This window comes from Aureimonas jatrophae (assembly GCF_900104035.1).
GTDB lineage: Bacteria > Pseudomonadota > Alphaproteobacteria > Rhizobiales > Rhizobiaceae > Aureimonas > Aureimonas jatrophae.
In genome coordinates this window covers 54961-112315 of record NZ_FNIT01000008.1, presented here as the reverse complement: position 1 = coordinate 112315, position 57355 = coordinate 54961, and the positions used below count along the sequence as shown (strand labels likewise).

48 protein-coding genes and 1 tRNA gene (1 of these 49 cut by a window edge) are annotated in these 57355 nt (G+C 68.8%); 19 read left to right on the top strand and 30 right to left on the bottom strand.

Going from position 1 to position 57355, the window contains the following annotated elements; translation table 11 throughout:
• On the top strand, positions 1-1446 hold the 3' portion of the coding sequence (locus BLQ76_RS16590; RefSeq protein ID WP_090675575.1) for a sulfatase family protein. 57 nt of this gene lie to the left of the window's left edge; only the last 1446 of its 1503 coding nucleotides appear in the window; its start codon lies off the left edge, out of view; it ends in the stop codon at positions 1444-1446.
• A complete protein-coding gene (locus BLQ76_RS16585) occupies positions 1421-2191 on the top strand; it encodes an SDR family NAD(P)-dependent oxidoreductase (protein ID WP_090675573.1) in 771 nt (256 codons plus the stop codon). The genes BLQ76_RS16590 and BLQ76_RS16585 overlap by 26 nt, the downstream gene beginning before the upstream one ends.
• A 201-nt stretch (positions 2192-2392) precedes the next feature.
• On the opposite strand, the gene BLQ76_RS16580 is transcribed toward BLQ76_RS16585, so the two are convergent.
• The 13 genes from BLQ76_RS16580 to BLQ76_RS16520 form a co-directional block, all read right to left on the bottom strand.
• The gene (locus tag BLQ76_RS16580; RefSeq protein WP_090675571.1) at positions 2393-3367 is read right to left on the bottom strand and encodes an extracellular catalytic domain type 1 short-chain-length polyhydroxyalkanoate depolymerase; all 975 of its coding nucleotides are present in this window, start codon (positions 3365-3367) and stop codon (positions 2393-2395) included.
• An 86-nt stretch (positions 3368-3453) separates the two neighbouring features.
• A complete protein-coding gene (prpB, locus tag BLQ76_RS16575) occupies positions 3454-4407 on the bottom strand; it encodes a methylisocitrate lyase (RefSeq protein ID WP_090675569.1) in 954 nt (317 codons plus the stop codon).
• 11 nt (positions 4408-4418) lie between these two features.
• Positions 4419-5960, bottom strand: coding sequence for a tripartite tricarboxylate transporter permease (locus tag BLQ76_RS16570; RefSeq protein ID WP_090675567.1), 1542 nt, complete (start codon positions 5958-5960; stop codon positions 4419-4421).
• Positions 5960-6400 carry a tripartite tricarboxylate transporter TctB family protein gene (locus tag BLQ76_RS16565; RefSeq protein ID WP_090675564.1) on the bottom strand — a complete coding sequence of 147 codons (441 nt, stop codon included), beginning with the start codon at positions 6398-6400 and terminating at the stop codon, positions 5960-5962. The genes BLQ76_RS16570 and BLQ76_RS16565 overlap by 1 nt, the downstream gene beginning before the upstream one ends.
• A 12-nt stretch (positions 6401-6412) precedes the next feature.
• On the bottom strand, positions 6413-7411 hold the full coding sequence (locus BLQ76_RS16560; RefSeq protein WP_090675772.1) for a Bug family tripartite tricarboxylate transporter substrate binding protein: 999 nt from the start codon (positions 7409-7411) through the stop codon (positions 6413-6415).
• A gap of 75 nt (positions 7412-7486) precedes the next feature.
• Positions 7487-8947, bottom strand: coding sequence for a sensor histidine kinase (locus tag BLQ76_RS16555; protein WP_090675562.1), 1461 nt, complete (start codon positions 8945-8947; stop codon positions 7487-7489).
• The gene (locus BLQ76_RS16550) at positions 8934-9614 is read right to left on the bottom strand and encodes a response regulator (RefSeq protein WP_090675560.1); all 681 of its coding nucleotides are present in this window, start codon (positions 9612-9614) and stop codon (positions 8934-8936) included. The genes BLQ76_RS16555 and BLQ76_RS16550 overlap by 14 nt, the downstream gene beginning before the upstream one ends.
• 356 nt (positions 9615-9970) lie before the next feature.
• The gene (locus BLQ76_RS16545) at positions 9971-11125 is read right to left on the bottom strand and encodes a mandelate racemase/muconate lactonizing enzyme family protein (RefSeq protein ID WP_090675558.1); all 1155 of its coding nucleotides are present in this window, start codon (positions 11123-11125) and stop codon (positions 9971-9973) included.
• Between the two features lie 35 nt (positions 11126-11160).
• Positions 11161-12369 (bottom strand): D-mannonate dehydratase ManD, encoded by a 1209-nt coding sequence (manD, locus tag BLQ76_RS16540; RefSeq protein ID WP_090675555.1) that lies wholly within the window; start codon positions 12367-12369, stop codon positions 11161-11163.
• Between the two features lie 13 nt (positions 12370-12382).
• The gene (locus BLQ76_RS16535) at positions 12383-14098 is read right to left on the bottom strand and encodes an ABC transporter ATP-binding protein (RefSeq protein ID WP_090675553.1); all 1716 of its coding nucleotides are present in this window, start codon (positions 14096-14098) and stop codon (positions 12383-12385) included.
• Positions 14095-15258, bottom strand: coding sequence for an ABC transporter permease (locus BLQ76_RS16530; protein ID WP_090675550.1), 1164 nt, complete (start codon positions 15256-15258; stop codon positions 14095-14097). The genes BLQ76_RS16535 and BLQ76_RS16530 overlap by 4 nt, the downstream gene beginning before the upstream one ends.
• On the bottom strand, positions 15255-16241 hold the full coding sequence (locus BLQ76_RS16525; RefSeq protein ID WP_090675548.1) for an ABC transporter permease: 987 nt from the start codon (positions 16239-16241) through the stop codon (positions 15255-15257). Before BLQ76_RS16525 ends, BLQ76_RS16530 begins: the two co-directional genes overlap by 4 nt.
• A 64-nt stretch (positions 16242-16305) precedes the next feature.
• Positions 16306-18246 (bottom strand): ABC transporter substrate-binding protein, encoded by a 1941-nt coding sequence (locus tag BLQ76_RS16520; protein WP_090675546.1) that lies wholly within the window; start codon positions 18244-18246, stop codon positions 16306-16308.
• A gap of 130 nt (positions 18247-18376) precedes the next feature.
• Here BLQ76_RS16520 and BLQ76_RS16515 point away from each other — a divergent pair, with 130 nt between their 5' ends.
• Positions 18377-19072: a GntR family transcriptional regulator gene (locus BLQ76_RS16515; protein ID WP_090675770.1), complete on the top strand. Its 696-nt coding sequence runs from the start codon at positions 18377-18379 to the stop codon at positions 19070-19072.
• A gap of 70 nt (positions 19073-19142) precedes the next feature.
• Here BLQ76_RS16515 and BLQ76_RS16510 read toward each other — a convergent pair whose 3' ends face one another.
• From BLQ76_RS16510 to BLQ76_RS16500, 3 genes are all read right to left on the bottom strand, one after another.
• Positions 19143-19736 (bottom strand): DUF1349 domain-containing protein, encoded by a 594-nt coding sequence (locus tag BLQ76_RS16510; protein WP_090675544.1) that lies wholly within the window; start codon positions 19734-19736, stop codon positions 19143-19145.
• A 13-nt stretch (positions 19737-19749) separates the two neighbouring features.
• A complete protein-coding gene (treS, locus tag BLQ76_RS16505; RefSeq protein WP_090675542.1) occupies positions 19750-21816 on the bottom strand; it encodes a maltose alpha-D-glucosyltransferase in 2067 nt (688 codons plus the stop codon).
• Positions 21817-22201: 385 nt separating this feature from the next.
• Positions 22202-23242, bottom strand: a complete 1041-nt coding sequence (locus BLQ76_RS16500) for an Ldh family oxidoreductase (protein ID WP_090675768.1) — start codon at positions 23240-23242, stop codon at positions 22202-22204.
• A 214-nt stretch (positions 23243-23456) separates the two neighbouring features.
• Here BLQ76_RS16500 and BLQ76_RS16495 point away from each other — a divergent pair, with 214 nt between their 5' ends.
• Genes BLQ76_RS16495 through lhpI form a run of 3 tightly spaced genes read left to right on the top strand, consistent with a single transcriptional unit; the run spans position 23457 to position 27427 of the window.
• Positions 23457-24731: an NAD(P)/FAD-dependent oxidoreductase gene (locus tag BLQ76_RS16495; RefSeq protein WP_280140076.1), complete on the top strand. Its 1275-nt coding sequence runs from the start codon at positions 23457-23459 to the stop codon at positions 24729-24731.
• Positions 24732-24738: 7 nt separating this feature from the next.
• Positions 24739-25740, top strand: a complete 1002-nt coding sequence (locus BLQ76_RS16490) for a 4-hydroxyproline epimerase (RefSeq protein WP_090675537.1) — start codon at positions 24739-24741, stop codon at positions 25738-25740.
• 4 nt (positions 25741-25744) lie between these two features.
• Positions 25745-27427, top strand: coding sequence for a cis-3-hydroxy-L-proline dehydratase (gene lhpI, locus BLQ76_RS16485; protein ID WP_090675535.1), 1683 nt, complete (start codon positions 25745-25747; stop codon positions 27425-27427).
• Positions 27428-27454: 27 nt separating this feature from the next.
• Here lhpI and BLQ76_RS16480 read toward each other — a convergent pair whose 3' ends face one another.
• Positions 27455-27886 carry an Lrp/AsnC family transcriptional regulator gene (locus BLQ76_RS16480; protein ID WP_090675533.1) on the bottom strand — a complete coding sequence of 144 codons (432 nt, stop codon included), beginning with the start codon at positions 27884-27886 and terminating at the stop codon, positions 27455-27457.
• Between the two features lie 131 nt (positions 27887-28017).
• Here BLQ76_RS16480 and BLQ76_RS16475 point away from each other — a divergent pair, with 131 nt between their 5' ends.
• The 4 genes from BLQ76_RS16475 (at position 28018) to BLQ76_RS16460 (ending at position 31932) form a co-directional block, all read left to right on the top strand.
• Positions 28018-29121: a saccharopine dehydrogenase family protein gene (locus BLQ76_RS16475; protein WP_090675766.1), complete on the top strand. Its 1104-nt coding sequence runs from the start codon at positions 28018-28020 to the stop codon at positions 29119-29121.
• A gap of 121 nt (positions 29122-29242) precedes the next feature.
• Positions 29243-30649: an L-serine ammonia-lyase gene (locus BLQ76_RS16470; RefSeq protein WP_090675530.1), complete on the top strand. Its 1407-nt coding sequence runs from the start codon at positions 29243-29245 to the stop codon at positions 30647-30649.
• A gap of 156 nt (positions 30650-30805) precedes the next feature.
• Complete coding sequence (locus BLQ76_RS16465; RefSeq protein ID WP_090675528.1) at positions 30806-31462, top strand: PRC-barrel domain-containing protein; 657 nt, start codon at positions 30806-30808, stop codon at positions 31460-31462.
• 2 nt (positions 31463-31464) lie between these two features.
• Complete coding sequence (locus tag BLQ76_RS16460) at positions 31465-31932, top strand: MgtC/SapB family protein (RefSeq protein WP_170842625.1); 468 nt, start codon at positions 31465-31467, stop codon at positions 31930-31932.
• 302 nt (positions 31933-32234) lie between these two features.
• Here BLQ76_RS16460 and BLQ76_RS16455 read toward each other — a convergent pair whose 3' ends face one another.
• From BLQ76_RS16455 to BLQ76_RS16435, 5 genes are all read right to left on the bottom strand, one after another.
• Positions 32235-32822, bottom strand: coding sequence for a DJ-1/PfpI family protein (locus BLQ76_RS16455; RefSeq protein ID WP_090675523.1), 588 nt, complete (start codon positions 32820-32822; stop codon positions 32235-32237).
• Between the two features lie 73 nt (positions 32823-32895).
• Entirely contained in the window at positions 32896-33843 is a 948-nt protein-coding gene (locus tag BLQ76_RS16450) for a substrate-binding domain-containing protein (protein WP_090675520.1), read from the bottom strand.
• Positions 33844-33899: 56 nt separating this feature from the next.
• Positions 33900-34889, bottom strand: coding sequence for an ABC transporter permease (locus BLQ76_RS16445; RefSeq protein WP_090675517.1), 990 nt, complete (start codon positions 34887-34889; stop codon positions 33900-33902).
• Positions 34886-36445, bottom strand: a complete 1560-nt coding sequence (locus BLQ76_RS16440; RefSeq protein ID WP_090675513.1) for a sugar ABC transporter ATP-binding protein — start codon at positions 36443-36445, stop codon at positions 34886-34888. Before BLQ76_RS16440 ends, BLQ76_RS16445 begins: the two co-directional genes overlap by 4 nt.
• The gene (locus BLQ76_RS16435; RefSeq protein WP_090675763.1) at positions 36442-37149 is read right to left on the bottom strand and encodes a GntR family transcriptional regulator; all 708 of its coding nucleotides are present in this window, start codon (positions 37147-37149) and stop codon (positions 36442-36444) included. Before BLQ76_RS16435 ends, BLQ76_RS16440 begins: the two co-directional genes overlap by 4 nt.
• 280 nt (positions 37150-37429) lie before the next feature.
• On the opposite strand from BLQ76_RS16435, the gene BLQ76_RS16430 reads away from it, so the two are divergent.
• The 3 genes from BLQ76_RS16430 to BLQ76_RS16420 are packed head-to-tail and all read left to right on the top strand — an operon-like array spanning position 37430 to position 40990.
• Positions 37430-38680 carry an iron-containing alcohol dehydrogenase gene (locus tag BLQ76_RS16430; protein WP_090675511.1) on the top strand — a complete coding sequence of 417 codons (1251 nt, stop codon included), beginning with the start codon at positions 37430-37432 and terminating at the stop codon, positions 38678-38680.
• Complete coding sequence (locus tag BLQ76_RS16425; RefSeq protein ID WP_090675508.1) at positions 38677-40158, top strand: NAD-dependent succinate-semialdehyde dehydrogenase; 1482 nt, start codon at positions 38677-38679, stop codon at positions 40156-40158. The genes BLQ76_RS16430 and BLQ76_RS16425 overlap by 4 nt, the downstream gene beginning before the upstream one ends.
• A gap of 10 nt (positions 40159-40168) precedes the next feature.
• Positions 40169-40990 carry an alpha/beta hydrolase gene (locus BLQ76_RS16420; protein WP_090675506.1) on the top strand — a complete coding sequence of 274 codons (822 nt, stop codon included), beginning with the start codon at positions 40169-40171 and terminating at the stop codon, positions 40988-40990.
• Between the two features lie 182 nt (positions 40991-41172).
• On the opposite strand, the gene BLQ76_RS16415 is transcribed toward BLQ76_RS16420, so the two are convergent.
• Positions 41173-41249 (bottom strand) — tRNA-Arg (locus BLQ76_RS16415).
• Positions 41250-41456: 207 nt separating this feature from the next.
• The gene (locus tag BLQ76_RS16410) at positions 41457-42911 is read right to left on the bottom strand and encodes a sensor histidine kinase (protein ID WP_244519687.1); all 1455 of its coding nucleotides are present in this window, start codon (positions 42909-42911) and stop codon (positions 41457-41459) included.
• Positions 42912-43244: 333 nt separating this feature from the next.
• Between BLQ76_RS16410 and rpmH the strand changes: the two genes are divergently transcribed.
• The 3 genes from rpmH to yidC all read left to right on the top strand — a co-directional run bounded on the left by rpmH (position 43245) and on the right by yidC (position 45600).
• Entirely contained in the window at positions 43245-43379 is a 135-nt protein-coding gene (gene rpmH, locus BLQ76_RS16405) for a 50S ribosomal protein L34 (protein ID WP_062014559.1), read from the top strand.
• A 71-nt stretch (positions 43380-43450) separates the two neighbouring features.
• A complete protein-coding gene (gene rnpA / locus BLQ76_RS16400) occupies positions 43451-43804 on the top strand; it encodes a ribonuclease P protein component (RefSeq protein ID WP_090675504.1) in 354 nt (117 codons plus the stop codon).
• Positions 43804-45600: a membrane protein insertase YidC gene (gene yidC / locus BLQ76_RS16395; protein ID WP_090675501.1), complete on the top strand. Its 1797-nt coding sequence runs from the start codon at positions 43804-43806 to the stop codon at positions 45598-45600. The genes rnpA and yidC overlap by 1 nt, the downstream gene beginning before the upstream one ends.
• 55 nt (positions 45601-45655) lie before the next feature.
• Here yidC and betA read toward each other — a convergent pair whose 3' ends face one another.
• On the bottom strand, positions 45656-47335 hold the full coding sequence (betA, locus tag BLQ76_RS16390; RefSeq protein WP_090675498.1) for a choline dehydrogenase: 1680 nt from the start codon (positions 47333-47335) through the stop codon (positions 45656-45658).
• Between the two features lie 60 nt (positions 47336-47395).
• On the bottom strand, positions 47396-49498 hold the full coding sequence (gene betB, locus BLQ76_RS16385; RefSeq protein ID WP_090675497.1) for a betaine-aldehyde dehydrogenase: 2103 nt from the start codon (positions 49496-49498) through the stop codon (positions 47396-47398).
• Positions 49499-49825: 327 nt separating this feature from the next.
• Between betB and BLQ76_RS16380 the strand changes: the two genes are divergently transcribed.
• The 3 genes from BLQ76_RS16380 to choV are packed head-to-tail and all read left to right on the top strand — an operon-like array spanning position 49826 to position 52888.
• Positions 49826-50779, top strand: a complete 954-nt coding sequence (locus BLQ76_RS16380) for a choline ABC transporter substrate-binding protein (protein WP_090675495.1) — start codon at positions 49826-49828, stop codon at positions 50777-50779.
• A 43-nt stretch (positions 50780-50822) separates the two neighbouring features.
• Positions 50823-51689, top strand: a complete 867-nt coding sequence (gene choW, locus BLQ76_RS16375; RefSeq protein ID WP_090675493.1) for a choline ABC transporter permease subunit — start codon at positions 50823-50825, stop codon at positions 51687-51689.
• The gene (choV, locus tag BLQ76_RS16370; RefSeq protein WP_090675759.1) at positions 51686-52888 is read left to right on the top strand and encodes a choline ABC transporter ATP-binding protein; all 1203 of its coding nucleotides are present in this window, start codon (positions 51686-51688) and stop codon (positions 52886-52888) included. The genes choW and choV overlap by 4 nt, the downstream gene beginning before the upstream one ends.
• Positions 52889-52906: 18 nt before the next feature.
• On the opposite strand, the gene BLQ76_RS16365 is transcribed toward choV, so the two are convergent.
• From BLQ76_RS16365 to chvE, 4 genes are all read right to left on the bottom strand, one after another.
• Entirely contained in the window at positions 52907-53194 is a 288-nt protein-coding gene (locus tag BLQ76_RS16365; RefSeq protein WP_090675491.1) for a DUF2218 domain-containing protein, read from the bottom strand.
• A 109-nt stretch (positions 53195-53303) separates the two neighbouring features.
• Positions 53304-54530, bottom strand: a complete 1227-nt coding sequence (gene mmsB / locus BLQ76_RS16360) for a multiple monosaccharide ABC transporter permease (RefSeq protein WP_090675489.1) — start codon at positions 54528-54530, stop codon at positions 53304-53306.
• Positions 54527-56062 (bottom strand): multiple monosaccharide ABC transporter ATP-binding protein, encoded by a 1536-nt coding sequence (gene mmsA, locus BLQ76_RS16355; RefSeq protein ID WP_090675487.1) that lies wholly within the window; start codon positions 56060-56062, stop codon positions 54527-54529. Before mmsA ends, mmsB begins: the two co-directional genes overlap by 4 nt.
• Before the next feature lie 127 nt (positions 56063-56189).
• On the bottom strand, positions 56190-57257 hold the full coding sequence (gene chvE / locus BLQ76_RS16350) for a multiple monosaccharide ABC transporter substrate-binding protein (protein WP_090675484.1): 1068 nt from the start codon (positions 57255-57257) through the stop codon (positions 56190-56192).
• Positions 57258-57355 lie beyond the last annotated feature (98 nt).

Below are 57355 nucleotides of genomic sequence, written 5' to 3'. Positions count from 1 at the left end.
CACGACACGATCGGGGCGGCGGGCTTTGACTACATGCATACGCCGGTTCTCGACCGACTGGCGCGCGAGGGCGTGTGCTTCAGCCATATGTTCTGCACCTCGCCCTCCTGCGCGCCCTCGCGCGCCAGCCTCTTCACGGGCCTCTATCCGCACACGACCGGCGTCTACCGCAACGACGAGAGCTGGACCCACACCTGGGTTCAGCAGCTTTCGGAGGCGGGCTACCGCTGCGTGAACGTCGGCAAGATGCACACCTCGCCCTTCGAGGACGCCTTCGGCTTCCACGAGCGGCATGTGGTGGAGAACAAGGACCGGGCGACCGAGCGCCTGCCCTTCTATCTCGACAACTGGGACAAGGCCTTCTTCGCACGCGGAGTGGAGAAGCCCAGCCGCGTCACCTACCGCCGGCGCGAGGATTATGCGACCAGCCTCGGGGCCTTCACCTGGGAAGGACCGCCCGATCTTCACTCCGACGTCTTCGTGCCCGCCACCGCCGAGATGTGGCTGGATCGCTACGCCGGCGCCGAGCCCTTCTTCCTTCAGGTCGGGATCCCCGGTCCCCATCCGCCCTACGACCCGACGCCGGAGCATCTGGCGCTCTACCGCGACCGCGACCTGCCGCTGCCCGTCGTCGATCCGGCGGAGATCGCCGCGCAACCGGCGGCCCTGCGCAAGCTGCGCGAACAGCACATGGCCGTCGATCACGACGCCGTCGTTCACCTGCCCGACCCGACGCCGGATCAGCTGCGTCGGCAACGCGAGCATTACTTCGCCAACGTCTCGATGATCGACGAGCAGATGGGCCGTCTCCTGGCGGCTCTCGAGCGGCGCGGCGTCCTGGAGGATACCGTCGTCATCTTCACCTCCGACCACGGCGACTGCCTGAACGACCACGGTCATTCGCAGAAGTGGACGATGTACGAGGAAAGCGTGCGCGTGCCCGCCATCGTCTGGGGTCCCGGGCGGATCCGGTCGGCCGGCGTTCTCGACGATCTCGTCTCGCTCTTTGATCTCGGTCCGACGGTGCTGGAACTGGCAGGCCTCGAGGTGCCGCGCTGGATGGAGGCGCGCTCGCTTCTGCCGCTGATGGCGGACGGTGCGGACACGCCCGCGACAGGTCGCGCGCAGGTCTTCTCCGAGCATGCCGGAGACCGCATCCTCAGCGGTACCGAGTTCATGACCATGATCCGCGACCGGCGCTGGAAGCTCGTCCACTTCGTGGACAGCGAGGAGGGCCAGCTCTTCGACCTCGAGGCGGATCCCGGCGAGCGAGACAATCTGTGGAACGCGCCCGACCATGCCGCCACGAGAGCGACCCTGATCGACGCCATCATGCGGTGGCGCATCCGCAGCGATCTCGTGACCCAAGGCTGGCGGGACGCGATCGGGATCGGCGCGGGTCCCAGCCGGACCCCTCGCAATGCGGGGCGTCAGCGTGGCGACTGAGCCCTTGGCGCTCTACCGCGACCTGCGCGAGCGGGTCGTCGTCGTCACGGGCGGCGCGTCGGGTATCGGTGCGGCCCTTGTTCAGGCCTTCCGGGCGCAGGGATCGCGCGTCCATCTGCTTGATCGCGATGCCGAGCGCGGTTCACTCGTCGCGCATGCGAGCGGCGCCCGCTTCCATGCGTGCGACCTGACCGACATCGACGCCCTTCGTCAAACGTTGGCGGAGATCGAAGCGGCGGAGACACGCATCGACGTTCTGCTGAACAACGCGGGCAACGACGATCGTCACGCGCTCGACACGGTCGAACCCGGCTACTGGCGCGAACGCTTCGCCCTCAACCTCGACCACGCCTTCTTCGCGGCGCAAGCGGTCGCAGGCGGCATGCGCACACGCGGGTCGGGTTCGATCGTCATGACGAGCTCGACGTCGTGGATGAAGGGCCGCCCGGGCATGGTCGGCTACACCACGGCGAAGGCCGCTCTCGTCGGCCTGACGCGCACCTTGTCTCGCGAACTCGGCTCCGCGGGTGTCCGCGTCAACTGCATCGTGCCGGGCGCGGTATCGACCGAACGCCAGACGACGCTCTGGCGAACCGAGGCAGCGCGACGGGAGATCCTGAATGCGCAGGCCCTCCCGATCGACCTCCAGCCCGACCATGTCGCTCACATGGCGCTGTTTCTCGGTTCCGAGGCATCGGCCGGCTGCACCGGCGCCCAGTTCCTGGTCGACGCCGGCATCAGCTGACGCGCCCTGGAGCGAACCGTTCCTCGCAGGCGAGCCAGCCCAGGGCGAAAGCCGGCACAGGACGACGCACGCAAAGCGGCCGCCACCGTGTCCTGCGCGAAGGCATAACATGACCTCACGCAGGATCCGTCGGCGCGGCACCGCCCGACGTCCAGCCGCCCGGGCGGCCGGCAGGGTTCGGTTGCCGCGATGGGACCCGGGTCAGCGGGCCGCGGCGTCCTGAAAGAAGCGCCAGATCTCGTCCGTGCCGGCCAGATCGAACGAGACGGGCCCGACGTCCTGCTGGATCTTGAGGAGCGCGGTGCTCGAGGGCCACGTATGGCCCGCGTCGGCGATGACGAACGAGGTGATGCGGGACGCTCCGGCGCATGACGCGTAGGTCGTCTTCGTGACCGCGCCGGTCTGGGCCACGGCGGGTTCGCCCGTGCACCGGTCGAGCTCGACCCACCGGTCCAGGGCTGCCTGCGCACCGTACTGCCAGTACGGCTGCCCTCCGCCTTCGAACGGATTGGTCTTGTCCCGCAGGCCCGAGATCGTGACGATCGGGATGGGACGCGCAGGCTTGCAGGTCGCCGCGTCGGGTGCCCACCGGCCGTCGGTCTCCTTCGGATAGCCGGCCCGAAGCCCGACGACGAACCCGGCGGCCGCGAACGCGTCGTTTCCATCGCAGATGAACTGCGACAGGACGCGCCCTCCGCCCGAGAACCCGGTGCCGTAGACCCGGGCGTCGTCGACGCAGAGCTTGGTTTTCACGGCCGCGATCGCGTCCTTGATGAAGGTCATGTCGTCGGGACCGCCGGGCTTGGAGACGCCTGGAATGCTCCACGAGAAGGTATCGGGCTTGGCGCCCGCAACCAGACCCTGCGGCGCCGCCACGACGAAGCCCTCGCGCTCGGCCACCCGCTCCCACTCGCTTCGGTCGAGCTGTTCGCCGGCCGTGCTGGTGCTGCCATGGAAGTCCACCACCAGAGGGGCGGGTCGCGACGGATCGTAGGACGACGGAACGTAGTAGGCGACGGTTCGGGTCTGCCCGCCCGACGCGACATCCATGGCGTAGCGCCCGGCAGGCTGTTCGGTGCCGCACCCTCGAGCGTGCGCCGCCGTCGCGATGCCGGTCGCGGCAACCAGGGTCGCCGCCAGCAGAGCGCGCCTTGCGTTGAGATGTCTTGCCGTCATGTTGCATCCTCCCGACCGATGCGACCTGCCACGAAGCAGAACCGGGTCGGTCGGTGTTGTCCAGAGCCTGCGAGCGATATCCGGGCTTAGGCCCTGCGCGTCTCTTGCGAAGCGCTCGTGGCGGTCGCCGCTTCTGGGGAGGCCGGGATGGCGCTTCTTGCGATCTGCGCGTCGAGCGCCTCATAGCGGAAATAGCCGATCGTGTCGTAGAGTTCGGCGCGCGTCTGCATGCGCGGCAGCATCGCCGTGGCGGCACCGTCCCGCGCCATCGTCGCGTAGAGCTCCTCCTGCGCCTTGGCGGCCACGCGCAGCGAGCTGACCGGCCAGATCACCATGGCGTAGCCGAAGTCTTCGAACTCGGCGGCCGTGAAGGGCGGCGTTCGGCCGAACTCGGTCATGTTGGCGAGGAGCGGCACGCCCGGCAACGCGGCGGCAAAGGCCCGGAACATCGCGGCGTCGGTCAGCGCCTCCGGGAAGATGGCATCCGCCCCGGCCTCCCGATACAGCCTGGCGCGCGCGACCGCCGCGTCCAGGCCCTCGCCGGCGACCGCGTCGGTCCGCGCGATGACGAGAAGGTCGGTTCTCGCGCGGACCGCTGCCGCGATCTTGGCCGCCATGTCGTGCGGGGCCGCCAGACGTTTGTCCGAAAGGTGCACGCACTTCTTGGGAAGGATCTGGTCCTCGATATGGATCGCCGCCGCCCCCGCCGCTTCCAGCGCCCGCACCGTCGCCATGACGTTCAGCGCCTCGCCGAAGCCGGTGTCCGCATCCACCACCACCGGAAGTCCGGAGGCGCCCGCCACCTGACGAACGAAGAACGCGACGTCGCTCGCGGTCATGATGCCGAGGTCGGGCAACCCCATCGAGGCGCTCATCGCCGCGCCGGAAAGATACACGCCCTCGAAGCCCGCCGCCCGTGCCTGAAGCGCGGCAAGCCCGTTGTGGGCTCCCGGCAGCCGGAGGATGCCGGGCTGCGCGAGGCGCTCGCGGAGCCGGCGCCCGGCCGGCTCCCTGGGCTCGAGTTCGCTGAGATAGCTCACGCGCCCGTCCCCTATTCCTGCGGCAGCCGGGCATCGATGGCGAGCGGCGCGCTCGACCGTCGAAGGCGTGCGAAGACCATCGGCATCACCAGCATCAGGGCGGCCGCACTCCACAGAACGACGGCGATCCAGCTCGACCAGAGGATCGAGACCTCGCCGGCCGAAAGCGACAGCGCGCGGCGCAGGTTCTGCTCGAGGATCTTGCCGAGCACGAAGCCGAGGATCAGCGGCGCCATCGGCACCGACAGCTTGCGTAGCCACCACGCGATCACGCCCACCACGACCATCAGCACGAGATCGAACCCCGCCGACTTGCCGGAGTAAACGCCCACCGCGCTCACCACCACGATGAACGGCACCAGCGTCCAGGCCGGAACCGACAGCATGCGGGCGAACAGGCCGACGAAGGGAATGTTCATGGCCAGCAGCATGACGTTGCCGATGAAGAGCGAGGCGATGAGGCCCCAGACGAGTTCCGGCTGGCTCGTGAAGAGCACCGGTCCCGGCGTGATGTTGTAGAGCGTGAGGACCCCGAGCATGATCGCGGTCGTGCCCGAGGACGGGATGCCGAGCGTCAGCATGGGAATGAAGTTGGAGTTGGACGCGCTGTTGTTGGCGGCCTCCACCGAGGCGAGACCGCGCAGGTCCCCGCGCCCGAAGCGCGCGCCCGCCGGGTCCTGCCGCTCGACGATGCGCTTCTCGGTCGAATAGGCCAGAACCGAGCCAACCGTGCCGCCGGCGCCCGGCAGGAGGCCGATGAAGAAGCCGATCACCGAGCCGCGCAGCGTCGCCATGTTGGTGAGGCGCATCTCGGCGAGGTTGAAGAGGCTGCGCCCCATGCGCTCGACCTTCGTGGGGATGCCGGCGCGGTGGCTCTCGTAGAGCAGCAGAAGTTCGGAGATCGCGAAGAGGCCGATCACGATCGTCGCGAACTGGATGCCGTCGATGAGGTTCGGCATGTCGAACGTGTAGCGGAAGACGCCGGAGTTCGGATCGATGCCGACGGTGGAGAGCGCTAGGCCGATGCCGACGGCTAGAAGCGCCTTGACCGGCTGGTCGGACAGGAGACCCGCCAGCGAGGCGAAGGCGAACACCATCAGCGCCACGTATTCCACCGGCCCGAAGGCCAGCGCCCAGCGCGACAGGACCGGCGCGGCGATGACGATGCCGACGGTCGCCAGCATCGAGCCGACGAAGGACGTCCAGGCCGAGAGCGACAGGGCGATGCCGGCCTTGCCCTGTCGCGACAGGGGATAGCCCTCGAGCGCCGTCATGACCGCCGAGGCCTCGCCCGGCACGTTGATGAGAATGGCGCTGATCCGCCCGCCGTATTCCGAGCCGATGTAGATCGAGGCCATCAGGATCATCGAGGACTCGGGCGGCAGCCCGAGAGCGAAGACGACGGGCACCAGCATCGCCACCGCGTTGACCGGGCCCAGGCCCGGCAGGACGCCGACCATGGTGCCGACCACGGCGCCGAGGGCGGCCAGCGCGAGGTTCAGGGGCGTCGCGGCGACCGAGAAGCCGGTGAGAAGGAAGCCGAGCGTGTCCATCACAGGAGGTCCCCCAGGACGCCCGTCGGCAGCACCACGTCCAGCCCGTGATCGAACAGGAGAAACGAGCCGACCGACAGGACGATGCCCGTCCCGACGCTCTGGCGCCAACTCGCGCCGAAGATGCGGGCGACCGTCAGGCTCATCAGGGCGGTCGAGATCACGAAGCCGAGCGGCTGGAACAGGAGCGCGTAGGCCAGAAGCGTCGCGGCGATGCCGAGGATGCCCCGGTTGACGCCCGGGGCGTTGGGTTCGGTCTCGCCGCCGCCCTTCACGAGAAGCACGATGCCGCACGCCCCGATCAGGATCGCGGTGAGCATGGGAAAGGCGCGGGGGCCGACGGGTTCGTAGGCGAACGGGGCGGCGAGGCCCCATCCGAAGGCGACGAGGGCGATGGCCATGAGCACCGCCAGGCCCCCGAGCGTTCTGTCGTTGCTCATGGCGCCCCGTCCTTACTGCGACACGAGGCCGAAGCTGGATGCGAGCTCCTTGTAGGTCGTCACGCGCTCGTCGACGAAGGTACGCAACGTGTCGCCCGTCATCGGCAGCGGCAGAAGGTTCCGGTCGGCGAGCAGCTTGGAATAGCCCGGGGCCTGCATCGACTGGGCGAAGGCGTCGGTCCACCACTGGTAGTCGGCATCCGAAACCTCGGGTCCGACATAGAAGCCGCGCACGATCGGCCATTCGATGTCGTAGCCCTGCTCCTTGGCGGTCTGGACGTTGCCGAGCTTTCCGTCCAGCCGGTCGGCGGAATAGATCGCAAGGAGCTTCAGCGGCGCACCGCCGTCGATCGCGGCCTGGCTGTCGCCGACGTCGTTCATGCAGACCTGGACGTGGCCGCCCTGGAGCGCCGTGGCGCAGTCGCCGCCGCCCTCGAAGGCGACGAAGCGCATGGTCTTGTGATCGATGCCGGCCGCCCGCGCGGTGAGCGCGGCCTTCATCCAGTCCTGGCTGCCGATCGTGCCGCCGGCGCCCAGGATCACCTTCGACGGGTCGGCCTTGATGGCCTCCATCATGTCCTTGAGCGAGGTCCAGGGCGAGTCCGCCGCCACCACGACGGCGCCGTAGTCGGTGCCGACCGAGGCGACCCAGCGCACGTCGGCGGCGGTGTGCGCCCCGAACTTGCCCTGCGCGAGATTGAGAAGCGAGCCGGCCGAGAAGGCGACGACCGTGCCGGGCTCGTCGCGGCGCTGACCGGCGATCGTGTTGAAGGCAACCGCGCCGATGCCGCCGGGCATGTAGGACACGCGCAGCATCGACTCGAGCGCGCCGGAGTCCTTGAGCGCGGCCTGCGCCAGCTTGCAGGTGATGTCGAAGCCGCCGCCCGGCTGGGCCGGGGCGATGCACTCGGGCTTGGCGGGCTCGGCGAAGGCGGGCGTGGCGGCGAAGGCCGCAAGGGACGCGGCGGCGGCACCGGCGGCGAGCGCCGCGCGGATCAGGATCGTCGTCAAGAATTCCTCCCAAGGACTGTTGCGGGCCTCCCAGCCCATGCCTGTCCTTAACGACCGTTAGCTTTCATGCAGCTTTCAGTTGCGCCGCAGCATGGGCACGGCCTCGGCAAGGCGGAACGAAGCGGCCAGCCCCCTCGCCGTCCGGTTGCGCAGGCGAAGCTCGCCGCCGTGGGCCCGCGCGATCGCCGCGACGATCGCGAGACCGAGGCCCGTGCGCTCGCTTCCCGGCCCCTCGATGGCTTCCTCGCCGCCGCCGAAGCGTTCCCCGACGCGTTCCAGCCTGGACGCCTCGATGCCCGGCCCCTCGTCCAGTACCGCGACGTCGAGCCACCCCGCCTCGCCGTCGCGGGCGCCGCGAAGAACGACGCGGCCATCGCGCCGAGATGCCCGCAGCGCATTGTCGAGAAGGTTGCTCACGGCTTCGAACAACAGCGTTTCGGACCCCCGTGCCACCAGAGGCTCGTCGGGAACCTCGATCTCCAGGTCGATGCGACCCCGCCTTGCCTCGGCCAGATGAAGCCGCGCGACGTCTCGAAGAAGCTTTGCCAGATCCACGGCTGCCTCCTGCGAGGGGTCGAGCAGCAGCGCATTCTCCGCCCGCGCCAAGGCCAGGAGCTGCGTGGTCATGCGCCCGGCCCTGTCGATGACGGGCCGCATCGCCTCCAGCGTCCGGCGCATCGCTTCGGTGTCGCCGGCCTGCACGGCGTAGTCGACCTGCGATCGGAGCACGGCGATCGGCGTCTTCAACTGGTGCGAGGCGTCGTCGATGAAGCGCCGCTGCCTTTCGGCGCGTTCGCGGTGACGCTGGAGAAGATCGTTCACCGCGCCGACGAGCGGGCGCACCTCACGCGGCAGCCCGGTGTCGTCGAGACGGGATCGGTCGTCCGGCTCCCGCAGGTCGAGGCGCTCCTTGAGGGCGGCAAGCGGCGCTAGCGCGAAGCGCACGCCCAACGCCAGGAGGGCCGCGGCGACCAGAACGGCCAGCGCATCGCGCGACACCGCCCGGCGGATGAGGTCTCGACGGAAGGCCTCGCGCGAGCCGGTCGTCTCGGCGACCTCGATAACGATGTTCTGCGCGGTCGGCGCGCCGTAGAGCGGGCGGTCCAGCGGTCGCCTGAAGGCGGCGACGCGGATGGGTCGATCGAAGTAGGTCGCGTCGTAGAACCGGATCTCGCCGGACGACAGGACGGGGGGCGGCGGCAGCAGGGCGTCGCCGATCTGGACCAACCCGTCGTCCGTGGAGATGCGGTAGTACACCTCGCCGGACGCGGTCGCCTGAAAGCTTTCGAACAGCGGGTAAGGAAGCTCGACGCCGACGCCGCCGCTTTCCGTGGACACGTTGAGATCGATCGCCCGGATCGCGCCGGCCAGCGAACGGTCGTAGGCGCTGTCGGACAGGTCGTGCAGCGAGGCCGCCGAGAGCCACAGCCCGGCACCCAGAAGGAACACGAGGCCCGGAACGGTCCACAAGGCGAGCGTCAGCCAGAGCGGGCGGGATGCATCCCGCCGCGCGGAAACCGCGTCAGGCGTTCGCACCCTCGGTCGCCTCCAGGAAGTAGCCCAGCCCGCGCAGCGTGACGATCTGGACGCTGGCGCCCGCCAGCTTGCGGCGCAGGCGATGCACCATCACCTCGACCGCTTCCAGGTGGAGGTCGCTGTCGGCGGACACCAGGCGGTCGAGAAGCTGCTGCTTGGTGAGGGGCTCGCCGACGCGCTGGATGAGCTCGCGCAGGATCGCGTGCTCGCGGGGCGCCAGCGCCAGCGTGTCCTGGCCGAGCGTGAAGCGCTGGGCATTCTGGTCGAACACCAGCGACCCGCACTGATAGACGCCCCGCGCCCGCCCATGGCTGCGCCGAACCAGCGCGACGAGCCGCGCTTCGAGTTCCTCCACCGCGAAGGGCTTGGCGAGGAAGTCGTCGGCGCCGGCATGGAGAAGTTCGACCCGCCTCGCCAGATCATCGCGGGCGGTGACGATCAGCGTCGGCGTTGTGTCGTCGGCCAGACGGAGCCGCTTCAGGAGCGATGCTCCATCGAGCGAGGGCAGACCGAGATCCAGGACGATCGCGTCGAACCGATCCGCCTTCAGCCGTCGTTCCGCCAGCCGGCCGTCATCCTCCCATTCCACGACGGACCCGCGCTGGGCGAGGCTGCGGCTGAGCCATGTGGCGAGGTCGGGGTCGTCTTCGACGAGAAGGATGCGCATGGGGGACCCTCGCCGCCGGACGCGTTGAGCTGTGCGGAAAGACCTACACGAAAGCGCGCCAACGACGAAGCCGAGGCCACGCAGCCTCGCCGGCGACGCGGCGGGAGCGGACAGCGGCCGAAGATCGGGTCGGAACCGACGCATCCGACACATGCGGTGCCGGGCGCAAGCTGCGGCGATTCTGGGCGGAAGACGATGACGATCCCATTCCGTCTCGCTGCCGCGCGCGGCGCAGCCGTACATCGGGCACCGCGCAGACGCCGCGAGGGCGGCGGTGCATCGGCCTCCCATGACATCGCTGAGCCGCTTTACCCGTCGCCCGGACGGGTCGGTTCTGCCTCCTTGCGGGGGCACCGTCACCAGTTGGTGACGGAGCCGTCCGGACGCTTGAGGTGCGGCGCCTCCCAGAAGCGGAAGGGCTCGCGCGTCAGCGCCTTCTCGTCCACCTCGATGCCGAGACCGGGCGCGTCGGAGACCGGATAGACCGCGCCCTCCAGCCGCGGCTGGACCGGGAAGATCTCGCTGGAATCGAAGCCCAAGTGACGCTCCACCGGCGACGAGCGCGTTTCCAGCCAGGCAAAGTTCGGAACGGCCGCCGCCAGATGGATGGTCGCCGCCGTGCAGACGGGACCGAGCGGGTTGTGCGGCATGAGGTCGACGTAGTGCGCCTCGCTCCAGCCGGCGACCTTCATGGCCTCCGTCAGGCCGCCGACGTTGCACACGTCGATGCGGTTGAACTGGTGGATGTCGCGCTCGATAAAGGGCAGGAACTGCCACTTCGAGGAGAACTCCTCGCCGATCGCGAAGGGAACGTCGGTGAGGCGGCGCAGCGCCTCGTAGGCGGTGGGCGTCTCGTCGCGGATCGGCTCCTCCAGGAAGTCGAGCGTGCCGCTCGGCATGCGCTGGCAGAAGGAGGCGGCCTCGGCGACGCTGAGTCGGTGGTGGTAGTCGATGCCGAGCGAGACGTCGGTGCCCAGCGCCTCGCGCGCCCGCACCATCCAGCGCGCGGTCTCGGCGAGCGAGCGCCGGGGGTCGAGCGGGGCGGTGCTTTCCTGGCCGACCGACATGAAGCGGATGCAGTCCCAGCCCGCCTCCACCAGTTGGTGCGCCTGATCGATCATCGCCTCGCCGGGCTCGGCCGCCGTGGTGGCGAAGGTCGGCACGCGGTCGCGCTGCTTGCCGCCGAGGAGGTCGTAGACGGGCACGCCGAGCGCCTTGCCCTTGATGTCGTGCAGCGCGATGTCGATCGCCGACATGGCGGCGGTGAGCACGCGCCCGCCCTCGAAATACTGCGAGCGGTACATCTCCTGCCAGAGGGCGCCGATGCGCATGGGGTCGCGCCCGACCAGGAACTGGGCGTAGTGCTCGACGGCGCCGGCCACCGCCTTTTCGCGGCTCGACAGGCCGGACTCGCCCCAGCCGAAGATGCCCTCGTCGGTCTCGATCTTGACGAGGAGCTGGTTACGCGTGCCGACCCAGACGGGAAACGGACGCACGGCGGCGATCTTCATGGGCGGGTCCTCATGGGTGCGGGAAAAGGGTCGGGCTACCAGTGCCAGAGCGTGCCGTCGGCCAGACGGTTCACGGGCAGGTAGGCGCGCTCGTAGGGGTATTTCGCGGCGAGGCGCTCGTCGATCTCGACGCCGTGGCCGGGCGCGTCGCCCGGGTGGAGCTGGCCGGCGTCGTAGGTCCAGCTGTGCGGGAAGACCTCGTGCGTGGCGTCGGTGTAGCCGGAATATTCCTGGATGCCGAAGTTCGGCGCCCAGAGGTCGAGATGAAGGTTGGCGCCCAGGCACACGGGCGACATGTCCATCGCCCCGTGGCAGCCCGTGCGCACGCCGTAGACCGAGGCAAAATCCATGATCCGGCGCAGCGCCGTCGGCCCGCCGGCGTGAACGGCGGTGGTGCGGATGTAGTCGATCAGCTGCTCCTCGATCAGGAGGCGCGCGTCCCAGATCGTGTTGAACACCTCGCCGACAGCCAGCGGCGTCACCGTATGCTGCCGGATCAGGCGGAAGCTCTCCTGGTGTTCGGCGGCGACCGTGTCCTCCAGCCAGAACAGGCGGTGAGGCTCGAGGTCCTTGCCGAGGCGCGCGGCCTCGATCGGCGTCAGGCGGTGGTGCGAGTCGTGCAGAAGGTGGAGATCGAAGCCGAAGGCGTCGCGCAGCGCCGCAAAGAGCTTGGGCGTGTGGACGAGGTACTTGGCGGTATCCCAGGCCTCCTCGCGCGGCAGGGCGTCGGTCGCGGCCGTGGTGGAGACCGAAAAGGCGCCCGTGCCGTAGACGTTGGGCAAGCCCGGTATGCCGGACTGGGCGCGGATGGCGCGGTAGCCCTCCTCCCGGCGACGACCGACCGCCTCCACGGTCTCCTCGATCGTCGTGCCCTGCGCGTGGCCGTAGCACAGCACATGCTCGCGCGAGGCGCCGCCCAGGAGTTGGTAGAGCGGCATGCCGGCCGCCTTCGCCTTGATGTCCCAGAGAGCGGTGTCGATCGCCGCGATCGCCGCCATGGTGACCGGCCCGCGCCGCCAGTAGGCACCGCGATAGAGATACTGCCAGATGTCCTCGATGCGCGCGGGGTCGCGCCCGAGCAGGCAGGGGACGACATGCTCCTCGAGATAGGCGACGACGGCGAGCTCGCGCCCATTCAACGTGGCGTCGCCGATGCCCGTCAGCCCCTCGTCGGTGAGGATCTTTACGGTCACGAAGTTGCGGCCCGGGCAGGTCACGATGACCCGGATGTCCTGGATCTTCACGGGAGCATCCTTCTCAGGCGGTGTAGCGGAAGCGGGTGTGGAGGCGGCGCTCGCGCGGGTCGGGGCGCGGGATGGCCGAGAGCAGCGCCTGCGTGTAGCCGTGGCGCGGGTTGTCGCAGACCTCGTCGGTCGGGCCGGTCTCCACGATGCGGCCCCGGTACATCACGGCGACGCGGTCGCACATGTAGCGGATCACGCCGATGTCGTGGCTGATGAAGACGTAGGAGAGGTCGAGCTCGTCCTGCAGCCGGATCAGGAGATCGAGCATTTGCGCGCGCAACGACACGTCGAGCGCGGCGGTCGCCTCGTCGGCGACGATGAGCCGGGGCTTGAGCGCGATGGCGCGCGCGATCACGATGCGCTGGCGCTGCCCGCCGGAAAAGGCGTGCGGATAGCGCTCGCGCCAGCTGGGATCGAGCCCGACCTGGGCAAGCAGCTCGCAGACGCGCTCGTCGAGCTCGCGTCCCTTGGCGACGCCGTTCACGTAGAGCGGCTCGCCGACGATCTGGGCCACCGTCATGCGCGGGTTCAGCGAGGACACGGGGTCCTGGAAGATCATGCGGATCTCGCGCCGGCAGCTCTTGAGCGTGCGCCGGTCGGCCTTGGCGAGGTCCACCACCGAGCCGTCCGCGCGGCGATAGCCGATCGAGCCGGCGGAGGGCTCGTAGACGCGCAGGAGGCAGCGCCCCATCGTGGTCTTGCCCGATCCCGACTCGCCGACGATGCCGAGCGTCTCGCCGGGTGCGACGGTGAGCGACACGTCGTCCACCGCCTTCACCGGCGAGGGTCCCTTGCCGAAGCGCATGGTGAGCGAGCGCACCTCGATCAGCGGCGCGGCGGGCACGGACTTCGCCGGCCGGTTCGCGCGGATCTCGGCCTTGTGCTCGAGCTTGCGCGCCGAATCGATCAGCATGCGCGTGTAGTCGGCCTTCGGCGCATGGAAGATCTGGTCGGTCGGCCCCGTCTCGACGAGCCGGCCGTGGTGCATCACCGCGACCTCGTCGGCGATCTCGGCGACGACGCCCATGTCGTGGGTGATGAATAGGACGCCCATGCCGTGCTCGCGCTGGAGCTTGGCGATGAGGTCGAGGATCTCGGCCTGCGTGGTGACGTCGAGCGCGGTGGTCGGCTCGTCGGCAATCAGCATCGACGGGTTGCAGGCGAGCGCCATGGCGATCATGGCGCGCTGGCGCATGCCGCCGGAGAACTCGAACGTGTAGCGGTCGGCGGCGGCTTGCGCGTTGGGGATCTCGACCTGGGACAGCAGATCGACCGCGCGCCGCCGCGCCTCCGTGCGCGTCAGATCGAGGTGGACGGCGAGCGCCTCCTCGATCTGCGAGCCGATCGTGTGGACCGGCGAGAGCGAGCTCATCGGCTCCTGGAAGATCATGGCGATCTCGCGCCCGCGAACGGCGCGGATCTCGCGGCCGCGCGGGTCGAGCTGGGCGAGGTCGACGCTGGTCCCGTCCTGGCGATGGAGCAGCATCGAGCCGCCGACGATGCGCCCCGGACGGTCGACGATCTGAAGGATCGAGCGCGCGGTGACGCTCTTGCCAGAGCCCGATTCGCCGACCACCGCGAGCGTGCGGCCGCGCCGCACGTCGAAGCCGACGCCGTCCACCGCCTTCAGGACACCGGTCCGGTTCTCGAAGTGGGTCCTGAGATCGCGCACCTCGAGCACGAGCTCGGGGATGGCGGCGGCCTCGATGGTGGCGAGGGTCTCGGTCATCGGCTGTAGGGGTCGGCGGCGTCGCGCAACCCGTCTCCCAGGAAGTTGAGGGCGAGCACCGCGATCACCACCGCGCCGCCGGGCACGAACAGGAGCCAGGGGGCCTGCGCGACCGCGCGGATGTTCTGTGCCTCCTGCAGGAGGACGCCCCACGAGACGATCGGCGGCTGGAGCCCGATGCCAAGGAACGAGAGCGAGGTCTCGGCGAGGATCATGGTGGGGATGGCGAGCGTCATCACGGAGATGATGTGGCTGGCGAACGACGGCACCATGTGGCGCAGGATGATGCGCGCCTCGGACGCCCCATCGAGCCGGGCGGCCAGCACGAAGTCCTCGGTGCGAAGGCTCAGGAAACGCCCGCGCACCTCGCGCGCCAGGCTCGTCCAGCCGATCAGCGAGATGATCAGCGTGATCATGAAGTAGGTGCGCACCGGCGGCCAGCTCAGCGGCACGGCGGCCGCCAGACCCATCCAGAGCGGAATGGTGGGAACCGAGCGCAGGAACTCGATGACGCGCTGGATCGCGGTGTCGACGGCCCCGCCGTAGTAGCCCGAGATGCCGCCGAGAACGACGCCGAGAACGAGGCTCATGGCGACGCCGACGAGGCCGATCGAGAGCGAGATGCGCGCGCCGTAGACGACGCGGCTGAAGATGTCGCGCCCGAGCCGGTCGGCGCCTAGGAGATAGAAGGGCTTGCCGGGTTCCACCGAGCCGATCAGCTTGCGCTGCATCGGGATGAGGCCCGCGAGCTTGTAGGGGGCGGAGGGCACGAGGAAGCCGAGGCGCACGGGGCTGTCCGGATCGACCTGGAAGACGCGGCGCATGGCGACGCGGTCGAGTTCCATCTTGAGGCCTGCTGCGTGGGGGGCGAAATGCGTCCCCTCCCCGTCCGAAAGGAAGAGCCCGATACCCTGCGGCGGCGCATAGGTGTAGCGCGCGTTGGCCGCGTTCGGGTCGAAGGGCGCGATGAAGTCGGCGAGCAGCGCCACGAGGTAGAGCAACGCCACCACGACGAGGCTGACGACGGCGAGCTTGTGCCGCTTGAACTTCAGCCAGAACAGCGTCCACTGCCCGGCGACGGCGAGGTCGCGGCGCCCGGTCTCGAGCGGCGAGGGCTGCGGGTCGAGGGGCTGGCCGACGGTGGTCGCGATGTCGCTCATTGGAAGCGGATCCTCGGGTCGGCGATGGCGAGGAGGATGTCGGAGACGAGCGTCCCAATGAGCGTCAGCACGCTCACCATCAGGATGATCGATCCCGCGAGGTACATGTCCTGGGCGAGCAGCGCGCGCAGCAGCATCGGCCCGGTGGTGGGAAGGCTCAGCACGACCGAGACGATGATCTCGCCCGAGACCAGCGCCGGCAGGATCCAGCCGAGCGTCGAGATCAACGGGTTCAGGGCGACGCGCACGGGGTACTTCAGAAGGAGGCGGAACTCCGAGACGCCCTTGGCGCGCGCCGTCGTGACGTAGGGCTTGTGGAGCTCGTCGAGGAGGTTCGCCCGCATGATGCGGATCAGCGAGGCGAGGCCCGCCGTGCCCACCACCACGATCGGCAGCCAGACATGGGCGAGGAAGTCGGCGAACTTCGCCGGCCCCCAGGGCGCGTCCACCATGGCAGGCGAGAAGAGCCCGCCGACGCTCGCGCCGAAGTAGCTCACCGTGACGTACATGAGCACGAGCGCGAGCAGGAAGTTCGGAATGGCCAGCCCCAGGAAGCCGAAGAAGGTCGCGACGTAGTCGCCGACGGAGTACTGGCGCACCGCCGAGTAGATGCCGATCGGCAGCGCCAGGGCCCAGATGAACAGGAGCGTGCAGAAGGAGATCAGGAACGTGTAGCCGAGCCGTCCCCAGATGACGTCGGTGACGGGCCGGTTCAGCTCGAACGAGATGCCGAAGTCGCCGCGCGTCACGATGCCGGAGACCCAGTAGAAGTACTGGATCCAGATCGGCTGATCGAGGCCGTAGCGCTCGCGCAGGACCTCGACCGTTCCCATCTCGACCGCCCCGCCGCCGCTCGCCCAGTCGGCCATGAGCGTGGTGAGATAGTCGCCGGGCGGCAGCTGGATGATGACGAAGGCGACGACCGAGACCGCGAACAGGGTGGGAACCATGTACGCGATGCGTCGCAGGATGAACCTGAGCATCCCGGGATCCTGTTCGTTGTTCGTGAAAGGGCGGGCCGGAGCCCGCCGCCGAGGGCCTAGCGCGTCACTGCGCCGGCCGGTCGAAATACCACTGGGTCAGCGTCGGTGCGGGGTGCCAGAGGTTGCCGGTGATCGGGATCGGCTCGAAGACGTTCTTGATGTCGCGGTTGATCAGCGCGTATTTCGGCATCGGGCGCGAGATGCCGATCGTGTAGAAGTTGTCGGCCGCCTTTTCGAGGTAGACCTTCATGGCGGCCAGCCGCGCCTCGTCGGTCACCGCCTCGTTGACCTTGTCGTAGAGCGCCATGTGCTCCTTGACCGGGGCCGGCGGCTCCTCGCCCTTGGAGTGGTTGGCGTACCAGTCGGCCCACTTCGAGGCGAAGAAGATGTCGGCCTTCTGGAAGGGCATGTAGCAGCGCACGTCCGTATAGGCCTCGGCGCGCCCGCCCACGCAGTTCCAGATGTAGGCGTCCTGCTCGTTGGCGTACCACATGGAGTTGAGGCGCGCGCGGTCCGTGGTGCGGATCTGGATGTCGAGCCCGACCTCGGCGGCGTACTGCTGCACCATCTGCATGATGTCGGGATAGCTCAGGCCGAACACGTCGGCGACCATGAAGGTGATCGTGAAGCGCTTGCCGTCGGGTCCGAGGCGGAACCCTTGCGCGTCCTTCTTGTCGAGACCGATGCGGTCGAGGATCTGCTTGGACTGCTCGGGGTCGTACTCGATGTACTGGTTCGACAGGCGCTCGTTGTAGAGCTCGTGCTCGGGCAGCGGCCCGACCTGCGAAGGCGCGCCCTGCCCGACATAGACGAGGTCGATGATGTCCTGCCGGTTGATCGCGTGGCTGAGCGCGATCCGGAAGTCCTTGTTGTTGAAGAGCGCGTTCTTGATCGGGTCCTGGACGTTGAGGTTCAGGAGCAGCGTCGCGTCGTTGGCGGGCAGGTCGGCGACGTCCATCAGGCGGTAGTGGCCCTGCTCCTGCGCGTCGTAGAGCACGGACTTGTAGGTCGAGTTGTTGATGTGGCGGAAGGCGTAGTCGAGCTCGCCGCTGGTGGCGCGCAGCAGCATGAGCTGCACGTCGTCGAGCTTGGCCCAGGTGATCGTGTCGAGATAGGGCAGCTGGTTCCCCGCCGGATCGACCTTCCAGTAGTAGGGGTTTCGGCTCGCCACCACGCGGTCCTGGTCGGCATAGGGCACGGTGAGGACCCAAGGGTTCAACGTCGGCAACTCGAGGTTCTGCCAGTAGACCGGCTGGAAGTTCGGCGAGACCTTGGAGTTGAAGAGCGACACCCAGTCGCCGACCGAGGGGTTCTTGGCCAGAAGCGCCGGGATCCCTTCCTTGTTGTACTTCTCGTGGAACTGCGAGAGGTAGTGCTTGGGGTAGATGATCGGCGCATGGCCCTGCCCGTAGGCGAGCTGCTGCAGGAACAGGCCGTAGGGGCTCTCGAAGCGGAACACGACGGTCTGGTCGTCGATCTTCTCAACCACCACCGGCTTGCCCGCGACCGTGAAGGTCGGGTTCTTGGAAGGCGTCAGCGCCGGGTTCGAGAAGACGTCCTCGTACCAGAACATGATGTCGTCGGCGTTGAAGGGCGCGCCGTCCGACCAGCGCATGCCGCGGCGCAGCTTGAAGGTGAAGGTCTTGGCGTCGGGCGAGGCCTCGACGCTCTCGGCGATCGAGGGCACGGTCTTGGTCCAGTCCGGCGTCCAGCGGACCAGCGTCTCGTTCGCGATGGTGCGGGTGATGTTGTACTGGTCGCCGCCGCCGAGGATCGTGGTGCGCAGGTTGCCGCCGTAGCGCCCCGTCCCGTTGATCAGCGTCTCGACGAAGGGGTCCGCCGGCAGGCGCTCGGCGACGGGCGGCAGGCTGCCATCGGAAACCTTGGCGTCGAGCATGGGCGCCTGACGATAGTCGGCCGCCAGCGCCGACGAGCCCACTGACAGGGCCAAGGCCGTGCCGAGAAACAGATGCCAGGACAAGCTGCGCCGATCAGCGGACCGCATGGTTCTTCCTCCCATCGAAGCCCGCCTTTTCGCGGTGTCTTCGCTCAAACCGCCTCGTCATCGCCAGCGGAATTGCCATGATAACGAACAGATCGTACATTATCTGTCAAATGGAATGTGTGAGAACCGCATGGCTTCCGAACGTCTCGCCACGCTGCCGCTTCCTCGGACAGAGGGCGATCCGCTTTCGCCCGCGGCGTCCGGGCGGATCTACGACCGGGTGCTCGACGACATCCTGGCCGGTCTCATCCCGGCGGGGGCGCGGCTGAAGGTCGGCGAGCTCGCGGCGCGCTACGGCACCAGCACCAACCCGGTCCGCGAGGCGCTCCAGCAGCTGCGCGGCGAAGGCTTCGTGGTGATCGAGCCGAACCGGGGCGCCCGCGTTCGGCCGATCGACGAGAGCTTCGTGCGCGACATGTACGAGATCAACGTCCTGATCGAGCCTTATCTCGTGCGCTGGTTCGCGGATTACGCGACGGATGCCGACATCGCCCGCATGGAGGCGATCCAGGACGAGATCGAGGCGCTCGGCTTCGAGCGGCACGACCGCTACGACCAGCTCGACGAGGACTTCCATCGCGTCGTCTACGACCGGCACTACAACCGCAACGCCGTCGAGCTCTGGCATCGCTATCGCAAGACGCTGGGCACGATCAGCCGGGGGCTGACCATCGGGCGCTCGCGCTATGCGGCGCGCCTGGCCGAGCATCGCGAGCTCATCCGCTGCCTGAAGCAGCAGGATACGGAGGGGGCGACACGCGCCATCGAAACGCATGTGCGCGGCTCGGGCCGGCACATCATCGACCTCATGCGATCCGAGCGATGACCGGCGCCGCCCGGCCGACCGTCCTCTCGGCGGGGCCGGAGCTGCGCCCTCGCTCAGTCCCGCCAAGCCGTCACGACAGGTCGTGCAGATCCTTGTCCGAGGGTGGTCCGAGCCGGAAGTCGTCGAACCGGACCGCGAGGCCGGAGCGACCGGGCGTGCAGCACATCGGCCCGACCTCGTAGGTCGACGACGCGGCGAAGGGGCAGAGCCGCAGCAGCGGCCAGCGCAGGCCGTCCGCCGAGGCCTGGAGACGCAACGTACCCGCGCGAACCGTGACGCGGAGCCGTATGTCCTCGCCGTTCCCCTCGTAGGGAAAGGTCGCCCAGTCGGAGCGGCCTGCCGTCAGGACGCTTCCCAGATGAAGCCGTCCGTCCGACATCTCGATGCCGGCCTTGATCCAGGTCTGCGCATCCACCCGCACCATGAGGCCGGCCTGGTCGTAGAGGTGATCGTAGCACGCCCGCACGCGCACCGACGCCGTGAAGTCCCCCGTCGTCTCGAACAGCAGCGCGTGCCCGCTGTCGTGCACGAAGCCGTAGTGGGTCTCGCGCCAGAAGTCCGTGTCCGGGTCGGTCGAGACGAGGAGGCTCGAACCCTCGCGCCGCCAGGACGCCGGCTCGTTGAGCCAGCGTCCCCCGGTCCAATCCCTTGCCGCGTCCGGCATCGGTTGTTCCCCTTCAGAGCGTCGGCAGGTTGCCGATGATGCGAAGCGACAGCCCTTCGAAGGGCTCCAGCGAGATGCGCAATTCGCCGGTTTCCAGAAGATCGCCCTCGATCGTCTCGGCGATCATGTCGACGACCGGCCCCGGCCGCGTTCCCGGCAGCGTCACCACCTCGTCGATCGCCTCGGCGCCGAAGTTAAGGGCGGTGACCTGCGTGCCGCGCCCGTCCGGCAGCTCGTGCACCATGACCAGCAGCCCCGGCGCCACGACGTCGGGGATCAGCGTCTGGCGGCTGGCGGCGATGCCGTAGGCGTCGCGCACAGCCAACAGGCGCTTGAGCTGCGAGGCGAAGGATTGCGGGTCCTTGAGCTGATCGGTGATGGCGCCGTAGAGCGCGCGGGCGCGTGGCATGCCGTCGGCCGAGCGTGCCTCGTCGGGGTTGGCACCGGTGAGATCGTAGGCGCCGCGCTCGATCCAGCGCGTGTCACCGTCGCCCATGAGGTGCTCGACCTGGCGCGGCTCCAGCGGCAGCGCCCCGACGAGGTCCCAGCCGGACAACGCGAAGACGCCGGGCTGGAAGGCGTTGTACATGGCGAGCAGGAGATGGACGCGGCGGATGCGCTCCACCGCCGCCTCGTCGATCTCGCCCAGGTCGGAGATGCCGAGCGCGGCCGCGATGACGCTCGCCGTGGTGCAGGCGATGCCGTTGGTGACGAAGGGCAGGTTGTAGGGCGCGCTGGCACCCGACAAGCGCTCGCGGATCACGTCGCGCAGGTGCATGCGCAGCGTCCGGCCCTGCCATGTCTGGCCCGCGAAGGTGTAGATGTCGTCGGCATGCAGCGTCCAGAAGTGGACGAGCTCAGTGGTCAGTTCGTCGTGGTTCTGCAGCGCGTGGATCAGCGAGGCCGGGTCGATGCCGAACTCGTGCACCGTTCGCAGCATCAGGCGCAGGAACTCGGTGTCGCCGGTCAGCAGCGCGTGATGGTAGGCGGGCCGCGTGATGAAGTCGTAGGACAGGTCGGCGCCCCCCTTCGACATCGCCGCGATGTCGTCGACGGTGAGGTTCAGCTCCTGGAACGAGAAGCCGCCCGCCTTGCGGATCATGCCGGCGAGCAACGCGTTGCCGGTGACCGACAGCGGATGGCTCTCCGACCACGCCGGGCCGTCGATGCGGCGCTCGACGCCGAGAAAGCCGTTGGCGTCGAGGCGCAGTCCGCGCGCGCCCATATGGTCGATCGAATGGAGCGCGTCGCCGATGATCATCTGCTGGGCCGCGAACGAGGGGTCGAGCCAGTTGAGGCTCGGCTGGCCCTCCTTGAAGTAGTGGAGATAGGCCCAGCGGCGCAGCTTGCCGTCGACGCCCGCGACGGGTCCGGTGGCGCTCCAGTCCGTTTCCTTCACGCCCGGCTCGAAGAAGATCACGCGCTGGAGCTGACCGACGATCAGGCCCCGCTCCTTCAGGTAGTCGACGGTCGCGGGCGGCAGGTTCACCGCGTCGCGCCCCTCCGGCACCTCGGGCAGATGCGTCCACTCCTCCTCGGGAATCTCCACCATGTGGTAGAGGCCGGGATAGCTGGAATGGTTCATCTCGGCGAGGCGGAAGTCTGGCCCCTTGCCGGTATGGGCGGGAATGACGTCGTCCACCACGACCGCGTTATGGGCGGCCGCCATGCGGCTGACGGCGACGAACTCCTCGCTGGTGCCGAAGGCCGGGTCGATCTCGAAGCCGATGCGGTCGAAGTTGCCGTCGATGGTCGGCGTGTAGATGCCGTCGCGATAGCCGCCGGCCCGCTTCATCGGCCCGGTATGGATGCCTCGCACGCCGATCGAGGACAGGGCGGACCAGAGCTGGGGATCGCCCAGCGTCTTCAGGACGGAGTCGCCGCTGCGCGTGATCACCGAGGACGGGTAGGCGGTGAACCAGACCGAGGCGATGGCGGACGCCACGCGAGGTCGCGTCTCGGCATAGGGTCGCTGCCACAGCCGCCCCTGACCGCCGTAGCTCTCGGCGAAGAGCCGAGCCTGATGCAGCATCGACTTCGCAACGAGATCCTCGACGGTTTCGGTGGGGTCTGCCGCCATGGTGATCGCTGCCTTCCGTATCGATCGTCCCGAACCGGGACTGAACTGTCGCCGAAAGACCTAGCCGTTTTGGCTGGGATGGGAATGGCGTCGCATCGCCTGGATCGCCATGGAGGATGGCCGGGGAACCGCCGGGCCGCCGGATCGCCACGATGGACGTCGCGCCCTGGGAGACGATCCGCCAAGCGAAATTCGCGACCGCGACGGCAGGGCGAACGCCCCTGTCTACCATTCGCCGCACGATCCGTAGCAACCGGTCGAATCGCGCGCGTCGGCACGGGGGGCGCGAGGATCTTCCGCATCCTCGAGCCCTGCGTTTTCCGGCTGGCAACGGACGGGGCGCTCGATGACTCGCCTAAGGAGGCGCCGCCTAACGCCTTCCCGATCAAATGGCCTGGCTCGCCAACCGGTCGAGAAGCGTGAACTCGGCCTCGCTCAGGGCGATGCCGTCGCGCTCCGACACGGCACGCGCGGCGAAGCGGCGCTGCGAGGGCAGCCGCGCGCCTTGGCCGACGATCGCCTCGAACAGCATCTCGGCCCGCGCCAAGGGATCGCCCGGGCGCCCCTTGGCGAAATGCTCCGGCGAGAAGGCGAGGATCAGTTCGCCATGCATCGGGGCGAGCGTGGTGGTGCCGAGCTTGTCGAGAACCTCGGGACTGGTCAGATCGCCGATCATGACGCCGGCCAGAAGCTCGATCATGGTCGCGATCGCCGAGCCCTTGTGGCCGCCGAAGGGCAGCATCGCCCCCGCCAACGCGGCCTCCGGGTCGCGCGTCGGCTCGCCGTTTCGGTCGATCGCCCAGCCGTCGGGCAGGTCCTTCCCGGCGCGACGGCGCAACTCCACCTCCCCGCGCGCCGCCACCGATGTCGCGAAATCGAAGACGTACGGGTGGCCCTCCCGACGTGGCCATCCGAAGGCGAGCGGATTGGTGCCGAGAAGAGGACGCGTCCCGCCGGCGGGCGCGACGGTTGCGTAGCTCGGGCAAAGCGCAAGGGCGGCCAGCCCCTCCCCGGCCAGCACCTCGACCTCCGGCCATAGCGCCGCAAAGTGGGTGCAGTCGTTGATCACGAGCGCCGCCAGTCCGTATCGCCGCGCGGCCCGCGCCAGCGCGGGCGCACCGAGCTCGAAGGCCGGGTTGGCGAAGCCGCCGCGCGCATCCACCCGGACGATCGCCCCCCCGTCTTCCGCCAGATCGGGAACGGCATCGGGCCGCACCTTTCCCGCGGCCACCGTGCGCAGCGCACCCTCGATCCGGTAGATGCCATGCGACTTGCAGTGATCGCGCTCGCCTGCCACCATCGTGCGCGCCAATGCTCCCGCCTGCACCGCGTTCAGTCCGTGCCGACGCAGGATCGTCTCCACGCGCTCCGCCAGATCGCCGATCGAGATGCGGCGCTCAGTCGCCGCCGGTTCCGCTTCTGTCATACGACCCTCCTTCACCCCATCGTCCGCCGGGCTTCCTACGGCTCACGTGCCGACGGCCCCCTGTACCCAGCTCTTGCACACTTTTTGTATATTTGGTTGTCTGGCGGCACCGGCGACCCCGCCGCGCGAACCTGCCGACCGAGCCCGAAGGGTATCCCACCATGACGATCCCGTCTCGCGCCTGCACGGCGACGTCGTGTCCGGCGACCGTTCGTTGAGCGCCCATCGCGACCCGTCCCGGTCCGCGCACGATGCGGTCGTCGTCGGCGCCGGCATCGTGGGACTGATGACGGCGCTCGCGCTGGCCGAGGACGGTCGAGGCGTCCTCGTCCTCGACCGCGAGGGACCGGGCTCGGGCACGAGCGCAGGCAATGCCGGCATACTGGCCTTTCCCGAGATCCTGCCGCTGGCCTCGCCGGGGCTTCTCGGCCAGGTACCGCGCTGGCTTCTGGATCCGCTCGGCCCGTTGAGCGTGCGCCCCTCCTACGCGCTGCGCGCCGCTCCGTGGCTTCTCCGCTTCATCCGCGCCAGCGGACCGGATGCCTTCAACCGCATCCTGTCGGCCCAGGCGACCCTTAACCGGCTGGCGGAGCCGGCGATGGACGCGGCCATTGTCCGAGCCGGCCTCGGCAATCACGTGAGCGAGGCCGGGACGCTCGACCTCTACGACGGCGAGGACGCGTTTCGGCGCGCCGACGCCGACTGGGCGCGGAAGCGTCGCGCCGGAATCGGCTTCGAGGTCCTGCGCGGGCGGGATGCGATCGAGGCCGTCCAGCCGGGCCTGGCCGAGCGCTTTCACGCGGCGGCGGTTTATTCGGCGGCAGGACGCCAGGTGCGCGAGCCGCGCGAGTTCACGCAGGCGCTGGCCCGGCATCTCGAAGGGCGCGGCGTCGTGATCCGCCGCGCCCGCGTCGAGGCGATCCGGCCGGTTTCGGCAGGGGCCGAGATCGTGCTGGGCGATGGGGCTCCCTCGATCGTCGCGCCGTTCGTGGTGCTGGCAGCCGGCGCCTGGTCGAAGCAGCTGGCGCAGACGCTCGGAGACCGCGTGCCGCTGGAGTCGGAGCGCGGCTACAACGTGACGCTGCCGCCCGGCGCCTTTCCCCTGCGCCGACAGTTGTACTTCAACGGCCACGGCTTCGTCGCGACCCCGATCGCGGACGGCGTGCGCATCGGCGGCGCGGTGGAGATCGGGGGACTCGACCTGCCGCCGAACTTCCGGCGATCCGACGCGATGCTTCGCAAGGCGCAGGCCTTCATGCCGGGCCTGCGGGCCGAGGGCGGACGCGCCTGGATGGGCCATCGCCCGTCCATGCCCGACACGCTGGCCGTGATCGGGCGCTCGCGCGCCAGCCGCCGGATCGTCTACGCCTTCGGCCATGGCCACCTTGGCCTGACGCAATCGGCGGCGACGGGCCGGCTGGTCGCGGACCTTGCCGCCGAGCGCCCGCCCGCGATCGACCTTTCCCCCTTCTCGCCCCAACGCTTCTGAGACGCCCATGGCCAACCACACCTTCTCCTGCCTCGACGGCCATACCTGCGGAAACCCCGTGCGCCTCGTCTCGGGCGGCGGCCCGCTTCTGCAGGGCTCGACCATGCTGGAGCGGCGCGCTCATTTCCTCGCCGAGTTCGACTGGATCCGCACCGGCCTCATGTTCGAGCCGCGCGGCCACGACATGATGTCGGGCTCGATCCTCTACCCGCCGACGCGGCCGGACTGCGACGTCGGCGTCCTGTTTATCGAGACGAGCGGCTGCCTGCCCATGTGCGGTCACGGCACGATCGGCACCGTCACCATGGCGGTGGAGAACGGCCTCGTGCATCCGCGCGAGCCCGGCCGCCTCGCGCTCGACACGCCCGCCGGCCGGGTCGACGTCACGTTCCGCCAGGAGGGCCGCTTCGTGGAGGAGGTGCGCCTGACCAACGTCCCGGGCTTCCTCCACTCGGAGGGCCTGAGCGCCGAGGTCGAGGGCCTCGGCGAGATCGTGGTGGACGTCGCCTATGGCGGCAACTTCTACGCCATCGTCGAGCCGCAGCAAAACTTCCGCGACATCGCCGACCACACGGCGGGCGAGCTCGTCGGCTGGTCGCCCAAGCTGCGCGCCGCGCTCAACGAAAAGTACGAGTTCGTCCATCCCGAGCATCCCGAGATCCGGGGCCTCAGCCACATCCTGTGGACCGGCGCGCCCCGCAACCCGGAGGCGCACGCCCGCAACGCCGTGTTCTACGGCGAAAAGGCGATCGACCGCTCGCCTTGCGGCACCGGCACCTCGGCGCGCATGGCGCAGCTCGCCGCCAAGGGGAAGCTCGCGGTCGGCGACGACTTCGTGCACGAGAGCATCATCGGCTCGCTATTCCGCGGCCGTGTCGAGCGAGAGGCGCGCGTCGGCAACAAGCCGGCCATCGTGCCCTCGATCGCGGGCTGGGCCCGGCAGACCGGCATCAACACCCTCTTCATCGACGACCGCGACCCCTTCGCGCACGGCTTCGTGGTCCGCTGAGGCCGTGCCGGGCGCAGCCCACTCCATCTTGGCGGGCAGCGCCGCAGGGCCGGTCCTGCACCTCAGCGAGCCCTTGAGCTTTTGGGGCGGCGTCGATCCTTTGAGCGGCCAAATCATCGACGTGTACCACCCCCAGCACGGCGCCTCGCTCGCCGGCCGCGTGGTCGTGGTCTCCTCGACGCGCGGCTCCTGCAGCGGCTCGGGCGTGCTTCTGGAATTCGCGCTCGCCGGTCTCGCACCGGCGGCGCTCCTGTTTCGCGAGCCGGAGGACGTCGCGACGCTCGGCGCCGTGGTGGCCGGCGAGATGTTCGACCAGCCCGTGCCGGTCCTGCGCCTCGACGCCGACGCCTTTCGCATGCTGTCGAAATCCCGCGACGCCCACATCGACGGTGACTTGATCGTGACGGAGGCGGGATCGATCCCCGTCCGCCCCCTGCCCGAGGCCGCCCTCGACCTGACGCCGGAGGACCACCGGCTTTTGGGTGGCGCGGAGGGACCGGCCGCCGCGCTCGCCATGCGCATCCTGTGTGCGATCGCGCGCCAGCAGGGCGCAACGCGTCTCACCGACGTGACGCGGGCCCATATCGACGGCTGCATCTACGCCAGCCCCGCCAACCTCGTCTTCGCGGAAGCGATGGAGCGGCTGGGTGCGTGCGTGCGCATTCCCACCACCACCAACGCCATCTCGGTGGATCACGCGAACTGGTGCGCGCAAGGGGTGCCGGACGACTTCGGCGCACCGGCCGCGCGTCTGGCCGACAGCTACGTGGCGATGGGCTGCCGGCCGACCTTCACCTGCGCGCCCTACCTTCTCGACGACGCACCGGGGCGGGACGAGCCGATCGGCTGGTCGGAGTCCAACGCCGTGATCTTCGCCAACAGCGTTCTCGGCGCACGCACCGCCAAGCATCCCGACTTTCTGGACCTCTGCATCGCGCTGACCGGCCGCGCGCCCCTGTCGGGGCCCTATCTCGACAGCGAGCGAACGGCACGGCGCATCGTCGCGTTCCACTGCCCGCAGGACGCGGGCGACGCGTTCTGGCCACTCGCAGGCTATCTCGCCGGCCTCGCCTCGCCCGACCGCATCCCGCTGCTGCGCGGCTTATCGGCGGCAGAGCCCGGGCGCGACGACCTCAAGGCGCTCTGCGCCGCGTTCGGCACGACATCGGCGGCGCCCATGCTGCACGTCGAGGGCGTGACGCCGGAAGCGGGCCGGGTCGATCCGGCGGCCGACAGCGTCGTGGTCGGTTTGGATGACCTTCGCGCCGGCTGGCACCGCCTCAACCGCGGCCCGGAGGCGGTGGACCTCGTCGCCATCGGCAGCCCGCACGCCTCGCTGGACGAGTGCCGCACCCTGGCCAGGAAGCTGGCAGGCCGGCCGCTCGCTCCCGGCGTCCACGCTATCGTCACCACCGGGCGTCAGGTCCTGGACGAAGCCGGGCGCGAAGGGCTTCTCGACCAGCTGTCGCGTTCGGGCGTCCGCATGATCGGCGACCTTTGCTGGTGCTCGATCTCGCAGCCCGTGTTTCCGCCGGGCGCGCGCGTCGTGCTGACGAATTCCGGCAAGTACGCCCATTACGGGCCGGGCCTGTCGGGGTGCGCGGTGCGCCTCGGCACGCTCGACGACTGCGTCGAGGCGATGGTGAGCGGCCGCGCGCCCGTTCGCCTGCCGCCGTGGCTCTGCTGAGGGCCGCATCGGCACTCCGGCGTCGGTCTAACGACGCAGCCGCGTCGAAAGGATGATCGAGGACTGAGTGCGCTCGACCCCGTCGATCTGCCCGATCCCATCGATGCGCTCGTCGAGTTCCGCGATCGAGGGTGCCGCGACGATCGCGATCAGATCGAACGCCCCACTCACGGAATGAAGCTCTGTGACGGCTTCGACGCGTGCAATCGCGGCCACGACCTCGCCCAGGGACTTGGGCGCGATCGTGATGAGAACATGGGCGCGCACCAACCCGGATGCGTAGGTCTCGGACAGCCGGACGCCATAGCCCGCGATGACACCGAGGCGTTCCAGCCGCTCGAGACGCGCTTGTGCAGTGGTGCGCGAGATCGCGAGGCGCCGGGCGAGCGTGGCGACCGGCATGCGCGCATTCTCGGCCAGAAGCGCCAGAAGCTCCCGATCTTTGGCGGTTACCTCCATGTCCTTCGTCTCCTTGCCAAGGAATGTTGTCGTTCCGACCAAATTGCCGCGACAAAACGGTCGGATCGACGCTGTGATCCGCCCGACGCGCCCTTATGCTGCCCTTATACGGAAGCGAACGGGAGCGCGACATGAAGGACGTTCTGGTTGTCGGTGCCGGCAAGATCGGCGGCGCGATCGCGTTGATGCTGGCCGACAGCGGTGCCTACCGCGTCACCGTCGCCGACCGGGACCCGGCACAGCTGCGCAAGATCGAGACCCATCCCGCGATCCGGACCACCGCGCTCGACATCGGCGACCACGCGGCGCTGGTGACGGCCCTGGCCGGACGGTTCGCCGTGCTCTCCGCCGCGCCCTTTCACCTGACCGGCCGGATCGCCGCGGCGGCGCGCGAGGCGGGCGTGCATTACCTCGATCTCACCGAGGACGTCGCCACGACGCGCAAGGTGGAAGCGCTGGCCGAGGGCGCCTCCAGCGCCTTCATCCCGCAATGTGGCCTTGCGCCGGGCTTCATCTCGATCGTCGCCCACGACCTGGCCCGTCGCTTCGACACGCTCGACAGCGTGAGGATGCGCGTCGGCGCCCTGCCCCAGTACCCGTCGAACGCGCTGAACTACAATCTCACCTGGAGCACGGACGGGCTGATCAACGAGTATATCGAGCCCTGCGAGGCGGTGGTCGAAGGCCGGCTGACCACCGTACCGGCCCTGGAGGAGCGCGAGGAGTTCTCGCTCGACGGCGTCACCTACGAGGCGTTCAACACCTCGGGCGGACTGGGAACCCTCGCCCGCTCGCTCGAGGGCCGCGTGCGCACCATGAACTACCGCACGATCCGCTATCCCGGCCACCAGGCGATCATCAAGGCGCTGGTCAACGACTTCAACCTGCGCAACCGACGCGAGGTCCTGAAGGACCTGTTCGAGCATGCCCTGCCCGCCACCATGCAGGACGTGGTGGTGATCTTCGTCACGGTCTGCGGCTGGCGCGACGGACGCTACGAGCAGGAAACCTACGCCAACAAGGTCTATGCCGGCGCGGTGGGGGGTCGCCGCATGAGCGCGATCCAGATCACGACGGCCGCCGGCATCACGACGGTGCTGGACCTCCTGGCCGACGGTCGGCTTCAGGCGCGCGGCTTCGTACGGCAGGAGGAGATCGATCTCGCCGACGTCCTCGCCAACCGCTTCGGGCGCGCCTACGATCCGGACGCGGCGCGCATGCTGAAGGCCAGCTGAGGGGACGCGGCGAGGCGTCCGCACGCAGCGTTTCGGGCGCCATTGCCACGGGGCGCCTGAGGAGGCTAGCTCGCACCGTCCGCGCCGCCTGTCCCGGCGACGGCCAAGCAAGGCTGGCAGCATGTTTTTGAGCGTCTTCGATCTCTACAAGATCGGCATCGGCCCGTCCTCCTCGCACACGATGGGACCGATGACGGCGGCCGCGCGCTTCCTGGCCGAAGTCCGGGATGGGGATTGGCCGAGACCGCGCGGAGCCAGTGCGGGAGCGCTGCGCGTGACGCTGCACGGCTCGCTCGCCTTTACCGGCGTCGGCCATGCGAGCGACCGGGCGGTGATCCTAGGCTTGTCGGGCTTCACGCCTGCGGCGGTCGACCCCGACCGGATCGACGCGATCGTGGCCGCCGTCCGGGAGAGCGGCGAGGTGCGGCCCGACGGCCATCCGCCCTATACCTTCCGGCCCGATCGCGACCTCGTTCTGGATCGCGGCCGTCCCCTGCCGGGCCATGCCAACGGAATGACCTTCGAGGCGCTGGACCGGCAGGGTGCCATGCTGCTTCGCCGCGTCTACTACTCGATCGGCGGCGGCTTTGTGGTAAGCGAAGAGGAACAGCAGCGGGCCGGCACCGGCGCGGTGCTGGACGCCTCGGACGCAGGATCGGTGCCCCATCCCTTTCGCACCGCCGCCGAAGCGCTTCTGATGGCCCGGACGAGCGGTCTCTCGATCGCGGGAATGCAGCGCGCGAACGAGATCGTCGCCATTCCGGAGCGCGAGCTCGACCAGCGGCTCGACGCCATCGCGCAGGCGATGGAGGCCTGCGTCCAGCGCGGGCTTCGGCAGGACGGGGTGCTTCCCGGCGGTCTCGGCGTCCGTCGCCGTGCCAAGGGCATCCACGAACGTCTCGAGCGGGACGCGGCGCGCAACGTCTTCCAGCCGCTTCTGGCGAACGACTGGCTGAGCGCGTTCGCGATCGCCGTCAACGAGGAGAATGCCTGCGGCGGCCGCGTGGTGACCGCGCCGACCAACGGCGCGGCCGGCGTGGTGCCCGCAGTCCTGGCCTACATGCGGCGCTTCCATCCGGAGGCCGGCCGGCGGGAAACCCATCTCTTCCTCCTCACCTCGGCGGCGATCGGCGGCATCATCAAGCGCAACGCCTCGATCTCGGGTGCGGAGGTCGGCTGCCAGGGCGAGGTCGGCTCGGCCTCGGCCATGGCGGCCGCGGGCCTGGCCGCCGTCATGGGCGGCACGCCGGAGCAGGTCGAGAACGCCGCCGAGATCGCGCTGGAGCATCATCTCGGAATGACCTGCGACCCGGTCGGCGGGCTCGTCCAGATCCCCTGCATCGAGCGCAACGCCTTCGGCGCCGTGAAGGCCGTGACGGCGGCCTCGCTGGCGATGAAGGGCGAAGGACTGCATGTCGTCCCGCTCGACGTCTGCATCGAGACCATGCGGCAGACGGGCCGGGACATGGACAACCGCTACAAGGAAACGAGTCTCGGGGGCCTGGCCGTCAACTTGCCGGAGTGCTGACGGCCCGTCCCCTCCCACCGGCCGCCCGTTGCCGACCTTTGGGCAGCCAAGCAATCCCGGCGGAACGGCGCCGGACGGCATCGATTCGCCTCTGATCGGCAGCGTGCGGAACACAGGACGCTCCGCCGGATCGAAAACAAGGCGAGAGGCCGGCCCATGCGCATCCTGACGACCCCGCTCCTTCTGGCTCTTTTGGCCGGCGCAGGCCCTGCCTTCGCGCAGGGCGTTTCGGCGCCCCCTGCCACGTCGGCGCCCGATACCGCCGCGACGCCGCAGGGTGCGGCCGAACAGAACCAGGGCGGCTTCATCACCTACCGCGAAGGCGACCAGCTGCTCGGTTCCGGCCTGATGGGGGCGCAGGTCTTCGGTGCGGACAGCGAGAGGATCGGCGAGGTGACGGATCTGCTGCTCGACCGTGAGGGGCGGGTCATCGCGGTGGTGGTCGGCATCGGCGGCTTCCTGGGCCTGGGCGAAAAGGACGTCGCGATCGGCAACGACCGTTTGGAATTCGTTCTCTCGCAGGATGTCGCCTCCGCACGCGGCACCGGACCCCGTGTCGGATCGCCCACCGCCCAGGCGCCCGGCACGGCCGCGACCGGAACCGGCACCGCATCGAGCGACGCTCCGGCCACCGGGAACGCGGCCGCCTCGGGCAGCCGCGCGGCGGCATCCAGCGGATTGGCCGGTGTCCGCACCGGCACCATGAACACGGGATGGAACTGGGGCGGCGGCAACATCGACCACATCCAGGTGGACGCGACGCGCCAGCAGCTCCAGGACGCGCCGGCCTTTGAAACGACGCGCGGGGGGTGACCATGCCGGCGCTCGCGCTGACGGAATGGGACATCGTCCTGCGCCTCGGCCTGGCGTCGCTGGTCGGTCTCGTTCTCGGCCTCGACCGCGAGTTGCGCGGCATCTCCGCCGGCATTCGGACCCACGCCCTCGTCGCGCTGAGTTCGGCGGTGATCACGGTCTCCGCGCTTCTTCTGTCCCGGACGCTGGCGGCGGACGGGCCCGTCAACACCGACCCCTTGCGGGTCGTGCAGGGCCTGGCGCAGGCCATCGGCTTCGTGGCCGCCGGAGCGATCTTCGTGTCGAAGGGCGACGTCCACAACCTGACATCCGCGGCCAACGTGTGGCTGGCCGCTGCGGTCGGCATCGCCTCGGGTGCGGGCCAATTTGGCCTCGTGCTGACGGCCGCAGCGTTCGGGATCGTGATCCTGACCGCCGTGCGCCTGATCGAGCGCCGGCTTCCCGGCAGCGAAAAGGCCGAACGGGACTGACGCGATGCGTCCAGCTCACGCCATGAGCGTCGGCCTTGAGCGAGCACCCCGGGGGTTCGCCGCCGTACCAGTCGTCGCGCGCGAAGGCGGCGGGATCGCAACGTCCGTCGTTCGTCTGATCACGGTGATTGCCGCGGCAGCTCCCCCGACGAGCCGCCACGGACCTTGAGAATGGCTGGACGGCGGGAAGCACAGGCCGGCGCCTCGGCCCCTGGTTTTGCGCGCCGTGATCTTATGCGTCGGCGGCGGCAGCCAAGGCCGGTCCTCGCGGCGGTGCGCCCGCCGCGACCGGCGTCGTTCGGCTAGGTGTGGCGGATCTCGGTTCCCAGCACCTTCAGGCATTCGCGCATGAAGGCGGCAAGCGCCGTCCAGCCGCTGGCCGAGACCATGTTGCCGTCGACGATCGCCTCGGTCGGCCCGAGATCCACGAACTCGCCGCCCGCCAGCGTCACCTCGGGCTCGCAGTACTTCAGAGCGGAGACGCGCTTGCCGCGCACGACGCCGTCCACCGCGATCAGGACCTGAACGCCGTGGCAGATCGTGAAGATCGGCTTTCCCGCCTCGTGGAAGTGGCGCACGATCGCCTGAACGCGCTTGTCGATACGGATGTACTCCGGCCCGCGCCCGCCCGCCGAATAAACGGCGTCATAGTTTTCCGGGCGGACCTCGGAGAAGGTCTTGTTCAGGACGTAGTCGTGTCCCGGCTTCTCGGTATAGGTCTGCAGGCGCTCGAAGTCGTGGAGCGAGGTCTTGATGATATCGCCCGCATTCTTGTCGGGGCAGACCACGTGAACCGTATGGCCCACCGCGTGCATGGCCTGTTCGAACACGAAGATCTCGTATTCCTCGCTGAACTCGCCGACGAGCATCAGGATTTTCTTGCCTGGCATGTCATGTCCTTCGGTTGAAAAATCGGGGTGCGCGCGGGCCCCTCGCCCGCGCGCCGATCGGCGTGGGCCCGGATCAGAAGGGCGAGTCGGGGAAGTAGTATTCCTTCGCGTTGTCCTTGGTGATCAGCGGCGCATCGAGCTTCACGCTGCCACGGATCGGGACCTGCCCGGTCAGGTTGGCGGCGGTCATGTAGATCGCGGTCTTGATCATGGACGGCGGATAGGGCGTCTCGATCGGCGTCATGGCGTCGCCCGCCATGACCTTCTTGATGACTTCCTTCATGCCGTTGCCGCCGAGCGCGTACTTGATCTCCTTGCGCCCGGATTGCTGGATCGCCTCGAGGACGCCGAGAAGCATGTCGTCGTCGTTGGCCCAGACCGCGTCGATCTTGGGATACTTGGCGAGATAGTCCTGCATCAGCTTGAACGCGTCGTCGCTGTTCCAGTTGGCGTACTGGATGTCGAGGATCTTGATGTCGGAGCCCTGGAGCGCGTCCTGGAAGCCCTTGATGCGCTCGTCGTCGATCACGGTCGGGATGCCGCGCAGGACCACGACGTCCCCCTTGCCGCCCAGCTTGTCGACCAGGAACTTCGCCGTGGTGCTGCCCACCGCGATGTTGTCGCCGGCGACGTAGAGATCCTGGATCGTCGGATCGTTGAGGCCCCGGTCCACCACGGTCACGAAGACGCCGTCCTTCTTCACCGCCTGGACGGGCGTCGTCAGCTCTTCGGAACTGTGGGGCAGGATCACAAGGGCGTCGGGCTTCGAGCCGGCGGCCAGGTCCTCGACCGCGCTGACCTGGGCGGTCGCCGAGGGCGAGGTCTTCACAAGGACGTCGACGTTCGGAAAGGCCGACTTGATCTCCTCGGCGGCCTTTTCGGCGTGGTAGACCACGCCCGCCGTCCAGCCGTGGTCGGCGGCGGGGATCGAGACCGCGATGGTCTTTCGCTCCTGCGCGAGCGACGACCCGGCCGCCAGCATCGCCCCGACCGCGATGGTCGCCATGAGTTTCGTCTTCATCGTTTCCTCCCTTGGACAAGCTTCGCCGGCGCCCCTCTCCCAAAGGGCGCGGGCGGCTATTTGGACATGCGTTGAACCAGCATCGCGATGATGATGATCGTGCCCTGCACCGCCGCCACGAGGTACTCGGACACGAAGTCGGAGAGCACCATAAGGTTGGCGATGAACTCGAGGATCAGCGCCCCCGCGATCGTGCCCCAGATGTGACCGCGACCGCCCCGCAGCGCCGTCCCGCCGATCACCACCGCGGTGATGACCTGCAGCTCCCACAGGACGCCGGTGGTCGGCGTCGCGGCTCCCAGACGCGGCACGTAGCAGATGGCGGCGATGCCGACGCACACGCCCTGGATCACGAAGGCCAGCGTGCGGATGCGCCCCACCGGAATGCCGGAATAACGGGCGACCTCGGCGTTGGCGCCCACCGCCACGCAGCGGCGGCCGAACTTGGTGCGATACAGGAGAAAGGCGCCGGCCCCTGCGACCGCGAGAGACACGAGGATGGGTACGGGCACGCCCGCGACGGATCCGAAGTAGACCGGTCGGAAGGCCTCGCGCAGTCCGCGGTCGATCGGGATCGTGCCGCCGTCGGCGAGATAGGTGACCAGCGCACGGAAGATGCCCATCGTGCCGAGCGTCACGATGAAGGGCTCGATGCGGCCGAGTGTGGTCACCGCGCCGTTGAGGAGGCCGCACAAGGCGCCGGCCGCGACCACGGCCATCATGCCGACGGGAATGGCGTAGGAGCCGAGCAGGGGCGCCAGCGCGTTCATCAGGAGGATCATGATCCCCGCCACGAAGGCGGCCATGGAGCCGACCGACAGGTCGAGGCCGCCCGAGGCGATCACGAAGGTCGCGCCCACCGCGATGATCGCGACAAAGGCGCTGCGGGTCACGACGTTCGTCAGGTTGTTGATCGACAGGAAGTCGGGATTGATCAGGAAGCCAACCAGAAGCAGCGCCGCGAGCGCGAGAAAGGGCCCCCAGTCCACCCAGTTCACGCGCAGACGGCGGCCGCCGCGCTCCATCGTCAGGGTTGCGTCGGTCATGCCGTCCTCCCGGCGTTTCGCTCGCTCGCTCCCGTCGCCAGCATGACGACGTTGGCCTCGGTCATCGCCCCGCCGGACAGCTCGCCCACAATGCATCCGTCCCGGATCACCAGGATCCGGTCGCACAGGCCGATGAGTTCCTGCATCTCGGACGAGATGACGATGCAGGCCTTGCCTGCGCGCGCGAGCGACTGGATGAAGCTGTAGATCTGGGCCTTGTTGCCGATGTCGATGCCGCGCGTCGGCTCGTCGATCACGACCACCGAGGGGTCCGTCAGCATGATCTTGGCGAGAAGCAGCTTCTGCTGGTTGCCGCCACTGAGCTGGCCGGCCCGAACGCCCCGCCCCCGCACGCGGATATCGTAGCGCCGGATGGTCTCGTCCGTCGCGGCGTTCTCGCGACGCCGGTCGAGCCCGATGCCGGGATGGAAGCGCTGCAGCGCGCTCAGGGTCAGGTTCGGGGCCATGGTCTCGTCGAGAAGGAGTCCCTTCCCCTTGCGGTCCTCGGTCAGGTAGCCGATGCCCGCCGCGATCGCGTCCGCCGCATGCCGGATCGCCAGCCCGCGCCCCTCCAGCCTGAGAGCGGCGACCCGCCCCGCGCGAAGGCCGAGGATACCCTCGAAGAGTTCGGTGCGACCTGCGCCGATCATGCCGCCGAAGCCGAGAACCTCGCCTCGTGCGACCGAGAAGGACACGTCGCGAATGAAGCCCGGCACCTCGGCATGCTCGACCTCGAGCAGCGGCATGCCGGATGCGGGCGAAGCCTTGGGCGGAAAGAGCGTCGAGAGTTCGCGCCCCACCATCAGCCGTGCCATGTCGGCCTGGCCGAGCGTTGCTGCCTCGAAGGTTCCCACGAGTTGCCCGTCGCGCAGGACGGTGACGCGGTCCGCGATCGCCTCCACCTCGTCGAGACGATGCGAGATGTAGAGAACGGCCGCGCCGGCCTCGCGCAGCCGGCGGATCAGGGCCAGAAGCGTGCCCACCTCCTCGGAGGTGAGGACGGCGGTCGGCTCGTCGAAGATGACGAGCTTGTGGCTTTCCAGAAGGGCGCGCGCGATCTGGACGAGCTGGCGGTCGGCAAGGCTGAGCGTGCCGACGATGGCATCGGGCTCGATCGCGGCACCGATCGCGGCGAGCTTGTCGCGCGCGATCGCCCGCATGCGGCGGTCGTCGATCAGGCCGCCGCGCGTCAGTTCCCGGCCGAGAAAGAGGTTTTCGGCGACCGTCAGGTCGTCGGCGAGCAGGATCTCCTGATGAACGAGAACGATGCCCGCGCGCTCGGCCTCGACCGGGCTGCGAAACGCGACGGGCTCGCCCTCCAAGGCCAGCGTGCCGCGCGTCGGCGCGACATGGCCCGACAGGATCTTCATGAAGGTCGACTTGCCGGCGCCGTTCTCGCCGATCACCGCCAGGATCTCGCCCGAGCGGATGTCGAGATCGACGCCCGACAGGACCGTGTTCGGGCCGTAGCTCTTAGCCAGGCCCCGAACCGCAAGAACCGACGCGCCGGCCGGGGTTCGGCCGGCTGCAAGAGCGGAAACGGCGGCGGCGCTCACGGCAGCGTCTCGAAGGCCGGCAGGAGGCGGTCGCGCGAGCGCTCGATATGCTCGCGCATGGCGGTCTCGGCGGCGACGGCGTCCGCGGCGGCGAAGGCGGCCAGGATCTGTTCGTGCTCCTCGAGCGCTTCCTGCGTGACGCGCGCGTGGAACATCAGTCGAAAGATGTGGAAGTGCGTATGGAGGTGCGCGAGCGACTCGCGGATCAGCGCGTTGCCCGCCAGACCCACGATCAGGTCGTGGAACTCCGCGTCCTGCCGGGCGAACTGCGAATAGCGGACGCGCTCGTCGGCGCCGCCGTTGCGCCGGGCCATGACGCCCGCCGCCTCGGTCAGGGCGTCGAGCGCCTCCGCGGTCATCTTCGCGGCGGCACGACCGGCGGCGTAGGGCTCGAGGCGTAGGCGCAGCTCATAGAGATCCTCGAACCGTTCCCGCGTGATCTGCGGGGCGGCGCTGTAGCCGACGAGGTGGGTCTTGATCACGAGCCCCTCCCCCTCCAGCCGGCCCAAAGCCTCGCGGATGGGTGTCTGGGACACCGCCAGCTCGCGCGCCAGGCTGTCGACCGTGATCCGGGCGCCGGGCGCGATCTTGAGCGCCATCAGCTGCGCGTAGATCGCTCCATACACGTCGTCCACGAGGCTCGAAGGCCGAAGGACGGGCGTGGAGGCCGTGGAGCCGGACTGGAAGGTGGTCGCGTTGCGCATGTTCACCCCTTGACAACACGCCACCGGTAACACGACACTTTCAGACATTCAATCGTATATCCTATACGATCGTGTGAAGAGTGACACCGAACCCGATGCAACCGGCAATCCTCCCGGCTCTCGTATCAGCGCCCGGCTGCCAGGCGGCACCGACCGCACGGTTTACCGGCGCCCTCGCACGGTCGACCCTAAGACGCTGCCCAGACGAGGCTGCGCTGGCGCACCCGATCGCCAACCCAGCCCGTGCTTCCGGCAAACCGGTGCCGAGGAAGGAAAGACCATGACGCTATTTGCCGCCCTGCGGCTCCCGCGCGAAATCCTCTTCGGCAAGGGCCAGCGGGCCGCCCTCGGGCCGGTCGCCGCCCGTCTCGGGCGCCGGGCTCTGGTCTGCACGGATGCCCGGCTGAGCGCGGATCCCCAGTTCCAGGCGATGATGGCGGATCTTGCGGCGCACGGGTTGACGGTGCGCGTCGATGACGGCGTTCTTCCCGATGTCCCGCGGGACTCGGCGCTCGCCTGCGCCGAAGCCGCACGGGCGTTCGCGCCCGACCTCGTGATCGGGATCGGCGGCGGAAGCTGCCTCGACATGGCGAAGTGCGCATCCCTGCTCCTGGCCCATGGCGGCACGCCGGCCGACTACTACGGCGAGCGGCGCGTGCCCGGACCGATCCTGCCCGTCGTCGCCGTGCCGACCACGGCCGGCACAGGCTCCGAGGTGACGCCGGTCGCGGTGCTGTCGGATCCCGACCGCCTCCTCAAGGTCGGCATCTCCAGCCCCCATCTCATTCCGCAGGCCGCGATCTGCGACCCCGACCTGACGCTGACCTGTCCGCCGCAGCTGACCGCGATCGCCGGGGCAGACGCGCTGACCCATGCGATCGAGGCCTTCATGGCCAAGCGGCGCGAGCCCGACGCGGCCCTTGCCCAGGATCATGTCTTCGTCGGCAAGAGCGCCCTTACCGACCATTTCGCGCTGCTGGCGATCGAACTCCTGTCGCGCAGCCTGGAGCGCGCCTTTCAGGACGGGCGCGACGAGACGGCGCGCGCCGACGTGATGATGGGTGCGCTGGCGGCCGGCTGCGCGTTCGGAACTGCGGGCACGGCGGCGGCCCACGCGATCCAGTATCCGATCGGGGCGCTGACCCATTCCGCCCACGGCCTCGGCGTTGCCGCACTCCTGCCCTATGTCATGACCTTCAACCGCCCGGCTTGCCTGCCGGAACTGGCCCAGATCGGCGCGGCGATGGGTCTGGAAGCGCAGGGCGAGCCTCTGGACGCCTTCGCCGAGCGCGTGGTCGAGCGGATCGCCTCGCTGCTGGGCGCGATCGGCATTCCGCGCTCGCTCGACGCGCTCGGCCTGCCGCGCGACAAACGGGACTGGACGGCCGAGCAGGCGCTCGGCATCGAGCGCCTGATCAAGAACAACCCGCGCCTCGTCGATCTCGATGCGATGAAGCGCCTCGTCGGGGCCGCCTTCGACGGCGACCGCCTGGCTCTGTGCGAGCCGCAGCCTGCAAGGATTGCCTCATGAACCACATCTCCTCCCCTTCCGTCGCCGGCGCTGCGGCCGCCATCGACTGCTCGCCCTTCGCCAAGGGTCTGTTCATCGATGGCGAGTGGCGGCAGACCGACGCGCAGATCGCCGTCGTCGATCCCTCGACGGAACGCGAGATCGCGCGTGTCGCCGATGCCGGTGTCGAGGAGGCGATGGCGGCGGTGGACGCCGCCGACCGGGCCGCGCCCGGCTGGCGCGCGAAGTCGCCGCGCGAGCGCTCCGAGATCCTGCGTCGCTGCTTCGAGCTGATGATCCGGCATGCCGACGAACTCGCCGCGCTGATCTCGCTCGAGAACGGCAAGGCGCTGGTGGATGCCAAGGGCGAGGTCGCCTATGCCGCCGAATTCTTCCGCTGGAACGCGGAGGAGGCGGTGCGCCTGTCGGGCGAACTCGGCCTGGCACCCTCCGGGTCGAACCGCATTCTGGTGGACTACGTGCCGGTCGGCATCGCCCTTCTGGTGACGCCCTGGAACTTTCCGGCCGCCATGGCGACGCGCAAGATCGCACCGGCGCTGGCGGCGGGCTGCACGGTGGTGCTCAAGCCGGCGAGCGAGACGCCGCTTACGGCCTACGCGCTGGCCGAGCTCTACCGCGAGGCGGGCGTACCGGACGGCGTCGTCAACGTCGTCACGACGTCCCGCCCCGGCCCGGTCACCGCCGCCATCCTGGACGACCCGCGTGTGCGCAAGCTGTCGTTCACCGGCTCGACCGGCGTCGGCCGGACGTTGCTCGCCGAGGCCGCCCGCACCGTCGTCGGCTGCGCGATGGAACTCGGTGGCAACGCGCCCTTCCTCGTGTTCGACGACGCCGACCTCGATGCCGCGCTGGACGGCGCGATGGTCGCCAAGATGCGGAATGCCGGCGAGGCCTGCACGGCGGCCAACCGTTTCTACGTGCAGTCCGGTATCTACGATCGCTTCTCCGCGGGTCTGGTGGCACGCATGGCCGCGCTGCCCGTCGGTCCGGGCATCGATCCCGAGACCCGCTGCGGCCCGATGATCACCCGCAAGGCGGTGGAGAAGATCGAGCATCTGGTGGCGGATGCGGTCGGCCGGGGGGCCAGGGTCCTGCAAGGCGGCAAGGCGTTGAGCGGCTCGGGCTACTTCTATCCGCCGACCGTCCTCGGCGACGTGCCGGCCGACGCGCTCCTGATGCACGAGGAGATCTTCGGCCCCGTCGCCGCGCTCTGCCGCTTCGAACACGAGGATGATGCCGTCGCGGCCGCCAACAACACGGAATACGGACTGGCGAGCTACGTCTACTCGCGCGATCTGAAGCGTGCGCTGGGCGTCGCCGGCCGGATCGAGGCCGGCATGGTCGCGGTGAACCGCGGTCTGGTGTCCGACCCGGCCGCGCCGTTCGGCGGCGTCAAGCAGAGCGGTCTCGGCCGCGAGGGCGGCCACCACGGCGTTCTGGACTACCTGGAGCCGAAGTACATCGCCGTCTCCTTCTGAGGTCTCGGCGATGGACCCGTTTCGCACACGGGACCACGTCCCGCGCTTCGACGAGATCGTGCGGGACTACGCACGGCGAAGCGCGGACACGCGCTCGCGCCGCCAGGCGGTCCTGAACGTTTCCTTTGGCCCATCGCCCGGCGACCGGCTGGACCTGTTCCTGCCGGCCGGCACCGGCGCCCCGGCCCCTCTGCATGTCTTCGTGCATGGGGGATACTGGCGCATGTTCGGCAAGGAAGATTTCTCGTTCATAGCCGATACGGTCGTGGAAGCGGGCGCGATCGCGGCCGTGCTCGACTACGATCTGATGCCGCGGGTGCGCCTTGCGTCCATCGTCGAGCAGGTCCGCCGCGCGGTTCGCTGGCTGTCGGCCGAGATCGGCCGTTTCGGTGGTGACCCGCAGGCCTTGTCCGTCAGCGGCCACTCGGCCGGCGCGCACCTGTGCTGCTGGCTGCTGGATCCCGAAGCGAGCGGCGTGCGAGTCCGGTCGGCGCTGCTTCTCAGCGGCGTCTACGATCTCGCGCCCCTGCAACACTCCTTCCTACGCGATCTGATTGCGCTCACCGACGAGGAGGTCGCATCCTGGTCGCCGTTGCGCCAGCGCCTTCGGACGGAGGCCGCGGTGGCGGTGATCGTGGGCGAGCGTGAAACCGCACCGTTCCACGACCACGCCGCGCGGCTGGTCGGTCATCTCGCCGCCGAACATGGCGACATCCGCCAGCTGACGCTGCCGGACGAGGATCACATGACGGCGGTTCTCGCTCTAGGCGACGCGCGGAGCCCCGCCGGTCAGGCGTTGCGTCGCGTCATCGAAGCGTCCCGCTCTGGCTGATTCGCCTGACCCGATCGGGCTCGGTCCGCCAAAGCCGTGTTCACCTTCAGACTGGAAACCGCATCCGCGGTCGAGCACGGCAGCGCGGCGTCCGATGCATGCTCCGGACGCGCGGACGAACTCGGCATGCGCGGCGTCACGCTTGCCGCCGAGGGAATAGTCTCAGATTGTCGAGATCGAAATGGCGCGCCCGAAAGGATTCGAACCTCTGACCCCCAGATTCGTAGTCTGGTGCTCTATCCAGCTGAGCTACGGGCGCCGGTGAGGACCGGCGAAGTCGCCGTGTGTGTCCGTCACGAGGGGGTTCCTAAAGGCTTCGCCGCGCGAATGCAACCCCGCAAATGAACCCATGATGACGCCTGCGACCTGCGCCCTCCGGCAGCCGATCCGAGACGACCGGACCGGTCCCGCGAACGCTCCGCGAGGGGCGTGGCGAGCGGTGCCTGCCGGACCGGCGGGTCGCGTTTCAGGCGGAGCCTGGATCGCGCGGTGCCAGGACGATCTCGAAGCGGGCGCCCGGTTCGCGCCGTTCAACGAGCCGGATCGCACCACCATGCGCCTCGATGATCTCGCGTGCGATCGCGAGGCCCAGTCCCGTCCCCCCCGAGCGGGTGGAGCCGCGAAAGGCGCGAAACAGGTTCTCGCGCGCCGTGGCTGATACGCCCGGACCCGTGTCCTCGACACCGATCACCGCCTCGCCACCCGCACGCTCCTCCGCGTCGATCCGCACGCGGCGGATCACGGACTGGTCGGTTTCGCCGTCCAGGGCCTGAACCGCGTTGCGCACGAGGTTGGCGAGCACGCGAAAGAACTGCTCGGGATCGACGTCGATCTCCATGTCGGCCGGAACGGCGTTGACGAGGTCGACGCGACCGGGCGCGGCGGGCTGCGTCTCGAACACCTCGTCCACCAGACGGCGCAGCGCGACGCGGCGCAAGGTGGGCCGCTTCTCGGTCGCCCGTCCGTAATCCAGGACGGATTGCGTATAGCCGAGTGCGCGATCGAGCGAGCGGATGAGGACCGGCGCGAAGCGCTGGACCTGCGCGTCCGGGAGGTCCGACAATCGATCCGAGATGAGTTGCGCGGAGGCGAGAATGTTGCGCAGGTCGTGGTTGATCTTCGAGACGGCGAGGCCCAGGTCGGCGAGATGACGCTGTTCGCGCAACGTGCGGGATAGCGTTTCCTGCATGCGGGCAAGTTCACGCTGGGCCAGGCCGAGTTCGTCCTGCCGGCGTCCCGGCACGATGATGCGGCTCGCATCCTCCGGCCGCGCCCCGAAGCGCACCATCGCCCGCGTCATGGAGCCGACCGGACGCAGCAGGAACCAGCTGATCGCACCGAAGACAAGAAGCCCCGTGAAGCTCGCGATCGCCAGCGACAGCGCAAAGACGTTGCGCGAGTAGATCAGGGTCGCACGGCGTAGCGTATCGGTGTCGAGCACGATCTCGGCGCGGATCTGCCCGTCGCCCACAGGTCCGACCAGCCGCGTGAGGCCTGTGCCGTCCGAGAGGAGCACACCGAACGACTCGGCCACCGACTCGAAGGTGGTCTCGCTTTCGAGGTCGACCTTGCGATCCACGGGCCCGAGATCGGGTTGGCGCGCCAGGAGCCGGGTCGTGCCGGCCTCGCGGATCGCGACGAGGCGGGCGCCGAGCGCATGGAGAAGCTCGGCTTCCTGGGCCGGCGTGGGCAGGGACCCGCCCTCGCCGAAGCTGGCCGCGAGCGTCGCGACCGACACAGCCTCCAGCTTGGCTTCCAGCCATTCCCGGCGAAAGGCGGCGACCGAGGGTACGAAGATCATGATCTCCGCGATCATCACCGCCAGCACGGTGACCGTGAAGAGGCGCACTGACAGGCGATCGGCAAAGGCCGGCGCGGCCCCGAGCTGACCTTCGCCCCCGCCCTCTGTCTCAACGCTCAACCCAAGGCCCTTTCCTGACAGCGCCCGGCACCCGCCTGTCCCCGATGCGACTCAACATGGGCGCGCGGGCGCTTGGCGCACAGTCCCTTGCCCGCGGTTCTACCCGGGAACGAGACGATTGTGCCCTGCAATCCCAGTTACGGATAACGGACAGGCCTCCTAGGAGCGTCAGGGCCGGGAATTGACTTTGGCCCGCGCCTCTCCGTATAAGCCGGCCCATGAGCGGTGGCCGTGTCGCTCGGGGGTGACCCGAGCGGCTGTTTCGTGCGTCCGCGACGAACAGTTCCTTCAGCGACCCCCAACCAAGGCCCGCAACCGGCGGGAAGACCCAAGATGAAGCGCACCTACCAGCCCTCCAAGCTCGTCCGCAAGCGCCGCCACGGCTTCCGTTCCCGTATGGCGACCGTCGGCGGCCGCAAGGTTCTCGCCGCCCGCCGCGCGCGCGGTCGCAAGCGCCTCTCGGCCTGATCACGATTTCTCACGAGGCCGGGACGGAGCTCAAGCCCGTCGAAGCCTCGCGACCGGCCCGTCCCGCGGTCTTGCGCACGCGCGCCGAGTTCCTAGCGGCTCGACGAGGTCGGCGCCTGAACGGGCCGCACTTCCTGATCGAAGCCTTGAAGCGGCCGGACGAGGCGCCGCCGCGCTTCGGGCTGACGATCACCCGCAAGGTCGGCAACGCGGTCGAGCGCAACCGCATTCGTCGGCGCTTGCGCGAGGCGATCCGCCTCCATGCCGGGGCTGACATGGTCCGTGGCTTCGACTATGTGATCGTCGCCCGTCGCGAGATCCTCACCCTTCCCTTCGACGAGCTGTCGAGGGAACTGGCGCGCCGCGTGCGCAAGACGCAGCTAGCGGAACCGTCCGCCCGAACCCCGCGCCCTGGAAGCGAATGATGGAAAACAGCCGGAATGTCGTGATCGCGATGGTCTTGTCCATCGCCGTTCTGGTGGGCTGGCAGTTCCTCGTGGTGAACCCGCGGGTGGCGAGCGAGCAGGCGACCCAAGGCTCGCTTCAGACCCCCCTGACGCCGGCCGGCACGCCGCAGGATCCCGCCACCTCGCCCGCAGGGCGCGAGAGCACGGTGCCGCTCTCGGATGCGGCCGCGATCACCGGACAATCGCGCGAGGCGGCCCTGGCCGCCACAGGCCGCGTCTCGATCGACACGCCCGAACTGTCGGGCTCGATCAACCTGACCGGTGCGCGGCTCGACGACCTGCGCCTCAAAAGCTACCACGAGACGGTGGACGACACCTCGCCCACGATCGTGCTCCTGTCGCCCGAGACGCTCGGGACGGCCGCCTACTTCGTCGAGTTCGGTTATAGCGGCACGGGCGCGGGCGACCTTCCCGGGCCGTCGACGGTCTGGCAGGCCGAGGGCAGCCCGACGCTCACCCCCCAGACACCGGTCACTCTCACCTACACGAACGGTCAGGGCGTCACCTTCCGCCGAACGGTCTCGGTCGACGAGAACTATATGTTCGCGGTCGCCGACAGCATCCAGAACGCCGGCACCGCGCCGGTCACTCTGTCGAACTACGGCCGCGTCGTGCGCTTCAACAAGCCCGAGGTCGCAGCCGCCTACGTCCTGTTCGAAGGCCTGCTCGGCGTGTTCGGCGAGGAGGGACTTCAGGAGGTCAAGTACCACGCGATCGAGGAGGACAAGCTCGTCTCTCCGCCCAAGGTGAACACGGGCTGGCTCGGCATCACCGACAAGTATTGGGCGACGGCGCTGGTGCCCGGCACCGGTACCGGCACCTTCCAGCCGAGTTTCCGCTATGCCTCGGACGGGCGCGCCTTCTACCAGTCCGACTTCCTGGCCGATCCGGCGACCGTGCAGCCGGGGGCGACGCTCGACGTCCAGACGCGCGTCTTCGCCGGCGCGAAGGTCGTCGACCTCATCAACAGCTACGAGGAAAGCGGGAACATCCCGCATTTCGGTCAGCTGATCGATTGGGGCTGGTTCTACTTCATCACGGAGCCGATGTTCCACTTCATCGACTTCCTCTACCGCTTCACCGGCAACTTCGGCGTCGCCATCCTCCTGGTCACGGTGACGCTCAAGCTCGCCTTCTTCCCGCTCGCCTCGAAGAGCTACAAGTCGATGGCGAAGATGAAGAACGCGCAGCCGCTGATCACCGAGCTGCGCGAGAAATACGCCGACGACCGGATGAAGCAGCAGCAGGAGATGATGCGGATCTACAAGGAGCAGAAGATCAACCCGGCGGCGGGCTGCTGGCCCGTTCTCATCCAGATCCCGGTCTTCTTCGCGCTCTATAAGGTCCTCTACATCACGATCGAGATGCGGCATGCGCCCTTCTTCGGCTGGATCCAGGATCTGGCCGCGCCCGATCCGACCTCGGTGTTCAACCTGTTCGGCCTGATTCCGATCACCCTGCCCCACCTTCTGATGGTGGGCGTGTGGCCGATCCTCATGGGCATCACGATGTTCATCCAGATGCGGCTCAACCCGACGCCGCCCGATCCCGCCCAGCAGGTGATCTTCACCTGGATGCCGGTGATCTTCACCTTCATGCTGGCCTCGTTCCCGGCCGGTCTCGTGATCTACTGGACGTGGAACAACCTTCTGTCGGTCACCCAGCAGGCGGTGATCATGAAGCGCAACGGCGCCAAGATCGAACTGTGGGACAACCTTCGCGACACGTTCCGAAGGCGCAAGCGAGAGGCCTGACGCCTCGCCAAGCGATAGGAAAAGGCCCGGCAGGCGACGGCTGGGCCTTTTTGTTTCAGGACCCCGCCGGAAGAGCCAGCGGATCCGCCGCGTCGAACCGCACGCGCTGGTAGGGCACGTCCGCCGCGGCCAGCGGCTCGAGGCCGCGGATCGCGTCGCTCAGCTTCTCCGCCAGCATGATGGTCGGCGCGTTGAGGTTGCCCGACGTGATCGAGGGCATGATCGAGGAGTCGACGACGCGCAGAGCGTCGACGCCGACGACGCGGCCCGCCTCGTCCACGACGCTCATCGGGTCGGCCGGATCGCCCATGCGGCAGGTGCAGGAGGGGTGGAGCGCGCTCTCCACGTGCCGCTCGACGAAGGCGTCGATCTCGGCGTCGCTCTGCACCCCCTCGCCCGGCGCGATCTCGCGGCCGCGATAGCGATCGAAGGCGGGCTGGCGGAAGATCTCGCGTGTCAGGCGCACGCAGGCGCGCATCTCGCGCCAGTCGTCGGGATGGCTCATGTAGTTGAAGAGGATGCGGGGCGCGGCCGCCGGATCGCTGGAGGCGAGGCGCACGTGGCCCTTCGACTTCGAGCGCAGCGGCCCGACATGGGCCTGGAAGGAGTGCTCGCTGGCGAGACCCTTGCCGTCATAGGTCACGGCGAGCGGCAGGAAGTGATACTGGATATCGGGATAGGGCACGTCCGGCGAGGAGCGGATGAACCCGCAGCTCTCGAAGTGGTTGGTGGCGCCAAGGCCGCGCTTGGTGAGGAGCCAGCGCGCGCCGATCTGCCCCTTGGCGATCGCGCCCGTCGAGCGGAACAGGGTGATCGGCTCGCGGCAGGCGACCTGGAAGTAGAATTCCAGGTGATCCTGCAGGTTCTCGCCGACGCCGGGCAGATCGTGCGCGACCGCGATCCCGTGCGCGCGCAGCTCCTCGGCCGGCCCGATGCCCGACAGCTTCAGGAGCTTGGGCGAGTTGATCGAGCCGGCCGACAGGACGACCTCGCGGCTCGCGCGTGCCAGGTGCGCCTGCGCTCCAACGCGGTAGGCGACGCCTGCGGCGCGTCGCCCCTCCAGGACGACCCGCTCCACGAGCGCGCCAGTGCGCACCACGAGGTTCGGCCGGCTCAGTGCGGGTCGTAGATAGGCATTGGCGGTGGACCAGCGCCGGCCTTTGTGGACCGTCATGTCCATCCGCCCGAAGCCCTCCTGGGATCCGCCGTTGATATCGAGGTTGGTCGGGTGGCCGGCCTGTGCCGCCGCCTCCACGAAGGCCTGGTAGAGCGGGTTCTCCAGCGTTCCGTAGGAGGTGTGGAGGGCGCCCTCGCCGCCCCTGTACTCGTCGCCGCCGCTCTGCCGGTTCTCGGCGCGGCGGAAGTAGGGCAGCACGCGCGCATAGCTCCAGCCCCGCGCTCCCTCGTGCTCCCAGCGGTCGAAGTCGGCCGGTGCGCCGCGCACGTAGACCATCCCGTTGATCGACGACGATCCGCCCAGCACCTTGCCGCGCGGCACGTTCATGCGCCGGCCGCCGAGGTTCGGCTCGGGCTCCGAACTGTAGCCCCAGTTGTACTTGCGCATGTTCATCGGGATCGAGAGCGCGCTCGGCATCTGGATCAGGACCGAGCGGTCCGATCCGCCGAATTCAAGAAGAAGCACGGTCGAGCGCCCGTCCTCGGACAGGCGGTTGGCGAGCACGCAGCCCGCCGAGCCGGCGCCCACAACGACGTAGTCGAAGGTCTCGATCTCCATGGGACCGCTCCGCAGGGCGCTTCCCGGTCGCGCTCCGCGCGTCGCCGGGACAGCGCGGCTTCAGTAGGGGGCGTCGACACGCCCGAGATTGACGAAGACGCTCTTGACCTGCGTGTGGGCCTCCAGCGCCGCGCGTCCGTTCTCGCGCCCGAGACCGGACTCCTTGGCACCGCCGAAGGGCAGCTCGATCGGCGTGATGTTGTAGGTGTTGATCCAGGTCGTGCCGGCCTCGAGCCGGGCCACGACGCGGTGCGCGCGGGCGAGATCGCGCGTGAAGACGCCGGCCGCCAGACCGAAGCGCGTGCTGTTGGCGCGCGCGATCACCTCCTCCTCGTCCCGGAACGAGAGGACCGTCATCACCGGGCCGAAGATCTCCTCGCGCACGATGCGCATGGAATCGTCGCAGCCGTCGAAGATCGCGGGCGCAACGAAGAAGCCGGCGTCGAGCCCGTCCTGCGTCATGCGCGTCCCGCCGCACAGGAGCCTCGCGCCCTCGCGCACGCCCTCCTCCACGTAGGAGAGGACCTTGCGCATATGCGCCTCCGAGATCAGCGCGCCGACCTGCGTTTCGGGGTCGAGCGGGTCGCCGATGCGCAGCGCCACCGTGCGCGCGACGAGCTTCTCCAGAAAGGCCGCGCGAACCGACTCGTGCACGAAGACGCGCGTTCCGTTGGAGCAGACCTCGCCGGCGGAATAGAAGTTGGCGAGCATCGCGCCGCCCACCGCGTCGTCGAGATCGGCGTCGGCGAACACGACGAGCGGCGACTTTCCGCCGAGCTCCAGCGTCACCTGCTTCAGCGTCGCGCTGGCATCGCGCATCACGGCCTTGCCGGTGCCGACCTCGCCGGTCAGCGAGATCTTGGCGATGCCGGGGTGGCGCGACAGGAGGCGGCCGGTCGAGCCGTCGCCCTGGACGACGTTGAAGACGCCCCGCGGCAGACCGCACTCGTCCATGATCTCGGCGAGCTTGAGCGCGGTCAGCGGCGTCAGCTCGGCCGGTTTGAAGACGACGCTGTTGCCGGCGGCCAGCGCGGGCGCCGCCTTCCAGCAGGCGATCTGGAGCGGATAGTTCCAGGCACCGATACCGGCGACGACGCCGAGCGGCTCGCGTCGCGTGTAGCCGAAGGCGAGCGGTCCGAGATCGACGTGGTCGCCCGACAGTCCGGCCGCCATTCCGGCGAAGAACTCGATGCAGTCGGCGCCCGACAGGACGTCCACCGTGGACGTCTCGGCGATCGGTTTGCCGGTGTCGCGCGCCTCCAGGACGGCCAGTTCGTCGTTGCGTTCGCGCAGCCGCGCGGCGACACGTTGAAGGATACGACCGCGCTCGGCGCCGGTCATCGCTCCCCATCCGCGCTGCGCCTCGGCGGCCGTCGCGACCGCATGGTCGACCACGGCGGCGTCCGCCACCGCGATCTCGGCCAGCACCTCGCCGGTAGCCGGATTGAGCGTCTGGAAGACCTGCGGCTCGCGTCCCGCATCGATGTAGGCACCGCCCACATGGCTCGTCAGGAGGCGAAGCCCCGGTGCCGCGCGTCGCGGACGGTCGGCGCGCCGAGGTACGGCGCCCGCAATCTGGGCATCCGTGAAGGCGGAGGCCGTGGCGCGCGCGGCTAGGCTGTCGGTTTCGGCGACCTCGGCCAGCGAGGCGCGCAGCCACAACCCGTCGATGATCGCGGCGATCGCCTGCGCGATGCGCGGCGCCTCCTCGGGCGCGACCAGGCTGCGTAGGTCGAAGACGAGGTTGGACAGCATGCGTCGCTGATACACGCGCTGGACGCGCTTCAGTCGGGCGGAATGCGGCACCTGCCCCCAGAAGGCGAGCCAAACGGCGCAGGTCCGCGCGTCGAACTCCTCGGCCGCGAGGTTGGCGTCGATCACCGCCTGGATGCGCTCGCGCGGTCCCTCCGCCCGGCGCAGTCGTAGACGGGCGGCATCCGAGATGCGGCGGGCCAGATGGCGCAGCGTGGCCTCCAGGAGGCCGTCCTTGTCGCCGAAGTAGTGGGCGACGAGCGAGGGCGCGACGCCGGCCCGCCCCGCGATCTCCGCCAGGCTGGAGGCCGAGAAGCCGATCTCGGCGAGCGACTGGATCGTCGCGTCCACCAGCTGGCGGCGGCGCTGGTCCTCGGTCGGGCTCCGAACGGCGACGGCGCTGCGGCTCATGCTTCAAACCTCCTGGCGGGAACCCCGACTGTAGCGCTCCTTGATTGTTCGTTCAATCAACGCGCCGGGACAGGGCACTGGCTTTCGGAAGCGGGTCGGAAGGCGCCTGAAACCTCGCCATGTCCTGATCGTATCCTGGGCAGGATGCCTACGGCGAGGGCCCTCATAACCATCCCGCGCAAGCATCGAACGAACGTTCAGCGATGCGGCTTGACAAGTGCCGTTTCCCGACACCGAATGACGGGAAGATCGTGCGATTGTGCACCCGATCGACGGCCTGCTCCTGTATCTTCCGCCCTTCCGAAGCCCAGAAGGACCACTCGCAGCATGCTCGCCAACCGTCTCGCTCGCGCCCTTCCCCTTGCCCTCGCCGCCGCGTTGCTGGGCGGGGCCGCGGCCCAGGCCGCCGATCCTGCCAGCTGCCGCGCGGTGCGCTTTGCCGATGTCGGGTGGACCGACATCACGGCGACCACGGCTTCGGCGTCGGTGATCCTCCAGGCGCTCGGATACGAGCCGCGCACCGACGTTCTCGCCCTGCCGGTCACCTTCGCCTCGCTGAAGAACCGGGACATCGACGTCTTCCTCGGCAACTGGATGCCGACCATGGAGGCGGATCTGAAGCCCTACCGCGACGAGGGCTCGATCGAGGTGATCCGCGCCAACCTGGAAGGCGCGAAGTACACGCTGGCGGTGCCGACCACCCTCTACAACGACGGCCTGAAGACCTTCGCCGATATCGCGCGCTTCAAGGATCAGTTGAACAACCGCATCTACGGCATCGAGCCGGGCAACGACGGCAACCGCCTCATCCTCGGCATGATCGAAAACAATCAGTTCGGCCTCAAGGGCTTCGAGCTGGTGGAGTCATCCGAGCAGGGCATGCTCGCCCAGGTCGCGCGCCAGACCCGGCAGAACCAGCCGATCGTCTTCCTCGGCTGGGAGCCCCATCCGATGAACGCGAACTTCAAGCTGTCCTACCTGTCGGGCGGCGACGAGGTCTTCGGCTCGAACTACGGCGGGGCGACCATCTACACGCTGACGCGCAAGGGCCTGTCCGCGGACTGCCCGAACCTCGGCAAGCTTCTCGCCAACCTCGTCTTCTCGCTTCCCATGGAGAACGAGATCATGGGCGCGATCCTGAACGACGGGAAGGATGCCGGCGAAGCGGCCAAGGCCTGGCTGGCCGACCATTCCGATACCTGGAGCCCCTGGCTCGACGGCGTGACGACCTTCGACGGCAAGCCCGGCGCGGAGGCGGTCGAGACGGCGCTCGGCGGCTGACCGCGGCGCGTCCCGGCCCTTCCCTCACGACGCAAGGCTCGCGATGTACGACTGGCTGACGGAACACAAGATCCCCCTCGGCCTGTGGCTGAGGGGCTTCGTGGACGGCCTGACGACGCATGGCCAGGGTTTCTTCGACGCCGTCTCGCTGGCGCTGGGCGGCCTGATCGACGCCCTCACCGCGGGGCTCGAACTCGTTCCTCCTCTTCTCTTCGTGGCGCTCGTGGGTGCGGGGGCCTATTGGCTGCACCGCTCGCTTGCGCTTGCGGCGTTCGCGGTGCTGTCGCTCCTCCTGATCATCAATCTCGGCTACTGGACCGAGACGGTGCAGACCCTGTCGCTGGTGTTCTGCGCGACGCTGGTCTGCGTGGTGGTGGGCGTGCCGCTCGGCATTGCGGCGGCCCATCGCCCGTGGGTCTACACGGTGCTGCGGCCCTTTCTCGACCTGATGCAGACGATCCCGACCTTCGTCTACCTGATCCCGACCCTGGTGCTCTTCGGCCTCGGCGCGGTGCCCGGCCTCATCTCCACCGTGATCTTCGCGATCCCCGCCCCGATCCGTCTCACCTATCTCGGCCTCTCCTCCGTTCCGACGGCGCTTCGCGAGGCAGCTGCGGCCTTTGGCGCGACGCGCCGCCAGCTCCTGTTCAAGGTCGAGCTGCCGCACGCGCTGCCGACCATCATGGCCGGCGTCACGCAGTGCATCATGTTGTCGCTCTCCATGGTGGTGATCGCGGCGCTGGTGGGCGCCGACGGCCTGGGCAAGCCGGTGGTGCGGGCGCTCAACACGGTGAACATCGGCATGGGCTTCGAGGCGGGACTGGCCATCGTGATCCTCGCCATCCTTCTCGACCGCATATGCAAGCGCCCGGTCGCGCGACGCGCGGTGCGCCGGGAGCGCGGGGCATGAGCGCCGCAAGCGGGCTTCCCGCGATCGAGTTCCGCCAAGTCGACATCCTGTTCGGGCGCGACCAGACGGGCGCACTGCGGCTTCTCGACAACGGCGCAGACCGTGCGCGCATCCTCGACGAGACCGACGTGGTGCTGGGTGCGGCCGGCGTCTCCCTGCGCGTCGAGCCGGGCGAGATCTGCGTCCTCATGGGCCTGTCGGGCTCCGGCAAGTCCACGATCCTGCGCGCCGTGAACGGCCTGAACGAGGTCGCGCGCGGCGAGGTGCTGGTCAGCCACGAGGGCCGGCCGGTGGATGTCGCGCACTGCGACGCGCGCACGCTGCGGGCGCTGCGCACCCACACCGTCTCCATGGTATTCCAGCAGTTCGGCCTCCTGCCCTGGCGCACGGTGCGCGAGAACGCGGGGCTCGGACTGGAACTGCAGGGCGTATCTCCGGCGGAGCGACGACGCGTGGTGGACGAGAAGCTCGCCATGGTCGGGCTCGGCGCCTGGGGCGACAAGTACGCCCACGAGCTGTCGGGCGGCATGCAGCAGCGCGTCGGCCTCGCACGCGCCTTTGCGACCGATGCGCCGATCCTCCTGATGGACGAGCCCTTCTCGGCGCTCGATCCCCTGATCCGCACCAAGCTGCAGGACGAACTCCTCGATCTGCAGAAGACGCTCCGGAAGACCATCCTCTTCGTCAGCCACGACCTCGACGAGGCGATGAAGCTCGGCAACCGCATCGCCATCATGCAGGACGGGCGCATCGTACAGGCCGGCAGTGCCGAGGATATCCTGCTCTCGCCCGCGACGCCCTACGTCGCGGAGTTCGTGCGCCACGTGAACCCGCTGAACGTTCTGCGCGGCGCGGCGCTGATGCGTCCGGCCCATGCCATTCGGCGCGAGGGCGGCGAGCTCCTTCTGGACGACGCCGGCCGCGTGCGGCTCGCGGTCGACGAGAGCGACCGGCCGACCGCCGTGCGGATCGACGGCGGCGCCGCGCGCCTCGGCCGTGCGGGCGCCGAGGACGGCGCGATCGCGGGGACCTGCGATGTCGTGGTGGCGCCGGTGGACCTGCGCCTGCGCGCGGCGATCGCGCTCAAGCGCCAGACCAACCATCCGATCCTGCTCGTCGACGACCTCGGCCGTCTCGCGGGCCTGTGCGACGACGACGAGATCTATCGCGGCCTCCTCCAGCGCGCGGGCGGCGCCTGAGGCTTCGGCAGGGGAGCGTCAGGCCTCCCGGTGCCAATCGAAGCTGAGCTCTTCGCGAAACGCGAAGCGCTTGATGTGATCGGCGACGACCGCCTCCAGCCGGTCGAGGTCGCCGCCCTCCCCCGCCGTGATCGCGATACGAAGCGCAGCGCCGTCCGCGCCGAGTTCCGTCCGCCCGGCCGGCAGGTCGATCGTGCCCGCCTCCGGCGTGAACTCCACGGGAAACTTGTGCGCCCAATGCTTGCAGAGCTGCTGGAGGTAGCGGCTGGCGTGCTCGGTGGGAACGGTGGCGAGGCTGCGGGACATGGAACGACTCCGGACTAAAACCTGACATCTCTTATCAGGTATCCTCGCACGAAAAAGGGGCGCCGGCCGAACCGACGCCCCTTCCCGTTCGCGCCCGGCGCTGGGTGCGTCAGGCCTTGTTGCGGTTGTAGACGTCGAAGCACACGGCGGCGAGGAGCACGAGTCCCTTCACCAGCTGCTGGTAGTCGATCGACAGCTGCATGGCGCTCTGCATGCCCATGTTGAGGACGCCCATGATGAAGGCGCCGATCACCGCGCCCATCACCTTGCCGACGCCGCCATAGGCCGAGGCGCCGCCGATGAAGCAGGCCGCGATGACGTCGAGCTCGAGGCCCGTGCCGTTCTTGGCGGTGGCCGAGCCGACGCGGGCGAAGAACACGAGGCCGGCGATGGCCGCGAGGACGCCCATGTTGACGAAGGCGAGGAAGACGATCCGCTCGGTCTTCACGCCCGACAGCTTGGCCGCCTTCTCGTTGCCGCCCACCGCGTAGACGCGGCGACCGATCGTGGTGCGCGCGGTCACGAAGGCGTAGATCGCGATCAGGAGCGCCATAAGGATCAGGACGTTCGGCAGGCCGCGGTTGGTGGACAGGAGGTAGCCGATATAGACGAGCGCCACCGACACCAGCGCGACGCGGCCCACGAAGAACGCGAAGGGCTCGTCCACCGGCCGGAGCTTGGCCTTGCGGTTGCGGCTGACGAAGGCGAACACCGCAAACGCCGCCGCCAGCACCACGGCGATCATCAGGGTCGTCGCGTTCTGGAGGCCGAAGGCCGGCACGAGGTCCGGAATCGTGCCGGTCGAGAGCGCACGCAGCGAGGCGGGGATCGGCGAGATCGAGGACGACCCGCCGAGCAGCATGAAGGTGAGGCCGCGGAACACCAGCATGCCCGCCAGCGTCACGATGAAGGACGGGATGCGCAGGAAGGCGACGAAGTAGCCCTGCACCGCGCCGATCAAGGCACCGAGCGCAAGGCAGATCAGGCAGGCGATCGGCACCGGCACCCCGTAGAGCACCATCAGCACCGCGCCGGCCGCGCCCACGAAGCCTACCACCGAGCCGACCGACAGGTCGATATGGCCGGTGATGATGATCAGCAGCATGCCGATCGCCATGATGATGACGTAGCTGTTCTGGAGGAACAGGTTGGTCAGGTTCGAGGCCGACACGAAGGTCGGGCGCCCGGTCGCCGCCGAATAGGCCGCGAAGAAGATGATGATGGCGACCAGCGCTACCAGCATTCCGTACTCGCGCAGGTGGCTCTTGAAGTAGTCGAGGCTCGCGCCTGCGCCTTCCCCGGCCTTCTGCGGCGCATCGAAGGTCTTGATGCTCATGCGGCGTTCCTTCCTGCGGAGCGGATGATGGCGCGCATGATGCTCTCCTGCGTCGCCTCGCCCCTCGCCATTTCGGCCACGAATCGGCCTTCGTTCATTACGTAGATGCGGTCGCACATGCCGAGCAGTTCCGGCATCTCCGACGAGATCATGAGAATGCCCTTCCCCTCCGAGGCCAGGCGCTCGATGATCGTGTAGATCTCGAACTTGGCGCCGATGTCGATGCCGCGCGTCGGCTCATCGAGGATCAGGAGATCGGGGTTCGAGAAGAGCCACTTGGACAGGACCACCTTCTGCTGGTTTCCGCCCGACAGGTTCAGCGTCTTGTGGAAGATGCCGGCCGAGCGGATGCGCAGGTTGCGGCGGTAGTCCTCGGCGATGCCCCGCTCGCGGTCGGCGTCGATCACCCCGCCCTTGGCGATGCCTGGAAGGTTCGCCAGCGTGATGTTCTGCCGGATGTCCTCTTCCAGGATCAGGCCGAGCTGCTTGCGGTCCTCGGTGACGTAGGCAAGGCCCGCATCGATCGCCTTCGGGATCGACGACACGTCGACCGGCTTGCCCTTCATCAGGGCCTCGCCGGAGATGTTGCGACCGTAGGAACGGCCGAAGACGCTCATGGCAAGCTCGGTGCGACCCGCGCCCATCAGGCCCGCGATGCCGACGATCTCGCCCCGCCGCACGTTGAAGGACACGTCCTTCACGATATGACGCTGGGTGTTGAGATGGTGGTAGGCGTTCCAGTTGCGGACCTCGAAGAGGACCTCGCCGATCTGGGGATGGCGCGGCGGATAGCGGTCGTCGAGTTGGCGGCCCACCATGTCGCGGATGATCTGGTCCTCGCTGACGCCCTGGGAGCAGTCGAGGGTCGAGACCGTGGAACCGTCGCGGATTACCGTGATCGAGTCGGCGACGCGTGAGATCTCGTTCAGCTTGTGGCTGATCATGATCGAGGTGAGGCCCTGCTTCTTGAACTCCAGGAGGAGGTCAAGAAGCGCCTGGCTGTCGCGCTCGTTGAGCGAGGCGGTCGGCTCGTCGAGGATCAGGAGGCGCACCTTCTTCGAGAGCGCCTTGGCGATCTCGACGAGCTGCTGCTTGCCGACGCTGATGTCCTTGATGAGGGTCGTCGGCAGTTCGTTCAGGCCGACCTGCTTCAAGAGCTCGGCGGCCCGCCGGTGCGCCTCGTCCCAGTCGATCACGCCGCCGCGCGAGATCTCGTTGCCGAGGAAGATGTTTTCGGCGATCGACAGAAGCGGCACCAGCGCCAGCTCCTGGTGGATGATGATGATGCCGGCATGCTCCGAGTCGCGGATGTCGCGGAACGCGCGCACCTGCCCGTCATAGGCGATGTCGCCCTCGTAGCTGCCGTGAGGATAGACGCCGGACAGGACCTTCATGAGGGTCGACTTGCCGGCCCCGTTCTCGCCGCAGATCGCATGGATCTCGCCGGCCTGAACGGTCAGGTTGACGTTGTCGAGCGCCTTGACGCCCGGAAACGTCTTGGTGATGCCGCGCATCTCCAGAATGGGTGCCATCCGCGTTTCTCTCCCGCGTCGCTTGGCCTCGGCACCTCCAGGCGCCGACGGGACCGGCCGGCGCCCCGAGGGGACGCCGGCCGGAAGGGGAAAGCGTCGAGCCCACCCCGATCGTCATGCGATCAGATCAGGGCTTGATCTGGTCCGCGGTGTAGTAGCCCGAGTCCACCAGCGTCGCCTTGATGTTGTCCTTGGTGACGAGAACCGGCTTAAGGAGGTAGGACGGGACGACCTTGACGCCGTTGTCGTAGGTCTTGGTGTCGGTGACCTCCGGCTCCTTGCCGGTGCCGAGCGCGTCGATCATGTCGACGGTGACCTTGGCGAGCTCGCGGGTGTCCTTGAAGATCGTCGAGTACTGCTGGTTGTTCTCGATCGACTTGACGGACGGCACCTCGGCGTCCTGGCCCGAGACCACCGGCATCGGCTTGTCGCCCGAGCCGTAGCCCACGGCCGAGAGCGCCGAGATGATGCCGATCGACAGGCCGTCATAGGGCGAGAGCACGGCGTCCACGGTCTTGTCGCCGTAGTAGGACGACAGGAGGTTGTCCATGCGGGCCTGGGCGACCGCCGGATCCCAGCGCAGCGTGCCGACGCGCTCCATGCCCATCTCGCCCGACGGGATCACGAGCTTGCCCTGGTCGATGAAGGGCTGCAGCACGCTCATCGCGCCGTTGTAGAAGAAGAAGGCGTTGTTGTCGTCCGGCGAGCCGCCGAAGAGCTCGATGTTCTTGGGCTCCGAGGCGCTGGCGAGGCCGAGCTTGTCGACGATCGACTGGGCCTGGAGGACGCCCACCTGGAAGTTGTCGAAGGTCGTGTAGTAGTCGACGTTCGGCGAGTTGCGGATCAGGCGGTCGTAGGCGATGACCTTCACGCCCTTGTCGTGCGCCTGCTGCAGCACGTCGGTCAGCGTCGTGCCGTCGATCGAGGCGACGACGAGGTACTTCACGCCCGAGGCGACCATGTTCTCCATCTGGGAGAGCTGGGTCGGGATGTCGTCCTCGGCATACTGCAGGTCGGTCTGGTAGCCGCGCTCCTTGAGCGACTTCACCATGTTGTCGCCGTCGGCGATCCAGCGGGCCGAGGCCTTGGTGGGCATGAGCACGCCGACCGTGCCCTTGTCCTGCGCGAACGCGCTGCCGGCAAACGTCATCGCGCCGAGGGCCACGGCCGCCAGCAGGGTCTTCATTCCAGTCATTCTCATCCTCCCCAAGCGGCGGTGCGGCTGCACGCGCCGGGCGGCACGACTGCCGTGCCGCCGAAACCCAGAATCTCGGGGCCGCTCGCGCCTGCCCC

Excerpts from the sequence above, each read along its gene's own strand:
- BLQ76_RS16455 (WP_090675523.1), bottom strand. The coding sequence starts at position 32,822 with ATGCCAGGCAAGAAAATCCTGATGCTCGTCGGCGAGTTCAGCGAGGAA.
- treS (WP_090675542.1), bottom strand. The coding sequence starts at position 21,816 with ATGGCGGCAGACCCCACCGAAACCGTCGAGGATCTCGTTGCGAAGTCG.
- betA (WP_090675498.1), bottom strand. The coding sequence starts at position 47,335 with ATGGAGATCGAGACCTTCGACTACGTCGTTGTGGGCGCCGGCTCGGCG.
- BLQ76_RS16510 (WP_090675544.1), bottom strand. The coding sequence starts at position 19,736 with ATGCCGGACGCGGCAAGGGATTGGACCGGGGGACGCTGGCTCAACGAG.
- BLQ76_RS16585 (WP_090675573.1), top strand. The coding sequence starts at position 1,421 with ATGCGGGGCGTCAGCGTGGCGACTGAGCCCTTGGCGCTCTACCGCGAC.
- choV (WP_090675759.1), top strand. The coding sequence starts at position 51,686 with ATGAGCGCCGCAAGCGGGCTTCCCGCGATCGAGTTCCGCCAAGTCGAC.
- rpmH (WP_062014559.1), top strand. The coding sequence starts at position 43,245 with ATGAAGCGCACCTACCAGCCCTCCAAGCTCGTCCGCAAGCGCCGCCAC.
- BLQ76_RS16445 (WP_090675517.1), bottom strand. The coding sequence starts at position 34,889 with ATGACCGACGCAACCCTGACGATGGAGCGCGGCGGCCGCCGTCTGCGC.
- BLQ76_RS16460 (WP_170842625.1), top strand. The coding sequence starts at position 31,465 with ATGCCGGCGCTCGCGCTGACGGAATGGGACATCGTCCTGCGCCTCGGC.
- BLQ76_RS16525 (WP_090675548.1), bottom strand. The coding sequence starts at position 16,241 with ATGCTCAGGTTCATCCTGCGACGCATCGCGTACATGGTTCCCACCCTG.
- BLQ76_RS16545 (WP_090675558.1), bottom strand. The coding sequence starts at position 11,125 with ATGAAGATCGCCGCCGTGCGTCCGTTTCCCGTCTGGGTCGGCACGCGT.
- BLQ76_RS16500 (WP_090675768.1), bottom strand. The coding sequence starts at position 23,242 with ATGACAGAAGCGGAACCGGCGGCGACTGAGCGCCGCATCTCGATCGGC.
- BLQ76_RS16450 (WP_090675520.1), bottom strand. The coding sequence starts at position 33,843 with ATGAAGACGAAACTCATGGCGACCATCGCGGTCGGGGCGATGCTGGCG.
- BLQ76_RS16425 (WP_090675508.1), top strand. The coding sequence starts at position 38,677 with ATGAACCACATCTCCTCCCCTTCCGTCGCCGGCGCTGCGGCCGCCATC.
- choW (WP_090675493.1), top strand. The coding sequence starts at position 50,823 with ATGTACGACTGGCTGACGGAACACAAGATCCCCCTCGGCCTGTGGCTG.
- BLQ76_RS16515 (WP_090675770.1), top strand. The coding sequence starts at position 18,377 with ATGGCTTCCGAACGTCTCGCCACGCTGCCGCTTCCTCGGACAGAGGGC.
- BLQ76_RS16570 (WP_090675567.1), bottom strand. The coding sequence starts at position 5,960 with ATGGACACGCTCGGCTTCCTTCTCACCGGCTTCTCGGTCGCCGCGACG.
- BLQ76_RS16535 (WP_090675553.1), bottom strand. The coding sequence starts at position 14,098 with ATGACCGAGACCCTCGCCACCATCGAGGCCGCCGCCATCCCCGAGCTC.
- BLQ76_RS16430 (WP_090675511.1), top strand. The coding sequence starts at position 37,430 with ATGACGCTATTTGCCGCCCTGCGGCTCCCGCGCGAAATCCTCTTCGGC.
- BLQ76_RS16420 (WP_090675506.1), top strand. The coding sequence starts at position 40,169 with ATGGACCCGTTTCGCACACGGGACCACGTCCCGCGCTTCGACGAGATC.
- BLQ76_RS16465 (WP_090675528.1), top strand. The coding sequence starts at position 30,806 with ATGCGCATCCTGACGACCCCGCTCCTTCTGGCTCTTTTGGCCGGCGCA.
- BLQ76_RS16565 (WP_090675564.1), bottom strand. The coding sequence starts at position 6,400 with ATGAGCAACGACAGAACGCTCGGGGGCCTGGCGGTGCTCATGGCCATC.
- chvE (WP_090675484.1), bottom strand. The coding sequence starts at position 57,257 with ATGACTGGAATGAAGACCCTGCTGGCGGCCGTGGCCCTCGGCGCGATG.
- BLQ76_RS16490 (WP_090675537.1), top strand. The coding sequence starts at position 24,739 with ATGGCCAACCACACCTTCTCCTGCCTCGACGGCCATACCTGCGGAAAC.
- BLQ76_RS16550 (WP_090675560.1), bottom strand. The coding sequence starts at position 9,614 with ATGCGCATCCTTCTCGTCGAAGACGACCCCGACCTCGCCACATGGCTC.
- BLQ76_RS16435 (WP_090675763.1), bottom strand. The coding sequence starts at position 37,149 with ATGCGCAACGCGACCACCTTCCAGTCCGGCTCCACGGCCTCCACGCCC.
- BLQ76_RS16475 (WP_090675766.1), top strand. The coding sequence starts at position 28,018 with ATGAAGGACGTTCTGGTTGTCGGTGCCGGCAAGATCGGCGGCGCGATC.
- BLQ76_RS16580 (WP_090675571.1), bottom strand. The coding sequence starts at position 3,367 with ATGACGGCAAGACATCTCAACGCAAGGCGCGCTCTGCTGGCGGCGACC.
- BLQ76_RS16480 (WP_090675533.1), bottom strand. The coding sequence starts at position 27,886 with ATGGAGGTAACCGCCAAAGATCGGGAGCTTCTGGCGCTTCTGGCCGAG.
- BLQ76_RS16380 (WP_090675495.1), top strand. The coding sequence starts at position 49,826 with ATGCTCGCCAACCGTCTCGCTCGCGCCCTTCCCCTTGCCCTCGCCGCC.
- BLQ76_RS16365 (WP_090675491.1), bottom strand. The coding sequence starts at position 53,194 with ATGTCCCGCAGCCTCGCCACCGTTCCCACCGAGCACGCCAGCCGCTAC.
- betB (WP_090675497.1), bottom strand. The coding sequence starts at position 49,498 with ATGAGCCGCAGCGCCGTCGCCGTTCGGAGCCCGACCGAGGACCAGCGC.
- BLQ76_RS16470 (WP_090675530.1), top strand. The coding sequence starts at position 29,243 with ATGTTTTTGAGCGTCTTCGATCTCTACAAGATCGGCATCGGCCCGTCC.
- BLQ76_RS16530 (WP_090675550.1), bottom strand. The coding sequence starts at position 15,258 with ATGAGCGACATCGCGACCACCGTCGGCCAGCCCCTCGACCCGCAGCCC.
- BLQ76_RS16520 (WP_090675546.1), bottom strand. The coding sequence starts at position 18,246 with ATGCGGTCCGCTGATCGGCGCAGCTTGTCCTGGCATCTGTTTCTCGGC.
- yidC (WP_090675501.1), top strand. The coding sequence starts at position 43,804 with ATGGAAAACAGCCGGAATGTCGTGATCGCGATGGTCTTGTCCATCGCC.
- mmsA (WP_090675487.1), bottom strand. The coding sequence starts at position 56,062 with ATGGCACCCATTCTGGAGATGCGCGGCATCACCAAGACGTTTCCGGGC.
- mmsB (WP_090675489.1), bottom strand. The coding sequence starts at position 54,530 with ATGAGCATCAAGACCTTCGATGCGCCGCAGAAGGCCGGGGAAGGCGCA.